Here is a 54,239-nt window from a genome sequence, read left to right as displayed (position 1 = left end):
CCCCGGATCTCGCCTGTCAGACGTTCGATGTTCCGGGCATATTCCAGCTTCAGACTTGGTTTGACCTCGGGCACGCGTTCATCCTTTGGCAGGATAAAACTGTGCCGCGCAGCGGTCCAGAGCGTCGCATCAATCTCGTCGAGGATACGGAAGGTCAGCGCATCTTGCCGCGCGCGTTCCAACGTGCCGGCCGGACAGGTGAGCTGGCCGTGCTTGTCGGTCAGATAGGCAAGGATCGCGGTCGAGTCCGGAATGATCGCGTCACCTTCCACCAGAACGGGGATCTTGCCCAGCGGGCTGAGCGCGGTCACTTCGGCAGAGCGCGGCATTGCGGCAAGATGCTCGTAGGGCAGGTCCAGTTCTTCGAGGCACCAAAGCACCCGAAAGGAGCGGCTTTGCACGCCGCCAACCACCTTGTACATCGCAATCCCTCCCCGGTTTCGTCGGCGTTTAGATTGTCGGGTGAGGGTCGCATTTGCAAGACCACACCGGCACGGCCTTAGCGGCGCCCAAGCATCGAAAGCCGGATCAGCACCCGTTCCACCAACGCCATGGCGGGCGCGTGTTGCCCGGCAGAGCGCAACTGCAACTCTGTATCCGTCAGCATTTCAAGGGCTTGTTCCAGCCGTGGGCCGCCCCAGTTCTGCGCCTGACGCAGAATGCGGTCTCTGCGCGGGCCAAAGACGGGCGGGCGCAGCTTGCCGATGCCGGAACCCGCGCCGCCAGGGTCCGAGGCAACCTTGTGCAGGATCCGGAAATGTCGCGTCGCGCCTATCATCAGCGTGACCGCGTTGGTCCCCTGCGATTGCAGCCGCGCCATGACGGGGCCGATCTCGCCCGTGCGGGCTTCGGCAACGATATTGAGCACATCGTCCAGCTCTGCCTCGGTAGAGCTGGGCGCGCAGGCGGCCACATCCTCGGCGGTTGCAGGCGCGCCCTGTCCCAGCATGTAAAGCGCCAGCTTCTCGACCGTCTGCCGGAAATCCCCCGGATCGAGTTGGCGCGACAGCAGGGTCAGCGCCTCCATCGCGTCGGGCGAGGGCGCAGGCAGGCCCGAGCGTTTCAGGTCTGCCTCTATTTCTGCCCGGCTGGGCGGATCGTCGTAAATCCCGACCGCATAGGCGTTGGGATGGCCTTCAAACAACTTGCGCAGCGCGGATTTCGCCGTCAGTTGCCCCGCGGTCACGATCACCTGTGCATCGCCGGGCTGCCAGTCCTGAAGTGCTGCGGCCACCACTTTGGTGATGCCGTCCGTGGCGTCTTCGAGAAAGGCGACGCGCGGGCCGGGAAAAAAGCTTTGCGCCTTGATCGCATCCTGAAGCGCTGCGGGATCCTTGCGAAGCTCTGCTGCGGGCAGGCGTGCCAGCCGCATCTCTTCCTCGCCCGCAGGGCCGATCAGCGCCGCGATCACCTGTTGACGTTTCAGCGCGACCCGCATCGCGTCCGAGCCGAAAATCAACAAGCCGGTCTTGCCCGGATCGGGCTTGGCGAAATAGCCCGCGGCCTCTCGCGCGGAGAGTTTCATGAAGGCAGGTCCGGCGCCTTGAGGATCAGCTGGTCCACCATCTGGTCGGCGAGGATGGTCATCAGCCGCGCGCGGGCGTCCCGTTCGGATGCGTGGGTCGCCGCAGTTGACCCCGTGGCGGAATAGGCCGAAAAGCTGTCCACCTTGCCCGACGCCACGACGGTTTCGTCGCCGTCCTTCAACACCCATGTTGCAGAGCCGGACATGTGATAGCGCGTCGTGCGCCCGTCAGAGGTCGTGCCCAGCCCGTTGGTGGAGGTCTTGAGCGCATAGCTTAGCCCGAAACGCCCGGATGGCGCATGGCCCAGCCGCTCTTCCAGCCTCTGGTTGAGCAGGTAGCTTCCGCGATTTCCGGGCTCTGCCACCGATACCTGCCCTTGCAGCACAGAGGCCCCACCGGTCGGCCCGTAGGCCGGGGTGAAGCCGCAGGCCCCGAGGGCCAGCGCAGAAAGCAGGAAAAGGCGGCGATCAGACGACAAGGTTGATGATCCGTCCCGGGACAACGATGACTTTCTTCGGCTGGGCACCCTCCAGCACCCGCTGCACGGCCTCATGTGCCAATGCCAGTTTCTCAACTTCGGCTTTGTCGGCATCCTTGGCAACGGTAATCTCGGCGCGGCGCTTGCCGTTGACCTGAATGGGCAGGGTTACGCTCTCTTCGATCAGCATCGCCTCGTCCGCAGCGGGCCAGGGGGCGTTGGCGATCAGACCTTCACCGCCCAGCAGTTGCCAGACTTCTTCGGCCAGATGCGGTGTCATCGGCGACATCAACTGCGCCAGTGCGAGCATCGCCTCGCGCTTTGCCGCAGACCCTGCCTTGGATTTCGACAGCGCGTTCGTGAAGGCATAAAGCCGCGCGATAGAGGCGTTGAAGCCAAAGCTTTCCACACCCATCGTCACGTCATGGATGGCCTTGTGCATCTCGCGCAGCAAAGGCTCATCCGCGTCCTGCGGGCCGGTCTGATCTTCGGCGATCTCGGCGGCGATGCGGTAGACGCGGGCAAGGTGCTTGCTGGCTGCCTCGGCGCCGCTTGCGGTCCATTCGACGTCCCGCTCGGGCGGGCTGTCGGACAGAACGAACCAGCGCGCCGTATCCGCACCGTATTGCTCGACGATCTGCACCGGATCGACAACGTTGTTCTTGGATTTTGACATCTTGGCCGAGGGGATGATCTCGACCTCGGCGCCATCCTTGAGGAAGCCTTTGCCGTCGCGCAGATCCACATCCTCGGGGTAGTGATAGACCGGGCGGCCCTTGGCGTCGCGCGTCTGGTAGATCGCGTGGGTGACCATGCCTTGGGTGAAGAGCGCATTGAACGGCTCCGCGCATTTCTCGGGCAGATGGCCGGTCTGGATCATCGCGCGGGCGAAAAAGCGCGAATAAAGCAGGTGCAGGATCGCGTGTTCGATGCCGCCGATATACTGGTCGACATTCATCCAGTATTCAGCTTCGGCCATATCCGTGGGCGTGTCGGCATGCGGCGCGGTAAACCGGGCGAAATACCACGAACTGTCCACGAACGTGTCCATCGTATCGGTCTCGCGCAGCGCGGCCCCGCCACATTTCGGGCAGGTGCAGTTGCGCCAACTCGGATGCCGGTCCAGCGGATTTCCGGGCACGTCAAAGGTGACGTCGTCGGGCAATTCGACGGGCAGGTTTTCCTTGGCCTCGGGTACGACGCCGCATGCCTCGCAATGCACCACGGGGATCGGGCACCCCCAATAGCGCTGGCGGGAAAGCCCCCAGTCGCGCAGGCGGAACTTGGTGACGCCCTGGCCCACACCATTTGCTTCGCAGAAATCAACCGCGGCATCCACGGCCTCATCGCCGGTCTGCACCTCTTTGCCTGCGATCAGGCGGGTATAGCGGACCTGTTCGGTCTTGGCGGGCACGTAAGGGGCGGCCTGTATGTCATGCTTACCGTCAAGCGGCAGGAACGTGTCGACGATCGGCAGGCCATATTTGGCGCAGAAATCATGGTCGCGCTGGTCGTGTCCGGGGCAGCCAAAGATCGCACCGGTGCCGTAGTCCATCAGGATGAAGTTGGCGATATAGACCGGCAGTTCCCAATCATTGTCAAACGGGTGCATGACCTTGAGGCCGGTGTCATAGCCCTTTTTCTCGGCCGTCTCCAACGCCTCGGCGGTGGTGCCGCCCATTCGGCATTCCGCGCAGAAGGCGGCGACCTCGGGGTTGTCACGCTCCAGCTGTTTGGCGAGCGGGTGGTCGGGCGAGATGCCCACGAAAGACGCGCCCATCAGCGTGTCAGGCCGCGTGGTGTAAACCTCGACCCGGTCCATGCCATGCGGGCCGTCAATCAGGCTGAAACTGAACTGAAGACCGCGCGATTTGCCGATCCAGTTGGCCTGCATCAGCTTGACCTTGGCGGGCCAGTCATCCAGCCCGTCCAGCGCCGCAAGCAGCTCTTCCGACATGTCGGAAATCTTGAAGAACCACTGGGTCAGCTCGCGGCGTTCAACATCCGCGCCCGATCGCCAGCCCTTGCCGTCAATCACCTGCTCGTTCGCCAGAACGGTCATGTCGATCGGGTCCCAGTTGACCACCGCGTTCTTGCGATAGACCAGACCCGTCTCCAGCATATCAATGAACAGCGCCTGTTGCTGCCCGTAATATTCCGGATCGCACGTGGCCAGTTCGCGGGACCAATCCAGCGACCAGCCCATCGGCTTCATCTGTTCCTTCATCGCCGCCATATTGGAGTAGGTCCAATCCTTGGGATGACTGCCGCGATCCATCGCCGCGTTCTCTGCCGCAAGGCCAAAGGCGTCAAAGCCCATCGGGTGCAGAACGTTATGCCCCGTGGAAATCTTGTAGCGCGCGATCACATCGCCCATCGTGTAGTTGCGCACGTGGCCGATATGGATGCGTCCCGACGGGTAGGGGAACATTTCGAGCACGTAATATTTCGGCTTGTCGCCCTCCCGCGTGGCGGTGAAGGTTCCGGCCTCTTCCCAGGCCTGTTGCCACTTTGGCTCGATCTCGGCGGGGGTGTAGCGGGACATGTGGGCTTTCCTTTGCGCAGGCGGGCGTCTTTGCGGTCGCTCGGGTGATAGGGCCAAGGGCGGTCCGGGTAAAGTGCCTCTGCGCATTTCGGCGACGTTCGGTGGGTTGCGTTTGCCTCCTGCCCTTGGCCGGATATAACGGGGAGGCATTGCCTCGAAGGGTTTGGACGCCATGAAGATATTGCTGATCCACCAGAATTTCCCCGGTCAGTACAAACACATCGCGCCGGTTCTGGTGCAGCTTGGCCATCAGGTTGTGGCACTGACGCCCAAGGTGGACAAACCAACGAAATGGCAGGGGGTGCAGATCATCCCCTACAAGATCAACGGGCGGTCCTCCCGGGATATTCACCCTTGGTTGGCCGATTTCGAGACGAAGCTTTTGCGCGGTCACAGCTGCTATAACGCCGCCAAGGCGCTGAAGGCGCAGGGATTCGAGCCTGATATGATCCTTGCCCATCACGGCTGGGGCGAGAGCCTGTTTCTCAAGGATGTCTGGCCCGGCGCGCGGCTGGGTCTGTATTGCGAGCTGTATCACCTGTCCGGGCATCCGTTTCTGGGGTTCGATCCGGAGTTCCCGACACCCGCCGCCGATCAGGACGCGCTGCGCATCCGGCTGAAGAACCTCAACAACCGGATGCATTCGGAGGTGATCGACCTTGGCATCAGCCCGACGCATTTTCAGGCCGATACATTCCCCGAGCATTACCGCAAGCGCATCACGGTGGTGCATGACGGGGTGAATACCGATGAAGTCAAACCCGACCCGGCGGCAAGGCTGGAGGTGACCGGGGGCCGGGTTCTGACCCGCGACGACGAGGTCATCACCTTCATCAACCGCAATCTGGAGCCTTATCGCGGCTATCACATCTTCATGCGCGCCCTGCCGGATATCCTGAGGCGCCGACCCGAGGCACAGGTGGTGATGCTGGGCGGCGATGATGTCAGCTATGGCGCCCGCCCGCCCAAGGGCAAGACCTGGAAACAGATCTATATCGACGAGGTGCGCGGGCAGATCTCTGATGAGGACTGGGCGCGGGTGCATTTCATGGGGCGCGTGCCCTATGCGAAGTTCCTGTCGATGATGCAGGTCAGCCGGGCGCATGTTTACCTGACATACCCCTTCGTCCTGTCATGGTCCTTGCTGGAATCGATGGCCTGCGAAAGCGCGATCCTGGCCAGTGATACGGCCCCCGTGACGGAGGTTCTGACCGAAGGGGAAACCGGCTGGCTGGTTGATTTCTTCGACAAGGATGCTTTGACGGATCGGCTCTGCGCGCTGCTGGACGACCCGGATACGCGCGCGCGCATGGGCAAGGCGGCGCGCGACTTCGTGGTCAGGAACTACGATCTACGCTCTGTCTGCCTGCCCAAGCAGTTGGAATGGGTCAAGGCCTTGGCCGAAACGGAGCCCCGCAGACCGGTGGACTAAACCCGTGGCGCGCAAAAGCGCCCTGGGGTGTGTCAGCCTCTCTTTTGTTCGTGCTCAAAACGCAGGCGGGCGATTTCTTCGTTATGCTCTGCCTTGCGATGTTCGGTCAGGGCGTCCTCGACATAATCCAGATGGGCCTCGATCGAGCGGCGGGCCTCTGCCGGATTGCGGGCCTGTAGCGCGGCATTGATCTGCCGGTGCTGGTCAAGAAGCGTCTCTCGCGTCGTGCGGCGCTGAAACATGATCTGGCGGTTGTAGAACACACCTTCGCGTAGCAGCTGGTACATGGAACGCATCATGTGCAGCATAATGACGTTGTGGCTGGCCTCGATGATCGCAAGGTGGAAATCCGCGTCCAGCCGCGCCTCGTCATCGGGATTCCGCTTTGCATGGGCGGCCTGCATCTTGTCGAACACCGACTGGATCACCTTGAGATCGGTTTCCGATGCCAGCCGCGCCGCACGTTCGGCGGCCAGCCCTTCCATATCGCGCCGGAAAGAGAGGTAATCGAACACGGCCTCGTCATGGGAGGCAAAAAGCCGGACGAGCGCGTCGGAAAAGGCCGACCCAAGCACATCGGCGACGTATATGCCCGCACCGGCGCGGCTGGCCAGCAGCCCGCGTTCCTGAAGGTCGGCTATTGCCTCGCGCAGGGAGGGGCGCGAAACGCCAAGCCGTTCGGAAAGCTCGCGTTCTGCGGGCAGCCTTTCGCCGGGGCGCAGGATGCCCCGCAGGATCAGCTTTTCAATCTGGCGCGCGACCGATGCAGAGAGCTTTTCCGGCTGGACTTTGGTGAAGGGCATGTGAGGACCAGTATGGGCAATTGGTGAAACGATAGGACCGGCACCGCCCGTGCGCAAGGAATTCGCACTACGCGCGCCCGTACTCCTTCACCGCGTTCCAAGACTGGCAGAAGGGAATGTGGCCCGTCAAACGCTGCGCTGGCAGGCGTCGACATTGCCGATCCTGCATCGCGGAAAGGCGCGCAAATCTTCGCGTCCAAGCAATCGACGGCGGAAAGGACCGGCGGTCTGGCGGGTTTAGCTGACCAGCGCGCGGATGTTCTTTTGGTGACGCGAGGCCAGTTCTCGGGCGTCGCGGCCATGCACGATGGGGCGAACCGCCTTCGGCCGGTCCGCGCCGTCCCGCAGTTCCGGGAACAGCGCGTAAATTTCATCGCGCGCGGCCTGACCCACGGACTTCAGCGCCTGCGGCCCGGTAAAGAAGCTTTCGGATTCCGCCCCGTTTGCAAAGACGATTTCGTGATGGTCGAACAGCATGTGGAAATACACGACCTCCTCCACATCATCCGCAACGCAGATGCCCGCGACCGGTGTAAGGTGCTTGGCTGCGGCAAGAATTTCAGAGGTGCCAAAGCATCGTTGCGCGATACGCGACCGAATGAGCATGCGGTGCTGCGGCGAAACAAGCAGGTCCGTCTTGGGCAGGCCCGGTGCCAGTGCATCCGCCATGATCCGAATGGGGCGCAGCTTTGGAACGGCGGCAAGATTGGCCGCATCCAGATGCCGCGAACCGATCCACCGGATAGGCTGCAAGCCATTGTCACGGGTGCGGACAAGGTCGCCGACGCGAAGCTCTTCTATCGCTTTGGCGCCGTTCGGCGTGTCGATCATCGTGCCGGCCGCAAAACACACCGTCTCTTCGTAGGTGGAGTAGGTATTATCGATTTGCCGATATGACGACCGTTCAGCGTCAAACGTATAGGCGACTCCCGGAACCAGAGGAATCGTGGAGATGATCCCGTCAACAGGTCCTTGTTCCCTGCCGTCCCCGCCAAAATGCAGCGAGGTAACCTTGTGACCCGTCCCTGTGTTGGTCAGATCGTATGCGGCATGGTAGGACGTACCGGCAAGGTATGTCGTGCCCCCGATCGTCGTGTCATTGGTGAAGGTCTGAGGGCCGACTGTCGTAATCTCATCTACACTGTTGTCAGTATCGTCCACTTCAACCGTGACTGGCGTCGCACCTGCCCTTAGCGTCAGGGTGAAGGTAGGCGTGCCTGAAGCATCCCCCCGAAATTCGTCAGGAGGCGTTACAACAAAGTCGGATGCAGCGTAGATCTTGATAAAAGGCAAAGAAACACTCCAGGTGTCGGGTAGATTACAGACTCGTACGTTGGTCTTTTGCCACAAATCTGCTGCAAAGGAAATCCGCGAAATTAAGACAGTGTTAACGGCGCTGGCAAAATTACCTCAGTGGTTTCAAAGAGTTCACAAGCGAAATCCTGCTGACGAAGGGTTTCGGGCACATCATACGCAGCGTCATACCGTAAGGATATTGAGCGACCACGCCCGGCTGCGGCTTTGAAACCAGCCTGTCGGCGCTGCGATGCGCTGGCCGCAACAGGTGGAGCACGAGGCCGAACTCAATAGCTGTACTGTGCGTAAATGCGGGTCAGATCGCCGTTCCAGTCGCCTTTGTAATGCTCAAGCAATTCGTCGGCGGGGACTTTGCCACTCTCGATGCTTTCATGCAGGGCGTTGAGGAAATGCGTCTCGTCCGGAACAAGGCCGCCTGCGCCGGGCCGCGCGCGTGCCTTCAGCCCGGCCTGTGCAATATCAACGGTCTGGCGGGCAAGATCGTGCATGTTGATGCGCCCGACCTGTGCCTGAAGCGCGTCTTGCGAGGCAGCGACGCGCAGGGCTTCGCGCGTTTCGGCATCCCAGTCCTTCACCAGGTCCCACGCGGCATCAAGCGCCGTCTGATCGTAAAGCAGCCCGACCCAAAAGGCGGGCAGGGCGCACAGCCTGCGCCACGGGCCGCCATCGGCGCCGCGCATTTCAAGGAATTTCTTGACCCGCGCCTCGGGAAAGATCGTGGTCAGGTGGTCTGCCCAGTCCGACAGGGTCGGAATTTCGCCGGGCAGCGCGGGCAGCTCGCCCTTCAGGAAGTCGCGGAACGACTGGCCGAGCGCATCGATATATTTGCCATCGCGGTAGACAAAATACATCGGCACATCGAGAGCGTATTCCACCCAGGCCTCGAACCCGAACCCGTCTTCGAAGACGAAGGGCAGCGTGCCGGTGCGCGCGGGGTCAAGGTCGCGCCAGATCCGGCTGCGCCAGCTTTTGTGACCGTTTGGTCGGCCCTCGAAGAACGGAGAGTTGGCAAAGAGCGCGGTTGCCACGGGCTGCAGGGCAATGGCCACGCGCATCTTCTTGACCATGTCCGCCTCGGACGCAAAATCGAGGTTCACCTGCACGGTGCAGGTCCGGTACATCATCGATTTGCCCATGGTGCCGACGCGGTCCATGTATTCGTTCATCAACCGGTAACGGCCCTTGGGCATCATCGGCATCTCGTCATGCGTCCAGATCGGTGCGGCCCCCAGCCCGATGAAACCGACGCCGACGGCATCGGCGATGTCTTTCACATCGCGCAGATGGGCGTTCACCTCGTCGCATGTCTCGTGGATCGTCTCTAGCGGGGCGCCGGACAGTTCCAGCTGCCCGCCCGGTTCCAGACTGACATTCGCGCCGTCTTTTTCCAGCCCGATCAGCTTGCCCGCTTCTTCGACCGGGGCCCAGCCGTGACGGTCGCGCAGACCTTCCAGCATGGCGAGGATGGAGCGTTCGCCCTCATAGGGCAGCGGCTTCAGCGTTTCCTTGCAATAGCCGAATTTCTCGTGCTCGGTGCCAATGCGCCAGTCCTCTTTCGGTTTGCACCCGGAGGAAAGGTATTCGGCCAGCTGATCCTTGTGTTCAACCGGGCCGCCGCCGGACTGGGGAATGGACATGGGGCAAAGCTCCGAATTGATAGGTGGGATCGCGTCAGATCTCAGGGATGGGCGGAAACTGCGAGGGTGTCAATGCAGCCGAACGGGTGGGCGGGGCATGTCTGCGCGGTGCCAGATCACGATACGGTCAGTGCCACCTGCCTGCATTTGTCGCAACATGTGTTCCGTGCGGATGCCGGGAAGGGCCGCGAACGCATCAAACAGCGCATCCGCTCCGCTGGCGCCCAACGGGATATGCAGGTCAGGCTCTCCGCGACGCGTCAGCACCCAATGCGGCGGTCTTGATCCGGGATCGATCGCCAGCGCGCTCAGATCGGACAGATCCGCGATACCGCCGGAAAGCGGCCCGAAATACGAAATGCGCCCCTCGTCGATCTGCACAACGCCCGGCGCCTCGCCTCCGGTCCGAAAGCGGCCGCGCTGTAGCCCCATGACGACAAGCGCGATACCGATCAGCAGCACCGGATAGCCCATCCAGTTGAGAATGCCCCACAGATTGACCACCCAATGCAGGCCAAGCGCCGCCACGGCGAGGCCGATGATGGCTTCGCGCCAGCGCCACAGCGCGGCCTTGGCTTCGCTGCGCAGCAGGCTCATCTGATGTCCCCGAGGTTCATTGCCAGTCCCCCAGCGCCATTTGCCAAAGGGTCAGCGCCGCCACGACAGCCGTGTCAGCCCGCAGGATACGGGGCCCAAGGCTGACGACATGCGACTGCGGCAGGGCGGCCAGCCGGGTGCGCTCTGGCTCGGAAAACCCGCCCTCGGGGCCGATAAGGATCGCCCAGGGACCGGGGGTTGCGCCCGCAAGACGGGTGGCGGACCCGGCCTCTGTCTCGTCGCAGAAACTAAGCTGGCGATCCTCGGGCCATGTGTCCAGAAGCGTGCCCAGCTTGGTCAGATCGGTCACCTCGGGCACGAATGTCCCGCCGCACTGCTCGGCTGCTTCGACAGCGTGAGCTTGCAAGCGGTCCTGACGAATGCGCTCGGAGTTGGTGAACTGGGTCTGCACCGGCATGATCCGCGCAGCACCCATCTCTGCCGCCTTTTCGACGATGAAATCGGTGCGGGCCTTCTTGATCGGGGCGAAGATCAACCACAGGTCGGGCGGATTGCGCTGCGGGGCGGTCTGTTGCTGACACACCAGCACGCCATTGCGTTTGTTCGCGATGGCCACATCCGTGCGCCATTCGCCGTCCTGCCCGTTGAACACAAGCACACCATCGCCCACGTTCAGCCGCATCACCCCGAAAAGGTAATGTGCCTGTTCGCGTGTCAGGGCGAGCGATTGCCCTTCCCCCAGCGGGTGATCTACATAGAGCCGTATCTTTGCTGTCATGGAGCGCAACATATGTCCGACCAACCGCCGATGCCAGAGGCCGAAGGACAGGTTTCCGATGCAGTGAAGGGCAACTGGGTGGACAGATATGCGCCCGCCCCCATGCGCCCCTATTTCCGGCTAAGCCGACTGGACCGTCCGATCGGCACATGGCTGCTGCTCTTGCCCTGTTGGTGGGGTCTGCTGCTGGCGATGTTGTCGGACGGCCAGGCGCGCTGGCAGGATCTATGGATCCTTGCGGGCTGCGGCGTCGGCGCGATCCTGATGCGCGGCGCGGGCTGTACGTGGAACGACATCACCGACCGCCATATCGACGGGTCGGTGGCACGAACCGCGTCGCGCCCCATCCCGTCGGGACAGGTCAGCGTGAAACAGGCGCTGGCATGGCTGGCGGCCCAGGCGCTGGTGGCGCTTTGCATCCTGCTGACCTTTCACCCGATGGCCATCCTGCTGGGCGTGATCTCTTTGGTGCCGGTCGCGATTTACCCGTTTGCAAAGCGGTTCACCTGGTGGCCGCAAGTGTTTCTGGGCATCGCTTTCAACTGGGGTGCCCTTCTGGCGTGGACGGCGCATCGGGGCGTTTTGGAATGGCCCGCTGTCATCCTGTATCTGGCTGGTATGGCCTGGACGCTGTTCTACGACACGATCTATGCCCATCAGGACACCGAAGATGACGCGCTGATCGGGGTGAAATCCACCGCGCGCCTGTTTGGTGAGGCCAGCCCGAAATGGCTTGCGCGGTTCATGAAGGTCAGCATCGCGCTGTTGCTGATCGCCATCATCACGGCGATCCCGCGTGCCGAAACTCTGGTTCTTGTCGTAGCGTCACTGGGTGTTCTTGCCATGGCATTGCACCTGCTCTGGCAGCTGCGCCGCTTTGATCCGGAGGACAATGACACGCTGCTGATGCTGTTCCGGTCCAACCGCGACGCCGGGCTTTTGCCTGTGCTGTTTTTCGCCGCAGCGCTTTTCGCGTGATTGCGCCGCCCCGGCACTGGCTGTATCAGAGACCAACCTTTCGTTGCTCGGAATGCCCATGCGTCTGTCAAAGTTGATCATTTCGCTTCTGGCTTTCGGCCTCGCAGCACTGCTTTGCCTGGTTGTCGCCTACTTTTCGGTCCGCATCATCGAAGACAGCTCTGCCGCGGAGGTGCGCAAGGAACTCGACCTTGCCGGGCTGAACTGGGCGGAAGCGGACTCCGACGGGTTGCAGATATTTCTGGCAGGCACGGCCCCGAACGAGGCTGCCCGCTTTGACGCGCTGAGCGCGGCGGGCCGTGTTGTGGATGCGGCACGGGTTCTTGACCAGATGGATGTCGCGGACACCGTGAAACTTGCCTCTCCCCGCTTTTCTGTAGAAATCCTGAGAAACGATGCCGGTATCTCTTTGATCGGATTGGTTCCCGCCAGCACCGACCGCGAGGCGCTGCTGGAACGGGTGCGTGACGTTGTCGAGCCGGGTGAAAAGGTCTCTGACCTGCTTGAAGTGGCGCATTTCGACACGCCGGAAGGCTGGGACAACGCATTGCGGTTTGGCCTGCGGGCGCTGGAGGATCTTCCCCGCTCCAAGGTTTCTGTCGGGGCGGGCGTGGTGAAGATCACCGCCATGACGGATAGCGAGGCGATGCGCCGCAAGATGGAAAGCGATCTGGCGCGTCGTGCGGGGGACGAGGTAAAGCTGACGCTGGATCTTTCCGCGCCACGCCCTGTCATTTCGCCCTTCACGCTTCGGTTCCTGATCGAGGATGGCGTGGCGCGGTTTGATGCGTGTTCGGCCGGAACCGAAGAGGGGCGCGACCGGATTCTCGCAGCGGCCAATGCCGCGGGGATGGAAGGCAAAGCGACCTGCAGAATCGGTCTGGGCATCCCGTCCAAGACCTGGCCGCAAGCCGCCGAGATGGCGATTGGCGCATTGGCTGAAATCGGCGGCGGCAATGTGACCTTCTCTGATGCGGATATCTCGCTTCTGGCGCGCGAAGGGACGGAACAGGCCGTGTTCGACCGCGTCGTGGGAGAGCTGGAAAACGCTCTTCCGCCTGTTTTCGCCCTGACTGCCGTGCTGCCTGTCCCGCCCGAGCAGGGCGAGCAAGGCCCGCCGGAATTCGTGGCGACCCTCAGCCCCGAGGGCGCAGTTCAGATGAGCGGTCGGGTCGCAGGCGAGCTGGAGCGTCAGACGGCCGAAAGCTATGCCAAGGCGCGTTTCGGCAGCGGTTCCGTCCGCATGTCCGCCCGCGTGGCCGAGGGCCTGCCGGACACATGGTCCGTGCGCGTTCTTGCCGGGTTGGAAGCCTTGGCGCAGCTTTCCAATGGCGCTGTGACGGTCCGGCCGGATACGGTCGAAATTACTGGCGACACCGGGCGGCAGGAGGCAAGCGATACCATCGCGCAGCTGATGGCGGAAAAGCTGGGTGAGGGGGCCGATTTCGACCTCGACATCACCTATCTCAAGAAGCTCGACCTGTCGTTGGGGCTGCCCAGCCCCGAAGAATGTGAGGCGGGCATCGTCGAGATCATCGGGGACCGCAAGATCAGCTTTGAGCCGGGCGCATCGACCTTCGACAGCTCTGCCAAGGACATTCTGGATGACATCGCCGAGCTGTTGCGGAAATGCGAAGACATCCCGCTGGAAATCAGTGGCCACACGGACAGCCAGGGCCGCGAGTCGATGAACCAGCAGCTGAGCCAGGAACGCGCCCAGGCCGTTCTGGACGCGCTGCGCGACCGTCGCGTGCTGACCGCCTCTTACCGGGCGGTTGGTTACGGCGAGGAACGCCCGGTCGCCGATAACGGGTCCGCCAGTGGCCGCGAGGCCAACCGGCGCATCGAATTCCGCCTTATCCGCCCCGATCCGTCGGAAGCGGCCGAGGGCGAAGGGAACGAGGCCGACGCGGCCGCAGAGCAGAACGAGGAGACCCAAGGGGATGAACAGAACTGAATTCGTGGTGGCCACAGCCATCATTCTGTTCGTGGCGTTTTGCATGGGCTGGTTCGCCAACTGGCTTCTGCACCGCTTTACCCGCGTGTCGAAGGCCGATGTCGACCAGCTGGAGCTGATGAGTCAGGAACTGCATGATGCGGAAGAGACCCGCGATCAGGCGATCACCTATCTGCAACAGCGCGAAGCGGAGCTGACCAATCAGCTTGCACAGGCCGAAGCAGAGTTGGGCGCAGCGATGGAAGGCCTGCGCGATGCGCGGCAAGAGGCCGAAGAACTGCGCAGCTATGTCGAGCGCATAAATCAGGACTGAACGCAGTTACCAGCGTTCGAGCGCAGCCTCGTCGTCGTCCTTCGCGGCCACCCATTCAGCGCCATCGGCACCGATTTCCTTCTTCCAGAAGGGCGCGCGGGATTTGAGGTAATCCATCAGATATTCTGCGGCAGCGAATGCGTCAGCGCGATGATGCGCCGCCGTGGCAACCATCATGATCATCTCTCCCGGGGCCATGCGGCCGTGACGGTGGATCACAAGTGCATCGCCCAGCGACCACCGCGAAACAGCCTCTGCCGCGATCTTTTCCAAGGCTTTGGCGGTCATGCCGGGATAATGCTCGATTTCCATCGCGCTCAATCCGCCCGCATTGTCGCGAACGATCCCTGTGAAGGTAACGATCGCGCCCATATCGTGGCGCGCAGAGGCGAAAGCCGCCGCTTCGGCACCAAAATCGAACGGGGCTTCCTGCACAATAACGCGCATGGCTAACCCCCTGTCATCGGGGGAAAGAAGGCAACTTCGCGCACGCCGGCCAGCGGGGCATCGAAATCGGAAAGCTCCTGATCCAGCGCCACCCGCAAGGCCGAGATATCACTGAATGCGAGCGCGTAGCGTTCCTCGCGGGCGCTCAGTTCTGCGACCAGATCGGCCACCGTCGCAGCCTGACTGTCCACGCTTTCCCGTGGGATGCCGATACGCTCGCGTACCCATGCAAAGTAAAGCACATCCATGCCATCAATCCTTCAGAAAGGGGACCGCCTTGCGGAAATAGTCCCATCCGGTGATCAGGGTCAGCGCGGCGGCAATCCAAAGCAGCACCACGCCGACGTTTCCGGCCCAGATCATGCCCTGGTATTTCCAGCGCAAGCCCAGAACGTCCTCTTCCCGGTTGGCGATGATATCCTCGAACAGCGCGTGATCCAGCCCGAAGGTGGACATACCCAGATAATGTTCGAACACGCCTTGCGCAAACAGCACCGCAATCGCCACCATCTGCGCCGTGGTTTTCCACTTGGCGAGCTTTGTGACTTTCAAAGTACCCGCAGTGTCGCCCAGGAATTCCCGCAGTCCAGAGACGAAGACCTCGCGGAACAGGATGACCGTCGCGGGAAGGACCAGCCAGGGCGACATGGACGAATAGCCCACGATGACCATCAGCGCGATCACGACCATCGCCTTGTCCGCAATCGGGTCCAGCATGGTGCCAAGCTTCGTCACCTGCTTCCATGTCCGCGCAAGATGCCCGTCGAACCAGTCGGTGATCGCGGCCGCCACGAACAGCACGAGCGCAAACCAGTCAGCGTATGGGCGCGTGAAAAACAGAAACATCACGGCGATTCCGGGCGCCGCCAGAAGGCGCATCGCTGTCAGAAGATTGGGCAAGGTCCATTTCATAGCTAAGCTGTAGCGCGGTTGATCGGGACAGGGAAGGGCACCACCGCGTTGCATCGACGAAAGAATGGTTTAGCTTTGTTCGCATGCGCAATTTTATGCTCTTCATCATACTCGCCCTTGCCGCCTGCGAGCGGGACGAAACCCTAGCAGCCTATGGCGGGGTCGGGGACTGGCGGCTTTCCGCGCTGGATGGCGCGGTTTATTCCGCCACGGCGACGATGCGCATCGGGGATGGCGGCGAGGTGTCGGGCCGCGCAGCCTGCAATGGTTGGGGTGCAAGCCAGACGGCACCTTACCCCTGGTTCGAATTGACACCGATTGTTGCCACAAAACGTGCCTGCGCCGATCTGGGCGCCGAAGCGGCCTTCTTTCAGGCGCTTGGTGAAATGACCTTGGCCGAAGTGCTGGGTGACACCTTGCTTTTGACCAACGAGGCCGGGCGCAGCATGGAGTTCACTTCCGTCGCGCCCGACGACTGAGGGCATCGACAAAACGACCACGCGCAACGGGCAGCGGCTTGTGGAGCATCTCTGCCGCGATGTGATGGGTCAGGAAATGGCCCGTGGTGCCAAGCGCGGCCGCGACCTCTGCATCTTCGGCAGACCCGGCGCCCAGCAGGACGGGTGGTAGCGGCAAGAGCCGGTCGGCCCAGTCGCCTGCCCCTGCCGCCGATACGGCCCGCCCGGTGCGAGGCGAGACGTGGACAAGCCCCTCGGTGCTGCCGGTGACTGCGCAGGCCCGCAAATCCAGCCCGAATCCCAGTTCTTCGAGCAGAGACAGTTCCCACCGCAGATAGGCGAGGGGCCAGATGTCCTGCCGATCCAGCAGGTCCAGCAGCGTTTCGGTATCGCGGTAAAGGGCAGGATGCGCCTCACGCTCGGGCAGACAGAACAGGAGCAATGCCGTGACCGCGTTCAGCCCAGACAGGATCAGCCGGTCCGCCATGGCCGCATGCGCGCGCGACCGCAGCGGCTCTACCGTGAAGCTGCCAAGGTGATCCTCCAGCCGGGCGCGCCATGCGATATCCAGTTGAGCGCCGGGTTGCAGGACCGGGGCCAGTTTTCGGCTGGTCGCACCGCGCAACACCCCGGCATGGCGTCCACGCTCGGGGGTGAAGACCTCAAGAATGGCGCTGGTTTCGCCATGCTTGCGGGTCGAAAGCAATATGCCTGTGTCGCGCCATTCCATTGGTCGAGTTTGCGCCTATCCCCGTCATGCGCAACCCACTTCGGGCGGCGGGAGGGAACTTCATGGGGTCAAAGGGAGGACATGCGCCCAGTCAGCGGGGCGTTTCCGTTAACCGCCTTCGGACTTGTCTGAAATACCCTGAGCGGCGTGTATTTCGGTGGGCCGCCCGGAGTATTGCCGGCTCAGTCGGACAGTCCTGGCTCATCCAGAAGGTGGCGACCCTCCCGGTCCTCCACCTCGATTACCCAGAGGTCGGGATCGAACTGCCGTTGCCGGGCGATGGCAGCGTCAACCTCGGCCTCAAGGCCTTCTGCCAGCGTGACCCATGCCCGCGCGCCGCTCATCAGATCGAAACTGCGCTGGAACGCCTGTGCGCGACCGTCGAGCGTATTGAGCTTGACCATCACGGCGCCGGCCGTGTCGTCGCCATGTGCGGTCACAAAGGCGGGAATGTCGTGCAGGCGGAGCCGTGCGAGATAGGCATGCACCCAGAAATCGGCGGTCAGACGCGCCATGGATCAGACATTGCCATCCTTGAAGTCGAGCCCCATTTCCGAATAACGCTCTGCTTCTTCCAGCCACTTTTCGCGCACCTTGACCTGCAGGAAAAGATGCACCCGCCGACCAAGAAACTCCTCAAGCTCTTCGCGGGAGGCCTTGGAGACGGCCTTGATGGTCTCGCCCTTGTGACCCAGCAGGATGCCCTTATGGCCATCGCGGGCGACATAGATGATCTGGTCAATCCGCGCCGTGCCGTCCTGGCGTTCTTCCCAGTTTTCGGTCTCTACCGTCAATTGGTAGGGCAGCTCCTGATGCATGCGCAACGTCAGCTTCTCGCGCGTGATCTCTGCCGCAATCATGCGGATCGGCAGGTCGGCAATCTGGTCTTCGGGGTAGAACCACGTACCCTCGGGCAGCTCCGCGCCCAGCCAGGCCTTGAGATCCGCGCAGCCATAACCCTTCTCGGCGGAAACCATGAAGGTATTGGCAAATTCGAACCGGTCGTTGAGATCCTTGGACAGGGCCAGCAGGACATCCGATTTCACCCGGTCGATCTTGTTGATCGCCAGCGCCACAGTGCGGCCCTGACCAATCTCTGCCAGACGTTCCAGAATGGCCTCGACACCGGGCGTGACACCGCGATGCGCCTCGACCAGCAGCACCACGATATCGGCATCGGCAGCGCCACCCCAGGCGGCCGCGACCATGGCCCGGTCAAGCCGCCTGCGCGGACGGAACAGGCCGGGCGTATCGACCAGCACGATCTGGGCGTCCCCCTCCATCGCGACGCCGCGGATGCGGGCGCGGGTGGTTTGCACCTTGTGGGTGACGATGCTGACCTTCGCGCCGACCAACTGGTTGGTCAGCGTGGATTTGCCCGCATTGGGCTCACCGATCAGTGCGACAAATCCGGCACGCGTGGTCATTTTGGCTCCTTGGTTTTCAAGTTTGGCGGTGTAGCGCAGAGTCCCGCTTCGCGCCAGCCCTGCCATCACGCAGCAGCGAAAAGATCCCGGCCCCCACGATCAGCGCCGCGCCAAACAGAGTCATCGCGTCTGGCCGCTCGCCAAACAGGGTATAGGCGAGGATCAGCGCCACGATCAGCCGCGAATAGCGGAACGGGGCGACAACGCCGACCTCGCCGGTACGCATCGCGAATGTCATCGCGGTGTAGCCCAGCACGCCCGCGACCGCCGTCCCGCAAAGAAGAAGCGCCGCACCGGGAGCGGGCAATGTCGGCGATCCCGGCTCGAAAAAGAGGATCACCAGCCCGGCCATCGAGACCACGGCAAAGCCCAGCACGCCCAGTTGCGCTGCATGTACGGTTGCAGGGGCGGTGCGGGTGGCAAGGTCGCGGCCGGCAAAGCCGATCATGCCAAGCAGGGCGAAGACGGCGTTTGGCTCTATCCCCGAGGGTGAGGGCCTTACGATCAGAAGCACGCCCACGAAACCCAGCGCCATCGCCGCCCAGCGACGCGGGCCGATCCGTTCGCCAAGCACGACAACCGCCCCCAGCATGACCACCAGCGGCGCCGCCTGAAGGATGGCCGATGTGGTCGAAAGCGGCGTATATGCAAGGCTCAGCGCAAAGAAGAGCCGCCCAACGATTTCAAAACCCGTGCGGATCAGCAGCCCGCGCCGCAGATACGCACGCGACCAGACCGGAACGCCCTGTACCTTGGCATAGGCGGCGTAAAGGGTCATCGCCAACAGGCCGAATTGCACCGTGGCCATGCCTGCGGTTACGCCGCCTGTCCCGGTCGCCGACTTGAAAAACGCGTCCTCGATCCCGAAGCCGAGCATCGCGAGGATCATGTAAATGCTGCCCTTGAGGTTCTCGCTCATTGCCGCGCCATGCATGCGCAAGGCCGGTTCATTGCAGCTGTTCCAGCAAGTTGCGCGCCGCACCTTGTTCTGCGGCGCGTTTCGACGCGGCGGTCGCCTCGGCGCTTTGGCCAGAGGTGAGAGAGGCGCGAATGGTGAATTCCGGGGCGTGGTCGGGGCCGGTGCGGGCGATCTCTGCATAGGTGGGCGGGCGCATTCCGCGCGCCTGCGCCCATTCCTGAAGCGCTGTCTTGGGGTCGCGCGCGTCTTCGTCCACCGTTTTGATCCGGTCGCCCCAAAGGCGCAGGATCATCTTGCGCGCGGCTTCCAGCCCGGCATCGGCATAGACCGCGGCGATCACCGCTTCCATCGCGTCGCCCAGCAAGGCCTGCTTGCGCCGACCGCCGGAAAGCTGTTCGGACCGGCCCAGTTTCAGCGCGGCGCCTAGATCGACGTCACGCGCCACATCCGCACAGGTTTCCTTGCGGACAAGCGCGTTGAAACGCGGAGCGAGCTGGCCTTCCGTCGCGGCCTCGTCTCCCGACAGCAGCGTTTCGGCCATGACCAGCCCCAGAACCCTGTCACCCAGGAATTCAAGGCGCTGGTTGTCACCGCGCGCCGACGAGATGGACCCGTGCGTCACCGCGCGCAAAAGCAGCTCGGGGGTCGTGAATTCGTGCCCGATGCGCTCTTGCAGTTCCCTCAGTTCGGCCGATAGCTTCACTCGATCCCCTTGAAGTAACGATCACTGCGCCAGGTCCAGAAGAACAACATGGACCGGCCCGCAGAAGAAAACATGATACGGTCCGCACGGCCCACAAGATTTTCGTAAGGCACGAAACCGACGCCCCCAACCTGCTGAGGCACACGGCTGTCGGAAGAGTTGTCGCGGTTGTCGCCCATGAAGAAGTAGAACCCTTCGGGCACCGTGTAGATCGGCGTATTGTCCGAATTCTGCATGGCGATATTCAGGATGTCGTGGCTGACCCCGTTGGGCAAGGTCTCGGTAAAGCGGGATTTCGTGCACAGACCGCCGGTGCCGACAGGGCCGTTTTCACAGCGCGGTCTCAGCCGTTGCGGACCCTGCGGTTCTGCGATTTCCTCGAACTGGCCTGCGGGTTCAAGCTTCACCGGATCCCCGTTGAGATGCAGCACGCCCGCCTTCACCTGCACCCTGTCGCCGGGCAGACCAATCAGGCGCTTGATGAAATCCTGTCCGGTAACGGGGTGGCGGAACACAACCACGTCGCCCTGCTGCGGCTCTCCTGCCAGAAAGCGTTCGCCGCCCTTGGACGGATCGCCGGATTTCATCCAGCCGCAGACATCTTCAGCATCGATATGGATGCCAATGGCCGGGATCATGACCGTGGGGCAGGACGCGTAGGAGTAGCCATAGGCCATCTTGTTGACGAACAGAAAATCGCCGATCAGAAGCGTGTCCTTCATCGACCCGGAGGGAATCCAGAACGGCTGAAAGAACAGGGTGCGGAACACGCCGGCAATCAGCAGGGCATAGACGATGGTCTTGATCGTCTCGATGATGGAATTGCCCTGTTTGGCTTCGGCCATGATGATCTCCGATCTTGGTGGGTCTGGCGCTACATGAGGCGGCGGGGCAGGGGTGTCAAGCATACAGCCCGCCTGGCTGGGCCCCCTGCGGGTAGGTATCAGGGGATTGGGTTATCGGTCTTCGGGGGCTGTGGTCGTGCCTCGATCACCACGAAGGCCTGCGCCCAGGGGTGGTCGTCGGTCAGGGTGACATGGATGATCGCTTCGTGGCCCGGAGGGGTCATCTGCGCCAGCCTCTCTGCCGCCCAGCCGGTGACCTGCATGACAGGCTGCCCGGTGCGCAGATTGCTGACCGCCATGTCCTTCCATGAGATGCCCATGCGCAGCCCGGTGCCAAGCGCCTTTGAGCAGGCCTCTTTCGCCGCCCACCGCTTGGCATAGGTGCCCGCGGTATCCGCGCGCCGCTCGGCCTTGTGCTGCTCGATTTCGGTGAAGACCCGGTTGCGAAACCGGTCACCGAACCTGTCCAGCGTGCCCTGAATCCGCTCTATATTCGCAAGGTCTGTGCCGATGCCGAGGATCATTCTGCCTGCTCCTTTCGCCGGAACCGCTGTAGCAGAACGCCAAGCCATAGCCCAAAACGAGCGGCGAAAACCGCCCCGGCTGCCAGGGCGAGCCATGCCCCGATTTGGACAATCAGATTTGGGGACCCAAGGCGCGTGAGCGGCCCACCGCCAAAAACAAAAGACAATAGCACCGTAATGGTAGCGCACGCACCTACGATCCTAAGGCTTTGCTGCCACAGGGGCCAATGGCGGCGTTCGCGCAAATGCATACCCTCTAAGATGGTTGGCAGCATGAAAATGTAGAAAGTGATTGAACCGGATTCCAAAAGAGAGCTGGCTTCGATGAGGTATGGGCTATGCTGCGCGGCCAGAAGCGCGACGATGACGGCCCCATTGAGGGCGAGGTAGCACTTGCTCCAACGGATCAGATTAACCATCGTGCGCCCCTGCGGAGTTGACCTTCGCCAAAAGGACCTTGAGCCTGTAGCGTCGCCCATCAACTGCCATCGCTATGCCCGTGCCTCGTCCATCAGGCGTCGCATTTCGGCAATTGCGGGGGTCAGCCCGCGAAAGATCGCTTCGCCGATCAGGAAGTGACCGATGTTCAGCTCCATCACTTCGGGGAAGGCGGCGACGGGTTTGACGGTCTCGTAGGTCAGGCCGTGGCCGGCATGCACTTCCAGTCCCAGTGAATGGGCGAGGGCGGACATCTCGCGCATGCGCTCCAGCTCTGCATCGCGGTCGTCAAAGCGCCCTTCGGCATGGGCATCGCAATAGGCGCCGGTATGCAGTTCAATCACCTGCGCGCCGATCCGGTGCGCAGCCTCGATCTGGCGCATATCGGCGGCGATGAAGATGGACACGCGACACCCGGCCTCGCGCAAAGGGGCGATGAAATGCGCCAGCCGGTTTTCCTCACGCGCGACTTCAAGCCCGCCTTCGGTGGTCTTTTCCTCGCGCTTTTCGGGCACGATGCAAACGGCGTGAGGGCGGTGGCGCAGGGCGATGCGCTGCATCTCGTCGGTGGCCGCCATTTCGAAGTTGAGGGGCACTGTCAGCACATCCATCAACCCGTCGATATCGGCATCCGAAATATGGCGGCGGTCCTCGCGCAGATGCGCGGTGATGCCGTCGGCCCCCGCTTCCTCGGCCAGCTTTGCCGCGCGCAACGGGTCGGGATAGGCCCCGCCCCGCGCATTCCGTACGGTTGCCACATGATCAATGTTCACGCCGAGGCGAAGTTTGCCTGCATCGGGCATGGGGGATCTCCTGTCAGGTGCCTGTGGGCGGACCTTATTCGCCTTTTGTGGCTTCGTCAGCCGTAGCGGCCGCTTTTTTTCGCAGGCTTTCCAGCTTCGCGCGCAGTTTGCTGGTGCGCCGCTTCTGGTAGGCCCGGATGACAGGGACGGACAGGTAATAGGCGACTAGCCCGGCGCAAATGCCCGGCAGGATCCCTCCCACAAGATAGGGAAAGAAAATGTCGTCGTGAAAGCGGTGCAGGTTGTGCCAGTCGGCGGGCTTGTCACCGAAGAAAGCGACAAGGTTGTCCTTCAGGTCGGCGGCGGCATCAAGAAACTTGCGTCCCAGCCATTCGGGGTCATCCCCTGCTGGGTGCCGCCGATTGCCCAAGAGGAAGTTCCCGGTCTTGAGGGAAATGACCGCAATCGGAAGATATGTCAGCGGATTGCCAAAGAAGGTCCCAAGCAGGGCCGCAAGGATATTGCCGCGCACTGCCAGTGCCACCAGTGCCGCAACGACGAAATGCATGCCATAGAACGGCGTGAAGGTCGTGAAGACCCCGGCAAAGATCCCGCGGGCGATCTTTTCAGGCGAATCGGGCAGGCGGCGCAGCCGGTGCTTGACATATTGCGCGGCACGTCCCCAGCCGCCTCGCGGCCAGAGGCCCTCGAGCACGATCTTCCAAATCGGCCGTCTGTCGCGCCGCTTGAAGACCAAGGCTTGTCCTTTCGTTTACTCCGCCACGTTGTCCGGCACATTGCCGAGGGCCGGTTCCCGGCGCCGCGAGATCGCCGCAACATCGCTTTCGGCAGCCAAGGCAGAGACCACGGAATGCAGATGTTCGGCGTCCCGTAGTTCCACACCAACCAGAAGTCGGTAAAAATCCGGTTTGCGATCGACAAATTCCATGTCGGAGATATTGGCCTTCTGCTCGCCAATCAATGTGCAAATACGCCCCAGGACGCCGGCATCGTTGCCGATGGTCAGATCCAGGGTCACGGTGTAGATCGCCGGGTGATTTCCCGAATGCCAATGCAGGTCCAGCCAACGGTCGGGCTGGTCCTCATAGGCGGCAAGCGTCGGGCAATCGATGGCATGCACCACGACACCCTTGCCGCGTTGGGTCAGCCCGACGATGCGCTCTCCGGGAAGCGGCTGGCAGCAGGGCGCGCGCTCGAACCCCTGACCGGGCGCAAGACCGATGACGGCGCGTTTGGGTTCGATGCTTTCACCCTCTGCCGGTGCAAGATCGGGATAAACGGCCTGAACCACGGCGCGCACCGAAAGCTCGGCACTGCCCAGCCGGGCCAGCAGCGTTTGCCTGTCTTCCAGCCGAAGCGTCCGTGCTGCGGTGTCAAGCGCCTTGTCGCTGGCCTTCTTGCCGACATGTTCAAACCCGGAACGTGCAAGCTCCCGACCCAGTTTGATGAACCTTTCGCGGTCCACTTCACGAAGTGCGCGGCGAATCGCGGACTTGGCCTTGCCGGTGATCGCGATTTCCAGCCATGTGGCCTGTGGCACCTGCCCCTCGGCCGTGATGATCTCGACCGACTGGCCATTCTTCAGGCGCGTCCACATCGGCACGCGCAGCCCGTCTACCTTGGCCCCCACACAGGCAGACCCGATCCGGGTGTGGATCGCATAGGCAAAGTCCAGCGGCGTGGCACCGCGGGGCAGTTTGACCACGTCGCCCTTGGGGGTAAAGCAGAAGACCTGGTCGGAATACATCTCCAGCTTCACGGCTTCGAGGAATTCGTCGTGATCCTCCTCGGCGTTGAACTGTTCGGTAAGCGACGAAATCCACTTTGCAGGATCGACGGCAAAGGGGTTTTCGGACCGCACCCCGTCGCGATAGGACCAATGCGCGGCAACGCCGGTTTCGGCCACGTCATGCATCTGCTGGGTGCGGATCTGCACCTCCACCCGCTTGCCGTCGCGCCCCGACACCGTTGTATGGATCGACCGGTAGCCGTTGGATTTGGGTTGGCTGATATAGTCCTTGAACCGGCCGGGCACCGCGCGCCACCGCTGGTGGATCGCACCAAGTGCGCCATAGCAATCCGCCTCTGACCGGGTGATGATGCGGAAACCGTAGATGTCGGACAGGCGGGAAAAGCCCATCTCTTTTTCCTGCATCTTGCGCCAGATCGAATAGGGTTTCTTCGCCCGGCCATAGACCGTTGCATCAATCCCCGCCTTCGCCAGCTCCTTGCGCATGTCGCTGGTGATGCGATGCACAACGTCGCCGGTTTCTTTCTGCAAGGTGATGAAGCGCCGGATGATGCTGGCGCGGCCCTCGGGATTGAGCACGCGGAAGGCCAGATCCTCAAGCTCTTCGCGCATCCACTGCATGCCCATCCGGCCCGCGAGCGGGGCATAGATGTCCATTGTCTCGCGGGCTTTCTGGACCTGCTTCTCGGGGCGCATCGCCTTGATGGTGCGCATATTGTGCAGGCGGTCGGCCAGTTTGACCAGAATCACCCGCAGATCCTTGGACATCGCCATGAAGAGCTTGCGGAAATTCTCGGCCTGCTGGGTCTCGGTCGAGGAAAGCTGAAGATTGGTCAGCTTCGTAACGCCGTCCACCAGCATGGCGACCTCGTCACCGAATTGCTGCGAGATTTCCGAATAGGTGGATTTGGTGTCTTCGATCGTGTCGTGCAGCAGCGCCGTGATGATCGTGGCATCATCGAGCTGCTGTTCTGTCAGGATCGCGGCGACAGCCACGGGGTGCGTGAAATAGGGCTCGCCAGAACGGCGCATCTGACCTTCATGCATCCGAAGGCCGTAATCATAGGCCTTCCGGATAAGCTTTTCATTGGTCTTTGGGTTGTAATTGCGAACCAGCGCGATCAGGTCTTCCGCCGCGATCATGCCCGATTCCCTTGTCGCTAGAGCGCGATCAGCCCTGGCCTTGAGCTTCCATCAAAGCACGCAGCAGTTTTTCCTCGGACAGGTCGTCCTCGGCCGGTTTGTCGGCCTCGGCACCCATCAGAAGGGCCATTGCATCGTCTTCGGGCTCGTCCACCTCGATCTGGGTCTGGTTCGACTCGATCAGGCGTTCACGAAGCTCGTCGGCGGACTGTGTCTCGTCCGCGATCTCGCGCAGGGCGACAACGGGGTTCTTGTCATTGTCGCGATCCACGGTGATCGACGCACCGGAAGAGATCTCACGAGCACGATGCGCCGCAAGCATTACCAGTTCGAACCGGTTCGGTACCTTGTCTACGCAATCTTCGACGGTCACGCGTGCCATTAAAATCTCCGTGGTTTTTCATAACACCCTGGGAAGGGGAGGTTGTAATCGGGCCTGCCGGGAATGACAAGACGCGATTCAAATGGGGACGATCTCGTTTACTGCGGATTCGGGTAATTCGGCGCAAAGCTCTGCGACGGATTGTCCCAGTACGGGGTGCCGCCAATCCGGCGCGACGTCACGAAGAGGAATTAAGACAAAGGCGCGATCCTGCAGGCGCGGATGTGGGAGAATCAGCTGATCGGGCGCTTCAAGGCGCTGGCGATCCCCGTCGAGAAGGCGCCAAGCCTCGTAGGTTTCAACGTCCGGGCGAATAGTACTGCCTGCGGCCACAAGATCCAAATCCAGCGTGCGCATACCCCACCGAGTGGCGCGAGATCGGCCAAATTCCGCCTCAATCGCGTGTAAGTTGTGCAATTCTCCGCTTATGGAGTGCTCTGACGACCGCAAGACCAGCGCGGCGTTAACGTAGTCCGGCCCGGCGCCGGCAGGGAAACAGGGGGTCGCGTAAAATCGGCTTACGGCTCTTATCTCGCGCCCCGAAAGCGCTATCGCGCGCAAGGCGGCGGCGACCGTTTTTTTTGCATCCCCATATTGTGATCCCAGATTTGACCCTACGGCAATCAGCAATTCTTGATTGATTTTTGCTATCTTGCTATCATTTACGTCAGGTCTACGGGCTTGAAGCATTCGAATAAATCCTTAATCCTTGTTCATCCGGTTTTACCTGGATCACCACTCACAAAATACATCTTGGTAAGGCCCCTAGTTTATCGGAAGGACATTTGATGTTTTACAAAGACGAACGGCTCGCGCTGTTCATCGATGGATCAAACCTATACGCCGCAGCGAAGGCGCTTGGGTTTGACATCGACTACAAGCTTCTTCGGCAGGAGTTTGTGCGCCGGGGTAAGATGCTCCGTGCTTTCTACTACACTGCCCTGCTGGAGAACGACGAATACTCCCCTATTCGTCCCCTGGTTGATTGGCTTCACTACAATGGGTTCACCATGGTGACGAAGCCGGCGAAAGAATACACAGACAGCCAAGGCCGCCGAAAGGTCAAGGGCAACATGGATATCGAGCTTGCCGTCGATGCCATGGAGCTTGCGCCGCGCGTCGATCATATTGTGCTTTTCTCCGGCGACGGCGATTTCCGTCCGTTGGTCGAGAGCCTTCAGCGGCAGGGCGTCCGCGTTTCGGTCGTTTCGACGATTCGCAGCCAGCCTCCGATGATCGCGGACGAGCTTCGTCGCCAGGCCGACAATTTCATCGAGCTTGACGAGCTGAAGGAAGTGATCGGGCGGCCGCCGCGTGACACGACATCAGCCGAGCGCGGCTTTGAGGTTGCCAGCAACAGCTGATCTGCGCGATGCGCACATGACGAACGATTGGGATGCAAGTTCAGGAACGGCGGCCAGTGTGCCGCCGTTTTTCATTTCTGGCGGCAGCGACACTGGACGCAGCGCGCCATGGGGCTTACCTGTGACCGCAGCAGGAGATGCCGATGACCAAACCGACCCTTACCCTCTACCTTGCCGCGCCGCGCGGGTTCTGCGCAGGCGTGGACCGCGCGATCAAGATCGTCGAGATGGCTCTCGAGAAATGGGGGGCACCTGTCTATGTCCGCCATGAAATCGTGCATAACAAGTTCGTGGTCGACGGGTTGCGCGCAAAAGGGGCGGTCTTCGTTGAAGAGCTGGATCGCTGTCCGGATGACCGGCCGGTGATCTTTTCTGCGCATGGGGTGCCCAAGGCAATCCCGGCAGAGGCCGCGCGGCGCGAGATGATCTATGTCGATGCGACCTGTCCGCTTGTGTCCAAGGTGCATATCGAGGCGCAGCGCCATGCCGATAACGGTTTGCAGATGGTGATGATCGGCCATGCCGGACACCCGGAAACCATCGGGACGATGGGGCAGCTGCCCGAGGGCGAGGTTCTTCTGGTCGAGACCGTGGAAGATGTGGCGGCACTGGATGTGCGCGACCCGTCGAGCCTTGCATTTGTTACCCAGACCACGCTCAGCGTGGATGACACGGCAGAGATCGTCGCGGCGCTCAAGGCGCGCTTTCCGGCCATCGTGGGGCCCCACAAGGAAGACATCTGCTACGCCACCACGAACCGGCAGGAGGCCGTGAAGAACATCGCGCCTGATTGTGACGCGCTTTTGGTTGTCGGCGCGCCCAACTCCTCCAACTCCAAACGTCTGGTCGAAGTTGCCCGCAAAGCCGGTTGCACCTATGCGCAGCTTGTCCAGCGCGCTGCGGATATCGACTGGCGCGCGCTTGAAGGCATCGGCTCTGTCGGTGTGACGGCCGGGGCCAGCGCGCCCGAGGTCCTGATTGACGAGGTGGTGAACGCCTTCCGCGTCCGTTACGAAACAACGGTCGAGATCGTGGAAACCGCGCAGGAGAACGTAGAGTTCAAGGTTCCGCGCGTGCTGCGCCAGACGGCCTGAGCCGCGTTGAAGGGGGAGCATCCAGCCGTGACAATCCCAAGGCCCGCACTTGTTCTTGGTCTGCTCGGGCTGATCCCGTTCCTTTTCGGTGCGGGGTTGCATCTCAGCCCGGCGCCCGAGGTCGCCCCCGACAGCTACCCTCTGCTGGTGCCGGGGGATGGGGTGAAAATCCTCGCCAGCTACGGTCTGGTCATCTTCTGTTTCATGTCGGGTGTCCTTTGGGGGTTCGCCGCCGCGCCCGGAAAGGCATCCGGCGCGCTGCCCTACATCCTTTCCGTCATACCGGCGCTTGCGGCCTTCTTTGGCGCGGCACCCCACATCTTTGGAACGTCGCAGCCTTCCGACGCGCTTCGCACGTTATTGGTGCTGTTTCCCGCCCTGATCATACTGGATTGGTATTTTGTGCGCGTCTCGCTCGCCCCGCCGTGGTGGCTTCGGTTGCGCCTGCTTCTGACGGCTGTCGTCACCGCATGTCTGGCGATCGGAGTTTCCCTGTGACCGATGACAAGACACTGGCGGTTTACGACGAAAAGGCTGGCGACTACGCCCGGCTGATCGAGAAAGATGAGGCCCCGACCGGGTCACTGCGGACCTTCCTTGCGAGGCTGCCAGCGGGTGGGCGCGTTCTGGACCTTGGCTGCGGGCCGGGCACCTGGGCACGCCACATGCTGCAGGCGGGCTTTGAGGTTGACGCGATTGACGGCTCGCAGGGCATGGTGGATGAGGCATCCCGCATCCCCGGCCTGAATGTCCGGCGTGCCATGTTCGATGATATCGAAGCTGCGTCTCTTTATGACGGGATCTGGGCCAATTTCAGCCTGCTGCACATCCCAAGGGCAGAGCTGCCGGGCGTGTTGGATCGTTTGACGCGTGCGCTGCGCCCCGGTGGCATCCTGCATATTGGCCTGAAAGAAGGGCAGGGCGAGGCGCGAGACAGTCTGGACCGGTTCTATACCTACTACACGGTCGAGGAGATAACCGCGCTGCTCGCCAGCAGGGGCTTTTCTGTCAGCGATCTTCGCACAGGTGCGGACAAAGGGCTTGACGGCGCGGTCGCGGCTTGGTTCACCCTGACCGCTCATGGCTGAACTTTTTGCATATACCGATGGCGCGTGCAGCGGAAACCCCGGCCCGGGAGGCTGGGGTGTCCTGATGCGCGCGATGGACGGCGACAAGATCGTCAAGGAGCGCGAGCTGCAAGGCGGCGAAAGCGACACCACTAACAACCGGATGGAGCTTCTGGCCGCGATCAACGCGCTGGAAGCGCTGGGGCGGCCAAGCCAGATCACGATTGTCACCGACAGCGCCTACGTCAAAAACGGCGTCACCACCTGGATTCACGGCTGGAAGCGCAACGGCTGGAAGACAGCTGCCAAGAAGCCCGTGAAGAATGTCGAGCTGTGGCAGCGGCTGGACGAGGCGCAGGCCCGGCATGACGTGACCTGGAAATGGGTCAAGGGCCATGCAGGCCACCCCGAAAACGAGCGCGCCGACGAGCTTGCCCGCGCCGGAATGGCCCCTTTCAAACCGTCACGCAGTTCCAGGGCCGGCGCGTGAGCTTGCTTGTCCTTCTGGACTATGCTGCCGTGCTGGTTTTTGCCCTGACCGGCGCATTGGTCGCAAGCCGCGCGCAGCTTGATATCGTGGGATTTGCCTTTCTGGCCTGCCTGACCGCAGTCGGGGGCGGCACGATCCGGGATGTGCTGCTGGATCGCGACCCTGTCTTCTGGATTGGCGCGCCCGCCTATATCGCACTCGCCGTTGTCGCCGCCATTGTGGTGTTCTTCGGCGCACATCTTCTGGAAAGCCGCTACCGGGCGCTGCTGTGGCTGGATGCCTGCGCGCTTGCGGTGGCGGTTGCCGCGGGCACCGGTGTGGCGCTGTCGATGGAGCAATCGCCGCTGGTTGTGGTGCTCATGGGCATGATCACAGGCTGTCTGGGCGGGTTGATGCGCGATGTTGTCTGCAACGAGGTGCCACTGGTTCTGAAGGCGGGCGAGCTATACGTCACGGCGGCCTTTGCAGGCTCCATCGCGGCCGTGATCGCGCATATGACAATCGGCACGGAATGGGTGGTCGTGGCCTCGGGCGCGGGGCTGACGCTTGCGTTGCGGGCGGGATCCTTGGCGTTCGGGTGGCGCCTGCCGGTCTATCGCAGCCGTCCACCCAGGGTGTGAATGCCCAGCGGGACTGATACTGAGTGACTGGGCAAGCAGGTCGGTTCCGACCGTTACTTCCGGAAATACGTCCGCCAGAGCCAGATCAGCAGCATTGCCCCCAGAACGGCCCCGACAAGGCCGGCCAATGCGCCAGAGACGACCAGCAGAAACCTCAGGACAAGCCCGCCGATCACGGCCCCGGCCATGCCGATGACAACCGTGGTGATCACGTCCGTTTCAAGACGCATCAGCCGCGTCGCCAGGAACCCTGCGGCGGCACCAATGATGATCAGCCAGACAACGGGCATTCGCTCTGTCCTATTTGCGCCAGTGGGTCGGGACGATGATGAGCGCCCCGATCGAAGATGCAAGGGCGTTCAGCCCCGGAGAGCCGAAACCGATCCCGAACATAAGCCGCACGAAATAGGCAAGAAACGCGCCGCCGATACAGATGATGATGCTTTGAAGGATGCCATTATGGGTAAAGCCGGTGCGTTCGGACACATATCCGACGATCCCCGCGATAACGACAGTGCCGATCATGGTGGGAAACATGGGTGTCAGCCTCCTAGCTGTGTGTCGGCGGGAATAGGGTTGCCGCGCAGGAATGTCCCGACGTCCTGCGCGCCCTTGCCCGCCCGTTGCGCACGGGTGACGCGCAGCGCGCCGCTCCCGCATGCCACTGTGAACGCATCATCCAGGGTCGTCCCGGCGGGGCCTTCGCCTGCCACCAGCGTTGCACCCAGCAGCTTGATCCGCTCGCCCTCAACCGTGGTCCAGGCCCCCGGGAAAGGCGCCAGCCCCCGGATCAGGCGACTGACCTCCTCGGCGGGAAGGGTCCAATCGATCGCCGCCTCGGCCTTGTCGATCTTGCTGGCATAGGTGACGCCTTCTTCGGGCTGCGGTTCCGGCGCGAGGTTGGGCAGGTTGGCCAAGGCCTCGGCAATGGCTTTGGCGCCTATTTTTGACAGGCGGTCGTGCAATTCGCCCGTTGTTTCCTCGGCACCAATAGGCGTGGCGCGGCGCAGCAGCACCGGCCCGGTGTCCAGACCTGCCCCCATCTGCATGATGCAGATGCCGGTTTCCGCGTCGCCTGCCATGATCGCACGATGGATCGGCGCAGCCCCCCGCCAGCGGGGCAAAAGCGAGGCGTGAATGTTCAGGCAGCCATGCCGCGGCGCATCCAGTACCGCCTGCGGAAGAATGAGCCCATAGGCCACGACCACCGCGACATCCGCCTCTAGCGCCGCGAATTTCGCCTGCTCCTCGCCGGATTTCAGGCTGGCCGGGTGCCTGACCGGCAGCGCCAGTTCGGCCGCGCGGGCGTGAACCGGGGTCGGGCGATCTTTCTTGCCCCGACCGGCCGGGCGCGGCGGCTGGCAATAGACGCAGGCGATGTCGTGACCGCCACTGACAAGGGCATCCAGCACCGGCACCGAAAACTCGGGCGAGCCCATGAACACGATCCGCATGCTGATCACTCCTTTAACTTGGCAACGCCGCTCCGGAAGAGCTGAGGCCGGTCGCCAGCCCCAGTTCCGGGTTTTGTCCTACCGGCCGAGCTTGCGCGCCTTGCGAAGCAGAACATCCCGTTTCACCTTGCTCAGGCGATCAAAATACATCCGACCGTTCAGATGGTCGATCTGGTGCTGCACCGAGGTCGCCCAAAGCCCGACGAAATCACGCTCTTCAATCGCGCCTTCGGCATTCAGAAACCGGACCGTCACGGCGCGTGGACGGGTGATCCTGGCCGACACCCCCGGCAGGTTCGGGCTCGCCTCTTCATGCTCGCGCGGCTGGGTGGAGGCATGCAGCACCTCCGGATTGGCCATACGCGCCGCCTGACCGCGTGTTTCCGACGCATCGACCACGGCCAGCCGCAACATCACGCCGATCTGCGGGGCGCCAAGGCCCACGCCCGGCATTGCCTCCATCGTGTCGATCATGTCCTGCCAATGGGCGCGGATATCGTCAGTGATGGACCCGACCGGGGCTGCCGGGGTCCGCAGGCGCTTGTCGGGCCAGGGAAGGCAGCGGCGAACGGTCACGCGCGGGCCTTCTCGCGTTTCAGCTTCTGCATCTTGCGCGTGATCATCTGGCGCCGAAGGGGCTTGAGGTAATCGATGAAGAGCTTGCCCTCAAGGTGGTCGATCTCGTGCTGCACGCAGGTCGCCCAAAGCCCGTCAAAGCCCTGTTCCTGCGGGTTGCCGTCACGGTCCAGCCAGCCGACACGCACCTCTCGCGGGCGCTCGATCTCGGCATATTGGTCAGGGATGGACAAACAGCCTTCCTCATAGACGTTCAGATCGTCCGAGCTTGCCAGAATCTCGGGGTTGAACATGACAAGGGGCTGGGGGGCCGCGCCCTCTTCCTTGACGCAATCCAGCACGATCAGCCGGTCCAGAATACCGATCTGGGGCGCGGCAAGCCCGATGCCCGGCGCGTCATACATGGTTTCCAGCATGTCGTCTGCAAGCACGCGCAGCTCGTCCGAGATATCGGCGACGGGTTTGCAGACCTTCTTCAGGCGCGGATCGGGGTGTATGAGAATAGGCCGTTTCATGGCAGTCATTTAGGGGATGAGACGCAAAGGCGCAATATCCGGTGCTTGCACTCGGGCCGCAATAGGCTAGCGTCCGACAGGTCGCGCGCACCTGTGCCCGTTACGCCGAAATACACCTGAAGGAGCTGTAGATGCTTGCCAATTTCGACCGTCTCATCGATCGCCGCGGGACCCACTCTTCAAAATGGGACGCGATGGAGCCTCTTTTCGGGGTTTCGTCCGATGATGGTCTGGCGATGTGGACCGCAGATTCGGACTATCCCACCGCGCCCTGCGTCATCGAGGCCGTGCGCGCCGCAGCCGATCCCGGCATCTTCGGGTATTTCTTCGACGACAGCGACTATCACAACGCGATCTGCTGGTGGATGGAGCATCGCCACGGATGGAAGATCGATCCCGACTGGATCCTGACGAGCGCGGGGCTTGGCAATGCCATCGGACTTTGTCTGGATGTCTATACCGATCCGGGTGACAGCGTCGTCATCTTCTCGCCGGTTTATCACGAATTCGCCAACAAGATCGAACGCGCCGGGCGTCAGGTGAGGGAGATCCCGCTCGTCCTTGCCGATACGCGCTACGAGATTGATCTGGACGCCGCGCAGGCGCAGTTGACCGGCGCCGAGAAGATGCTGATCTGGTGTTCACCGCAAAACCCCTCGGGCCGGATCTGGTCCGCCGATGAATTGCGCGCCGTGGCGGAATTTGCGCGTGCCAACGACCTGATCCTGTTGTCGGACGAGGTGCATCACGATCTGATCATGCCGGGACACCGCTTCGTGCCATTGAACGTGGCCGCACCGGAGGCTCGTGACAGGCTGGTCGTGCTGACCGCCGCGTCCAAGACATTCAATATTGCGGGCCAGCGTACGGGAAACATGATTATCCCCGACGCCGCGCTTCGCGACGCCATGCTCAAACGGATGAAGGCGCTTGACCTCAGCAGCAACCGCCTTGGCGTGGAGATGGTCACAGCCGCCTACTCACCCGAAGGCGCCGCGTGGGTTGATGCGCAGGTCGCCCATCTCAATCGCAACCGCGAAACCTTTGACACGATGATCAACGCGATCCCCGGCGTGAGGTCCCTGCCATTGGAGTCCACCTATCTGGCCTGGGTGGATTTCTCGGGCACCGGTATGAGCTTTGCAGAGGTGGAGGAACGCGTGAAGGGGCGCGCGCGCATCGCGGCCAGCCCCGGCCCGGCCTTCGGTCAGGGGGGGGAGACCTTCCTGCGGTTCAACCTTGCGACGCAGCATGCCCGCGTCGACATGGCGGGCGCGCGGCTGCAAGAGGCCTTCTCGGACCTGCAATAGCGCACATGGACACGCCGCCCCGGCCCCTATCCGGCCGGGTCGGCGCAGACTTGCGGATGTGCACATCTTTGCGGAAAACGTGGGCGGACCCCTGTTTCTGTTCGTGTCCGCACAAATCCTGCGCGCCCATCGGCCTTCCCTGATCTGCGTGAAGCGCTAAATTCCCCGACAACGCAGCAAGCAGGAGTAGGGAAATGGGCCTTCTGGTCGATGGAAACTGGCAAGACCAATGGTACGATACCAAATCCAGCGGGGGCAAATTTGTCCGCTCCGAGGCGAGCTTTCGCAACTGGGTGACCGCGGATGGCAGTGCCGGACCAAGCGGCGAGGGCGGTTTCAAGGCAGAGTCGGGGCGGTACCACCTCTACGTCTCTTATGCTTGCCCCTGGGCGCATCGCGCGCTCATCTTCCGTGCTTTGATAGGTCTGACGGATCACATCGGCGTCAGCGTCGTCGATCCCGACATGTTGTCCGACGGGTGGGAGCTGAAATCCGCCTTCCCCGGTGCCACCGGTGACAAGCTCTACGGCGCGACATTCCTGCGAGAGATCTACCTCAAGGCCAAACCGGACATGACGGGTCGGGTGACGGTGCCTGTCCTCTGGGACATCGAGCGCGAAACTATCGTGTCGAACGAAAGCGCGGAGATCATCCGCATGTTCAACAGCGCCTTCAACGAGGTCACTGGCAATCACGATGATTACTGGCCCGAACATCTGCGCGCCCCGATCGAGCCGGTGAACGCGCGGATCTACGACACGGTCAATAACGGCGTCTACAAGGCCGGTTTCGCCACTTCGCAAGAGGCCTATGACGAGGCCGTGCATCCCCTGTTCGACAGTCTCGACTGGATCGAGGACATCCTGTCGCGCAACCGCTACCTGATGGGGGACCGGATCACCGAGGCAGACTGGCGCCTTTTCACCACGCTGGTGCGGTTCGACAAGGTCTATCATACGCATTTCAAGTGTAACCGGCAGCGGATCGTGGACTACCCCAACCTGTGGGCCTATGTCCGCGAGCTGTACCAATGGCCCGGCGTCGCCGAGACGGTCAACTTCGACCATATCGTGCACCATTACTACTACAGCCACGACACCATCAATCCGCACCGGATCGTGCCGATCACCGCGGACCCGGATTTCCATGCAGCGCCAAACCGCGAAAGGCTCAGCGCCGCTTAATTCTGTTCGTTCCGGCCGTAGTGCTCGACCATCGCCGCCAGATCATCTGGCGGCGTTTCGCTTTGAAGGTAAGCACAAGCATTGGAGCAATGCTGGAAAATCGACCCGTCCGAGAAGAAGGACGTGTTCGTAACGAAAATTGCCTTGGCCTTTGGCTGGCGGTAGCTTGCGAAATCTGCAATGGCCATGGCGCTTCCGTCGTCAATCACCAGGTCCAGCACAAGCACATCCAACTCTACGGTTCTCAGCAGGTTAACCGCATCGTCCTGTGTTGTGACAAGCCAGACCTCGGCGCCCAATCGTTCAAGATGACTTTTCCAAATCTTTCCAAGCTCAGCTTTGCTTTCAACAATAAGCACATTCATTCATACACTCCGGCACTGCTCCCGCGCCGCCTCTGCGGGTAATCTGAAAGGTTTGATCATAACAAATGGTTAACGTCAGCGTAAACTTCGTGTCCAAAGCGTGAATCCGCTCAAGGATCCACATAATGCTCCTGCATTATGTGAAAAGACGCTCTGAGGCAATTATATCCTTCGGGCGAAATATGCGCCCGCACCGGGCGCTTTGCCTGCAAGGGTCTGACAAGAGGACGAAATAATGCGCTTCACCACCATCGCAGCGGCAGTGCTTTCTGCTGGTTCGGTCTCTGCCCAGACAGCATGTGGCGGCGATTTCTCCGGTTTCGTGGCCGATCTGAAAACCGAAGCCGTCGCCATGGGGCACGATTCGGGCGTGGTTGAGCGCTTTTTCGCACCGGTTCGGCTGGACCCGGCCGTCATCAAGGCAGACCGCGCGCAAGGGGTGTTTCAGCTTGATTTCATCGATTTCTCGCGGCGCCTGATCAGCCAGAACCGTATCGAAAACGGAAAGCGCGCGGCGCAGGAACACGCCGCTGTCTTTGACCGGATCGAGGCCGAATACGGCATCAACCGTGGTGTCTTGCTGGCGTTCTGGGCGTTCGAGACGGATTACGGAAACTATCAGGGCGACTTCAACACCGCAAATGCGCTGGTCACTTTGGCGCATGATTGCCGCAGGCCACAGCTGTTCCGCCCGCAGATATTCTCGGCGCTGGAGCTATATGAGAAGGGCGACTTTGACCCCGCGACCACGACCGGCGCATGGGCTGGCGAGATCGGCATGGTCCAGATGCTGCCCGGCGACATCCTTGAACATGGCGTCGATGGGGATGGGGACGGGCATGTGACGCTCAAGACTTCTGCTCCCGATGCGCTCTTGTCCGGGGCAAAGATGCTGCGCGGTCTGGGCTGGCGGGCAGGGGAGCCGTGGCTGCAGGAAGTCACCGTTCCGAAGGACCTCGACTGGTCCCTGACCGGCACGGACAAGACGCTCAGCGTGGCTGAATGGCAGGCGATGGGCATCCGCGCGCGGGCGGGCGAACTGGCCTCAAGCGACCTTGCGGCGCAGATCATCCTACCACAGGGGAGCAAGGGCCCGGCCTTCATCGCCTACCCGAATTTCAACGTCTATTTCGAGTGGAATCAAAGCTTCGTCTACGTGCTGACAGCCGCCTATTTCGCGACCCGACTGGAAGGCGCGCAGGTCTATGCCGCAGGCACTCCTGAACCCGGCCTTTCGGGCGAACAGATGAAGCAGCTTCAAGAAAAGCTGGCCCAACGCGGTTACGACGTGGGCAAGATCGACGGGATCCTGGGCGCAAACACCCGCTCTGCCGTGCAGGACATGCAGCAAAAACTGGGCCTGCCCGCAGATGCCTGGCCGACGCCGCGCTTGCTGGAGAGCCTCTAGTTTCTTTTCGCGCACGAAGATGGGATAAGGCGATAATTTAAAAGAAGTCAGTGTAAGGGGCGAGTGTCAATGACGACCTATTCGGTTGAAGGTTTTGTATTGCGGGCCGACGTAGAAAACGGCGCCTTCATAGGAATTGAGCCACGCGACTTTGTTTTGGTTGATGTCAGCGCGACGTATGATGCGTCCTTCAGCTACATGATCAGTGATCTTAATCCACCATCCGACCGTGTGCCGAATGTTTACCTCAATACCCTGAACGGTATCACCTTGGGCTACCAAGTTGATGGGGCGTCGACAGGCTATAATGTGCTGCAGAAGTATCCAGGGATATCGGAAGATTACGATCTTGGACGATTGTTCTGGGATGGCAAGACGTCAACTCTCTTTGAGTTTCGGCGTGAGACGGCAGAAGAGTATCAGTTCTCTGTCTTTACGATCGGCGGGGCAGAGCTGCCGGAAATCAAAGACGCTCGGGACTTGGCTGCGTTTGACGAGTTGATTACCGGTGAAGGTCGCGTGCCGACAGGGGATCCACTTGCGCCCGATGTGGAAATTGATTTTGCCGGTATCCCGGGAGTTTCGATTTCCGAAGATGATCGGTTCTCTCTATCGATTTACCCTTATGTGGATGGAGGCGTCGGTGACGATGAGTTCTACTATTCCGGCGGCCTTGCAATCGTTGAAGGTGGCGAAGGGCGCGACACACTGATCATAACGTCGTGGGACAGCTCGGACGTGGAGCAATTTGCACTGGTGGCTGGTGGGGTCTCGATGAGCTTCTTCGATCGTCAGTTCGATCACGTCACGGCGCGTGGGATTGAAACATTTCAGTTCGGTAGGGAGGGTTCTGCCTCGGTGATCGAGACTTTCACCTTTGATGAAATACGAATTCTCGCGTCGGCGGACCCCCTGATCTTGCGCGGTACCAACGCGGCTGAACAGCTGTCGGGGGATACGGGTGACGACCGTCTGGTTGCGCTTGCGGGCGACGATACGCTGGAAGGTGGCGACGGGCGGGATACGCTCAACGGTGGCGCTGGGGACGACCGGATCACAGGCGGTGCGACGTCAGATGATCTGAGGGATGTGGTTTATGCCGGGGCGGGGGCCGACTATGCGAATGGCGGCCATGGCAATGACAGGATCCATGGCATGGACGGGAATGACACCTTGCTGGGCGGCTTTGGGGCGGACGTGCTTGTCGGGCAGGAAGGCGACGATGTGTTGAGTGGCGGACTGCTGTCCGACGAGGTGTCCGGCGGGCCGGGTGACGATTTCCTGAACGGTGGGTTCGGGTTTGACCGGCTCAAAGGCGGCAGTGGCGCTGACAAGTTCTTTCACGTCGGCCTAGCCAGCCATGGGCGCGACTGGGTGAAAGACTATTCTGCGGCCGAGGGTGACGTTCTGCTATTCGGCGGGGACCGAGCCGCCACGGGGGACGACTTTCTCATTCAGCTTGCCAACACCACTTGGGCGGGCGCCGCTGATGTTGCCGAAGCCTTCATCACCCATCTCCCGACAGGCACCAGGCTTTGGTCACTGATTGACGGTGCTGCAGAGGATTACATTACCATTCAGGTCGCCGGAGGGTCCGCCTACGATCTGACGTTCTAACGCGAGCGTTACGGGGGGCCGATTTAAAACGTCAGTCATGGCTACAAACGAAAGCGAGGGCGGCATTGGCCACCCTCGTTTCATTCACACGGTCTTTTATAGTGTGGTGGTTTAGGCTTGCTTACGCTTGCGGCGCAACAGCCCGAAAGCCGCGAGGCCACCTGCCAGAAGCGGCAGGCCCGCAGGAAGTGGCACGGGCGGGATTTCGTCGCCGGTCACTGTAACGTAATCAATCTGGTACCCTTGGTCCTTGGTGTTGGAAATCGTCCAGAGCATGATATTGAACAATGCATTTTCAGCGCCCGAGATGCCTACATTAGTAACGTGGAAGCTGCTTCCGGAGCCGTTTTCCTGGAAAACATGAGTCCATGCGTTCAGGTCGTCCATCGCAGGAGCTGGATCAAGCGCCCAAGACAGAAAGAGGTCGTCTGCGATACCATTTTGCGATTGAGCGCGCCACCTGAACTCAACCGAGATGTTCTCATAGCCGGTGGCGTCGATCACCATACTGGAAGCGGCGGCGTCAGGGCCGTCACCTTCGAGCACGTCACGAAGCAGCAACTTATTGCTCAGAACGGATACGTCGTTGGAAGACTTCTCCAATTCGCTCCAGCCGTTCCCGACATCTCTTGCGATGTGCTCGGACCGTGTGAAATCATCTTGGAAGATAACGGCCGCAGCAGCATCACTGGCGAAACCTGCCAGCGCGACCGCGACGGCTGCAGCGATACAGCTGATACGAAATGACATAACTAATCCACTCCAAAAACTCAAACATAAGTGTCCACTCACCTAATTCATACGGATTGTCAAAGGCTTCGGCAAGCTGAATGCGCTGAAGGCTACACAACCATTAAGGGTGCTGGAGCGAGGTTAGCTCGCTTTCTCCTGGGGAGGCGTTATCTCAATCCCTGAGCTGTCTGGCGCAAGGCTCTCCGGGTGACGATCATTTCCCGTCAGTGAAGAGAACCTCATAACGTTCTAGGATTTAGAGAAAATAAAAAAAATTGGTGCTAACGACGCCAAGCACCAGTCCGGAGTGCAGCATGCGTTCAGTCAGTTGGACTCGTTTGAAGGCGCGTCTTAGTCGCTGTTCATGCAATCCCTTTGGCTCGGACGTGCGAGGATCGCAACAGATTGGGCATCAATCGTGAACAACAGGCCGCGCCGCTTCGTAGCAATTCGCGACTCGTTTTGCGCCGACTGCGCGCGACCTGCGTTTCGGAGCGTTTGTATCGCCTTGGCGTGCGGGCCCGCGTGGTGGGAAATGACAAAGGGCCAGGCGCGATTGCGCCCGGCCCTGTTGCGGTCTTTGTAAGGCGGGATCAGCCTGCGATCAGACCCATCGATTCCAGCTTCAGGATGACCTGATGCGCGCAGTTGTCGACATCGACATTCTCTGTCTCGACAACAAGCTCGGCGTTTTCAGGAACGTCGTAGGGGTCAGAAATCCCTGTGAATTCCTTGATCTTGCCTTCGCGTGCCAGCTTGTACAGGCCCTTGCGGTCGCGGCGTTCGCATTCCTCGATCGACGTTGCGACATGCACCTCGATGAAGGCACCAAAGGCTTCGATGTCCTCGCGGACAGCGCGGCGCGTGGTGGCATAAGGCGCGATGGGCGCACAGATGGCGATCCCGCCGTTCTTGGTGATCTCGGACGCGACATAGCCGATGCGGCGGATGTTCAGGTCGCGGTGCTCTTTCGAGAAACCCAGTTCCGAAGACAGGTTCTTACGAACGATATCACCATCCAGCAGCGTCACGGGGCGGCCACCCATCTCCATCAGTTTGACCATCAAAGCGTTGGCAATGGTGGACTTGCCGGAGCCGGAGAAGCCGGTGAAGAACACGGTGAAACCCTGCTTGGAGCGCGGCGGCTTCGTGCGGCGCAGTTCCTTCACGACCTCGGGGAAGGAGAACCATTCGGGGATTTCCAGACCTTCCGCCAGACGGCGGCGCAGTTCTGTGCCCGAGATGTTCAGGATAGTGATCTTGTCCTTGTCTTCAATCTCGTCGATGGCCTCATATTGGGCGCGTTCCTGCACCCAGACCATGTGCTTGAAGTCCACCATTTCACAGCCGATTTCCGACTGATTTTCACGGTAGAGTTCCTGCGCATCGTAGGGGCCGTAGAAATCTTCGCCGGCAGAGTTCTTGCCGGGGCCGGCGTGGTCGCGGCCGACGATGAAATGCGTGCAGCCGTGGTTGGCGCGGATCAGACCGTGCCAGACAGCTTCGCGCGGGCCGGCCATGCGCATGGCAAGGTTCAGCAGCGACATGGTCGTGGTGGATGCCGGATACTTGTCCAGAACGGCCTCGTAGCAGCGAACGCGGGTGAAGTGATCCACATCGCCGGGCTTTGTCAGGCCGACAACCGGATGGATCAGCAGGTTGGCCTGCGCTTCTTTCGCGGCGCGGAAGGTCAGTTCCTGGTGCGCGCGGTGCAGCGGGTTGCGGGTCTGGAAGGCCACGACCTTGCGCCAGCCCAGCTTGCGGAAATAGGCGCGCAGCTCGTTCGGGGTGTCGCGGCGTGCGCGGAAATCATAGTGGACAGGCTGCTGGATGCCGGTAACCGGACCGCCGAGGTAGATCTTTCCCGCGTGGTTGTGCAGGTAGTTCACGGCCGGATGCGCGGAATCGTCTGCGCCAAAGACCTTCTCGGCCTCGCGTGCCTTGTTCGGCTCCCATTTGTCGGTGACGGTCATGGTGGCGAGGATCACGCCTTCCTGATCGCGCAGGGCGATGTCCTGACCGACTTCGACTGTGTCAGCGAATTTCTCGGTCACGTCCAGGGTGATCGGCATCGGCCACAGCGCGCCGCTCGCGAGGCGCATGTTCTCGACGACGCCGTTGTAATCCTCTTCCGAAAGGAAGCCCTTGAGAGGGTTGAAGCCACCGTTCATCAGCAGTTCAAGGTCGCAGATCTGACGCGGTGTCAGGTCATGCGAGGTCAGCTCTCCGGCTTCGATCTTCAGCTTCTGGGCGCTCTCGTAGGAGACGTAAAGCTCCGGGATGGGGGCGAGGTTGTTTTCCATGAGGTTACTCCTGTACTTGATAGGGACAAGACCGCTTGCAGTGCCGGTCAGTTCGGCATGCAAGGCGTCGTATTCAGCGAATTTACGGGCAAGGAAACGGTCAGCGAGACGCAGCTTTTCGCCCGCTCCGCGCATGGTCAGCGCGTAGGTAAAGCGTTGGCGGCGATCTGGGCCCGGGCGGGTGGTCTTTGTGACGAACCCGGCTTCCGTCGCTGCGCGCAGGTAGGAATTGAGCCGACCCAGTGAGATACCCAACGCTTCTGCCGTGGCGCGCTGCGATGCTTCCGGCGCCAGATCAAGCTGGCGCAGAAGGCGGAAGAGCTGGTCTTCTTCCGGCAGTGCAGATTTGGACAAAAGCGAACTCATTACAGGCGACTCAAAGTGTGTTCATCGCTGAACGCATCGCATATCCCGCACATTCGGGAAAGGGTTTTCTTCTGCCCGCCGCGGTTTTGTGCCTGCGTTGCTGAAAGGCAACTGGTGAAATTGACAGGTCGGCGGCGTTACGCCTCGAACCCCCAGCCATCCGGCGTGAAGCCATGCGAAAGTGCGACCCGCGTCGCGACTTCCTCGCCCATCCAGATGCTGGCTGCCGAAATGGCCTGATCGGACAGTGTCGCGACAAGGTAGGGGGCGCCGTCATCTTCGACGAATTCACAGTCATAGCCATCGCGGCTGAGAGCGTCGGCAAGCGCACGCCAATCCGCGTCGTCTTCGGCGGGCAGGAAGAAATAGTCGACATCCGCCGTGTCCGGCAGGTCATTTGCGTCAGACAGTTCTGCATAGTTTGCAAATGTCTGGGCCTTCTGGGTGTCGAAGTCATGAGACATGGAAGGGCTCCATCAAAAAGTGACCCCGGCGCTGGGGCCGGGGTGAATGTCGTTGAAACGGGGGGGGGCTTTATTCGGCGGCCGGGGCGCTGGCTTCTGCCTCTGCCTCCACTGTTGCCGGATGCTCTGCCAGAAAACGTTCGGCATCCAGCGCGGCCATGCAGCCCATCCCGGCGCTGGTCACGGCCTGCCGGTACTTGTGGTCGGTCAGGTCACCTGCCGCGAAGACGCCGGGCACAGAGGTTTCCGAGGTGCCGGGTTTGACCGTTACATAGCCGCCATTGTGCAGTTCCAGCACGTCCTTGACCAATTCATTGGCAGGGGCATGTCCGATGGCAACAAAGACGCCCTTTGCCGGGATCTCCGTGATCGCGCCGGTCTTGACGTGTTTGACCTTGATGCCTTCGACACCCAGTGGCGTGTCCGTGCCGGTGACTTCGACCAGTTCGTGATCCCAGAGCGGTTCGATCTTGGGGTTCTTCATCAGCCGGTCAATCAGGATCTTCTCGGCCCGCAGCTCGTCCCGGCGATGCACTAGCGTCACCTTGGAGGCAAAGTTCGTCAGGAAGAGCGCCTCTTCCACGGCCGTGTTGCCACCGCCGATCACGACAATCTCCTGCCCGCGATAGAAGAACCCGTCGCAGGTGGCGCAGGCGGAAACACCGAAGCCCTTGAACTTCTCTTCGGACGGAAGGCCCAGCCATTTCGCGCGGGCGCCCGTCGCCAGGATCACCGCCTCGGTGATATAGGTGTTGCCGCTGTCGCCCTTGGCCACGAACGGACGCTTGGACAGGTCAAGACTGGTGATGATGTCGCCGACAATCTCGCAGCCCATCGCCTTGGCGTGCGCCTCCATCCGGACCATCAGATCGGGGCCCTGAACCTCGGTGTCGCCGGGCCAGTTTTCAACTTCGGTGGTGGTGGTCAGCTGGCCACCCGGCTCGATCCCCTGAACCAGAACGGGGTTCAGCATGGCGCGCGCGGCGTAAACGCCCGCCGTATACCCCGCAGGGCCGGAGCCGATGATAAGAACCTTGATATGGCGCGTCTGGGACATGGGGCAGCTTCCTTGGCTTGAATTCTCGGGGGGGCTTGAAGCCCCTGCGTTGCCCCTGCATATAGAGATGCCACGCCGCGACGAAAACCCTTCTGCGATACGTCCGTCGGCAGGCCCGCCCAATTTCCGGATCGTTTAATATAGTTGCGCAACCGTGAAATATTATTGCGTGTGCGACGTTGGTGGTATAACTATCCGGCAGCTTTGGGAGAGCATGAAGGATGCGTGCTGTGCGGCTTGATCCAATTGATCGCAAGATTTTGTCAGAACTGCAGGCCGATGGCCGGATGACCAACGTGGAACTGGCCAAACGTGTCGGGATTTCAGCGCCGCCCTGTCTGCGGCGTGTGCGCACTCTGGAAGAGCAGGGCTATATCCGCGGCTACCACGCCGATATCGACCCCAGAGAGCTTGGTTTCGAAGTGCAGGTCTTTGCCATGGTGGGTCTTCAAAGCCAGGCAGAGGCTGATCTGCGCGCGTTCGAGGATCGTTGCCGCGCCTGGCCCCTGGTGCGCGAGTGTCACATGCTGAACGGCGAGGTGGATTTCATCCTCAAATGCGTGGCGCCGGATCTGAGCACCTTTCAGACCTTCCTGACATCCGAACTGCTGACAGCGGAAAACGTGGGTTCGGTCAAAACCTCGCTGGTGATCCGCGGCGCCAAGGATGAACCCGGCGTGCCCTTCGAAGTGCTGGAAGATCGGCTGAGCCGCAGCGCCTGACGCAGGGCGGCGCAGGCCCCCCTTACAGTCGGATGGCAGAGATCAGGCGGCCGTAATCGGCCTCCTTGGCATGGGTCGTGCGCCGGTAGGAATAGAAACGTTCCTCATCCGAATAGGTGCAGTGCCGCGTCCACTCTGCCGTGACGCCTGCCTCTCGCAGCCGGTGCAGCCCGAACCCCGTCAGATCGAAATGCAGCCGGTCGCCCTGCCCATTGGCAAAGAAGCGGGCATATTGCGGGTCTTCCATCAGGAAGGTGTCAAGAAACTCTGCCCCGACCTCATAGGCGCGCTGACTGATCGACGGGCCGATGACTGCCTGTATCCGGGCGCGTGTCGCACCCAGCTCTTCCATGGCGTCGACCGTTGCCTCCAGCACGCCTTCAAGCGCGCCGCGCCAGCCGGCATGGGCCGCGCCGATCACCCCGGCCTCCCGGTCGGCAAACAGGACAGGCTGGCAATCCGCGGTCAGGATGGACAGGGCAATTCCGGGGGTGTTCGTGACCAGCCCGTCGGCTTTCGGGCGGGGGCCGTCCTGCGCGCCGTCAACCCGCACCACGTCCGCAGAATGCACCTGATGCACCGAGGCAAGCATTGCAGGCTCCACGTCCATTGCCTGGGCCACGCGCGCGCGATTGATGGCCACGATCTCTGACTGGTCCGACGATCCCTGCCCACAGTTGAGCCCGGCAAAGACGCCCGAGGATGCGCCGCCACGACGAGTGAAAAACCCGTGTTTCAGCGGGGCCAGAGTGTCAGCGGTGATGATTTCCAAAGTCATGCGTCCAGTCCCGGCAAAGGTGGGGCGGATTGCGGAAAGAGGCCCAGCACTTTGAACAGCGTCCCCATTTCCGCAGGGTGCGTCAACCTGCGATGTGCGGTTATATGCGATTCCAGAGGCTCTCCGCTCAGACCCTTGGCCAATTGCTGCGCGCGTGCCGTGATCCCAAGCCGTTCAAGGAACACGCCCTGGGGCGTCAGGCGGGTATGGGCGGATGGCGTCGCAAGGGCCAGCGCCTCGAAATCCACATGCGCGGTCAGGTCCGCCTCGCCGGGCGCGGCGAGCGGGTCGACAGGGGCGTGGGACTTCATCGCCTGCAAAGTATCCCCAAGGCTGTGCCAGTCGCCGTAATCAACGATCAGCGCAGCGCCACCGTGATCGGCAATGCGCTGTCCGATGTCGCGGATCATCGCCGTCGCGGCGGGGCAAAGCTCGACCAGATCACCGTCGCGCGTATCCTCTATCCGGTCCTGCAGCGCGGCGACCGGGGCAGGGGCCGCAAGGCCGAATTGCAGACCGTCCTCGGACAGCCCGACGCACCGTTCGCGCCACGCCGCACCGTCGCGCACAAATTGGCGGATCGGCAGCGCATCGAAGAATTCATTCGCCACCAGCCACAACGGCCCATCTGGTAGCTCTGCCGTGCGTTCCAGCCATTGCGGGGCGTATCCTTTCAGCGTGTCCGCCTGCGCCTTGCGCAACGTGGCCGAAGCCTCGACAAGGCAGATCCGCGCCGCATCGTGAAAACCCGGTATTCTCGCCGTGGCGCGCAGGATATCCGCCATCAGCGTCCCGCGCCCCGGCCCCAGCTCGGCCAAGGTGAATGGCGCAGGCGCGCCCTGATCCAGCCAGCTTTGCGCAAGGCTCAGGCCGATCAGCTCGCCGAACATCTGGCTGATTTCGGGGGCGGTGGTGAAATCGCCCTTGGCCCCCAAAGGGTCGCGGGTCGCGTAATAGCCGTGGTTGGGATGCAGCAGGCAGTCGGCCATGAAATCGGCCACGGGGATCGGACCATCGGCCGCGATCCGCGTTCGCAAAAGGCGCATCAAGGGTGTCACGCGCGCACCATCCGCCGACGGGCAAAGGCGATCAGCGCAATGCCTGCGGCAATCATCGGCAAGGACAGCAATTGCCCCATCGTCAGACCGTAGCCATTCAGCTGAACAGCTAGTCCCAGCGGGTTGCCGGGTGCCACGAATTGCATGTCAGGCTGGCGGAAGAATTCCACGATGAAGCGGGTACAGCCATAGCCTGCAAGGAACGTGCCGGTCACCTGTCCGGGCAGTTTCAGCGCGCCGCGTCGCCACGCAAGCCACAGCAGGATCGCGCCAAGCAGCAGTCCTTCCAGCGCGGCCTCGTAAAGCTGCGACGGATGGCGGGCGCAAAGCTCACCGATTGCCTGACCGCAATTCTGCGCGGCATCAGATGGGAAGATCACACCCCAGGGCGCATCGGTCGGCCGCCCCCAAAGCTCTGCATTCACGAAATTGGCGATTCGACCCAGCAGAAGGCCCGGCGGTGTGGCCAGCGCCATGATGTCGGCCACCGACAGGACGCGCGCCCCGACCCGCCTCGCAAAGAGGAAACCTGCAATGGCGACGCCCAGCATCCCGCCGTGGAAGGCCATGCCCCCCTGCCAGATCATCGGGATCTCGGCCGGGTTTGAAAGGTAGTATCCGGGTTGGTAAAACAGCACGAAACCCAGCCGGCCGCCCAGAATAATGCCCAGGATGACCCAGGTCACCAGATCTTCGAGCTGTGCGGGCGTCATCGGCGCGTTGTCTGCAGGCCACAGCCGCGCGCACCGCACGGCACGCACCGCCAGAAACCACCCGATCAGGATGCCCGCGATATAGGCAAGCGCATACCAGCGCAGCGCGAATTCGATCCCGAACAGGGTGATCGAAAAGACCTCTGGCGAGAGGGGCGGGAAGGGGATGCCTGCGTTCATGTGCGTCTCTGTGCCTCTGTCCATCGGGGGAAGTCAACCTTGTGATATGCCTCCCCGAGGCCCATATAGTCGATGAACCAAATGCCGGAGTGACACATGCAGACCCGCAACAAAGTTTTCGACGATATCTCGCAGCTGATGACCAACGCCATGGGCGTGGCCCAAGGTGCCAAGCAGGAGGCGGAGACCGCGATGAAGTCGATGATGGATCGCTGGCTGGCCGACCGCGATTTCGTCACCCGCGAGGAATTCGACGCGGTGCGCGCCATGGCCCAGAAAGCGCGGGAAGAAAATGATGCGCTGGCCGCCCGTATTCAGGCACTGGAAAACGCCGCGAAAAACGGCTGAACGACTTAGGAGGCGCGGGCGCCGGTCAGCGGTGCGCCCCGCTATAGCCCGGCGGCGTCAGCAGCTTTCGAAACATGGCTTCGACATGGGTATGTGCGCCCGCCCATGCAGCATCGCTGTCGGGCATCAGCACATCTACCTGCGCCTCGAAGTCTGCGTAATGCTGTGTGACCGCCCAGATCGAGAAAATCAGGTGCCCCGGATCAACCGGGGCAAGCTTGCCGCGCCGCACCCATTCGGCGATCAGGTCGCATTTTCGGTCGAACAGTGGTTTGAGCCCTGAGGCCAGATGCGGCCCGATGCGCGGGGCGCCCTGGATGATCTCATTGGCAAACAGGCGGCTCTCGCGGGGATAGGCGCGGCTCATCTCCAGCTTGCGCGCGATGTAAGTCATCAGCTCGTCCAGCGGTTCGCCCTCGGGGTTCATCTCTTCAAGCGGCGCCAGCCATTCGGCCATCAGCGTGTTGAGCAAATCGACATGGATCGCCTCTTTCCCGTCGAAATAGTAAAGAATATTGGGCTTTGACAGCCCTGCCTCCTGCGCGATCTGGTCCAGGGTGGCACCGCGAAAACCGTGTTGCGAAAACACGTTGAGCGCTGCGTCCATGATGCGCTTGCGGTTCCGTTTCTGGATCCGGCTCAGTTTTGGCGCCGTGGGCAAAGACGTGCCGTCATCCATGAATTTTTTCCTGCCGATCGATTGTGCAAAATGCCTTTTCTGCGGGCGCGGTCCGGGGAAGCTTCGAAGTCAATCCTTGACACAAATTGGCGCCCTTGCAATCGTGCCTTTACCAAATGGTAAAAAACATGCGCCTTCGTGGCAAGCATTAACGCCCTATCCCCGATCCTGACTGTCGGGGCGCGGCAAGGGCAGGTGGTTGAACGCAAGCAACAGGGGATGGCGAGATGGCAGCACCGGGCGAGAACCTTCGGATCAATGGCGACCGGCTTTGGGACAGCCTGATGGAGATGGCCAAGATCGGTCCCGGCGTGGCGGGTGGCAACAACCGCCAGACCCTGACCGATGAGGATGCCGAGGGCCGCACGCTGTTTGAGAAATGGTGCGAGGAGGCCGGCTGCACCATGGGGCTTGATACGATGGGCAACATGTTCGCGCGCCGAGAGGGGACGGATCCCGAAGCGCTGCCGGTCTATGTGGGCAGCCACCTTGATACCCAGCCCACAGGCGGCAAATATGACGGCGTGCTGGGCGTGCTGGGCGGGTTGGAGATTGTCCGCTCGCTCAACGACATGAACATCAAGACGAAACATCCCATCGTGGTTACCAACTGGACCAACGAGGAAGGCACGCGGTTCGCGCCTGCCATGCTGGCCTCTGGCGTCTTTGCGGGTGTCCACACGCAGGACTGGGCCTACGGGCGCGAAGATGCCGAGGGCAAGCGGTTCGGGGCAGAACTGGAGCGGATCGGCTGGAAAGGCGACGAAGAGGTCGGCGCCCGCAAGATGCACGCGATGTTCGAGCTGCATATCGAGCAGGGCCCGATCCTTGAGGCCGAGGGCAAGGATATCGGCGTTGTCACCCACGGGCAGGGGCTGTCGTGGACGCAGGTAACGGTGACCGGCAAGGACAGCCATACCGGATCGACGCCCATGCCGATGCGCAAGAATGCAGGCCTCGGCATGGCGCGGATTCTGGAACTGGTGGATCAGATCGCATGGTCGCACAAACCTGATGCGGTGGGCGCGGCCGGGCATATCGACGTCTACCCCAACTCGCGCAACGTGATCCCCGGTAAGGTTGTCTTTACCGTCGATTTCCGCTCGCCCGATCTGAGCGTGATTGAGGATATGGAGAAGCGCCTGCGGGAAGGGGCGAGCCAGATTTGCGCCGATATGGGGCTGGATGTGGCATTCGAGAAGACCGGCGGCTTTGATCCCGTGGAGTTTGACAAGGATTGCGTGGCCGCCGTGCGCAACGCCGCCGAACGTCTGGGCTATTCCCACCGGGATCTCATCTCGGGTGCGGGCCATGACGCCTGCTGGATCAACCAGGTCGCGCCCACCGCGATGGTCATGTGCCCCTGCGTCGACGGGCTCAGCCACAACGAGGCCGAGGAGATTTCCAAGGAATGGGCCACCGCCGGAACGGATGTGCTGTTTCACGCGGTCATTGAAACGGCGGGAATTGTTGAGTGACCTTTTGCCTCGCGGTTCCCGTCCCGGGCTTGACCCGGGACCTCTTGGCCAGCGTAGGGCAAGGTCCCGGGTCAAGCCCGGGACGGGGTTCACGTATTCCTAACACTATGCGCCCCATCGTGGATCATGGCGCATTTCGTTTACATCATGGCATCGCGGCCTTGCGGGGCGCTTTACACGGGACGGACGCAGGATCTTGGCGCGCGGGTCGAGGCGCACCGCACCGGGATGTGCGTACATACAGCGAAGTACAACATTCGCCGTCTCGTCTGGTTCGAGAGGCACGATTGTTACGAGACGTCTTTAAGGCGCGAGCGCGCTATCAAACGGTGGCGTCGCGACTGGAAAATTGCTCTGATAACGCAGAGCAATCCGAATTGGCACGACATTACATCCCAGATCTCTGGCTGAGCCGACGCAAGGTCCCGGCTCAGGGCCGGGACGGGTGGGCACAGGGAGAAACGACATGACCAAAGTCATCAAGAACGGCACTGTCTGCACGGCGGATCGCACATGGAAAGCGGACGTCCTGATTGAGGGAGAGACCATCAAGCAGATCGGCGAAGACCTGAGCGGTGACGAGTATATCGACGCCGAAGGGGCCTATGTCATCCCCGGCGGGATCGACCCGCATACCCATCTGGAAATGCCCTTCATGGGCACCACTGCCGCCGAGACATTCGAATCCGGCACTTGGGCGGCAGCCACGGGCGGCACCACGATGCTGGTGGATTTCTGTCTGCCCGGCGCGGACGGGTCGATCAAGAATGCGATCAACGAGTGGCACCGCAAATCCGCCCCGCAGATCTGTTCCGATATCGGCTATCACATGGCCATCACCGGCTGGAACGAGACCATCTTCAACGAGATGAAGGATGCCGTTGATATGGGCGTCAACTCGTTCAAGCATTTCATGGCCTACAAGGGCGCGTTGATGATCGAGGATGACGAGATGTTCGCCTCTTTCAAGCGCTGCGCCGAACTGGGCGCGCTGCCGATGGTCCATGCCGAGAACGGCGATCTGGTCGCCGAGATGCAGCAGAAATACTTCGATCAGGGCATCACCGGCCCCGAGGGACACGCCTATTCCCGTCCGCCGGAATTTGAAGGCGAGGCCGCCAACAGGGCCATCACCATCGCCGATGCGGCGGGTGTGCCATTGTATATCGTGCATGTCTCCTGTGAGCAGGCACATGAAGCGATCCGGCGCGCACGGCAAAAGGGGATGCGGGTTTACGGCGAGCCGTTGATCCAGTTCCTGACGCTGGACGAGTCCGAGTATTTCAACAAGGATTGGGACCACGCCGCCCGCCGCGTCATGTCGCCCCCATTCAGGTCCAAGGATCATCAGGACAGCCTTTGGGCCGGATTGCAATCCGGGTCGCTGCAGGTGGTGGCAACGGACCACGCGGCCTTCAACACTGAACAGAAACGCGCAGGCCGCGAAGATTTCCGGATCATACCCAACGGCTCGAACGGGGTCGAGGAACGTCTGGCCGTGCTCTGGACCGAAGGGGTGGAAACCGGCCGTCTGACGCCCAATGAATTTGTCGCCGCGACCTCGACCAACGTGGCCAAGATCCTCAACATCTACCCCAGGAAGGGGGCCATCGTTGAAGGGGCGGATGCGGATATCGTGGTGTGGGACCCGAAAATCTCCAAGACGATCTCGCCCGCGAACCACCACTCGGTGCTGGATTATAACGTCTTCGAGGGCTTCAATGTCTCCGCGCAAAGCCGCTACACGCTGTCGCGCGGCGAAGTGATCTGGGCCTGGGGTCAGAACAGCCAGCCGCAACCCGGCCGCGGCAAGTTCGTCCCCCGCCCCGCCTTCCCATCCGCGCATGAGGCGCTGTCCAAATGGAAAGCCCTGACCGCACCAAAGATGATCCAGCGCGACCCGCTGAACATCCCAGCGGGGATCTAATGGCTTCGTTTGCCGACCGATTGGAAGCAGATATACGCAGAGAATATACGGCTTCACAACGCCACTGCGGTTGGCGGTTACTGTATAGCCCGGTGAATGTAGTGGATTCGTCTGACGTTGCTTTTATTGGTCTTAATCCGGGAGGTGCATCCGCAACAGGCCATTCGGAACTCGCGATGAAAGCCGGGAGTGCATACGACCGTGAGACTTGGGGCGGGGCGCCACCCGGTCACAGCCGGTTGCAGCGGCAAGTTTTAGCTTTGTTTGGCGGGTTAGGTGTTGAGCCTGCAAAGGTGCTCGCCGGAAATCTTGTGCCGTTCCGATCACCCAGTTGGGCTGATCTTGCAGATCGCAAAAGAGCGGTTGAGTTCGGCGCTTCCGTTTGGACCGAAATCTTAGGTAGAGCCAAACCAACGCTGGTAATCACGATGGGTGCACTTGTTTTTAGGACTGTGGGGAAAATGTTGGGGATTACGACTGTTGAGCGTCATCAGCTTGGCTGGGGCCGAGTGACTGGATCATTTGCGCTAACTTCCGCATCCAGACTGGTCGGTCTTCCTCATCTATCTCGATACGGAGTGATCACCCGCACCGGATCGCAATCAGGGTTGCAGGCTTTGCTCGGAGACCGATGGAACAGATGATAAACAATCAACTATCACTCCACTCTGATGTCGCAACGGCAGCAGCGGTCATCCAAGCCCAAAACCTCTCGCTGACCTTCCAGACCAACGATGGTCCGGTGCATGCGTTGAAAGACGTGAGCCTTGATATCGGCAAGGGCGAATTTGTCAGCTTCATCGGGCCGTCGGGTTGTGGCAAGACGACGTTTCTGCGCTGCATGGCGGATCTGGAGCATCCGACAGGCGGGTCTATCACCGTGAATGGCGTCAGCGCGGCTGAGGCCCGCAAGGCGCGGGCTTATGGCTATGTCTTCCAGGCGGCGGGGCTCTACCCGTGGCGGACGATTGGCGGCAATATCCGCCTGCCGCTGGAAATCATGGGCTATTCCAAGGCGGATCAGGCCGAGCGCGTGGCGCGCGTGCTGGAACTGGTGGATCTTGCCGGGTTCGAGAAGAAATATCCGTGGCAACTGTCGGGCGGGATGCAGCAGCGCGCCAGCATCGCGCGGGCGCTGGCCTTTGATGCGGATATTTTGCTGATGGACGAACCGTTCGGGGCGCTGGATGAAATTGTCCGCGATCATCTGAACGAACAGCTTCTGGCGCTGTGGGCACGGACGGGCAAGACCATCGGTTTTGTCACCCATTCGATCCCCGAAGCGGTGTATCTTTCCACCAAGATCGTGGTGATGAGCCCGCGCCCCGGAAGGATCAGCGATGTGATCGACAGCCCGCTGCCCAGGGAACGCCCCCTGGAGATCCGCGACACGCCCGAATTCATAGAGATCGCGCATCGGGTGCGCGATGGGTTGCGCGCGGGGCACAGCTATGACGATTGAGGCCCGCTCACCGCGTGCGGCCACCCGCGCTGACCTGCTTGCCTGTGCGGAAATCGTCGCGGCCTGGGAGGCCGGAAATGACTGGATGACGCCCGGCCCGGATGCGGGCACGCTGGCGGGGTATCTGGACGCGGCCTTTGATGCGCGTGAGATCTGGGTGATCGGCGATCCGGTGGTGGGCTATGCCTCTGTCGATCCGGCCACCGGCAAGTTGGGGGCGATCTACTGCGCGCAAACGGGGCAGGGGCTTGGGCTTCGCCTGATGGACCGCGCCAAGGAGGGGCGCGACATGTTGTGGCTGACGACCCATGCGCCCAACACCGGCGCGCAGGGTTTCTATCGACGCGAGGGGTTCACCCAGACCGCAACCCTGCCCGGCGAGCCGCCGCACGATGATATCCCGCTCTACCGGATGGAGTGGCGGAGATGAGGCGCTTTGGTCCCGTTCTTGTCGTCGTGCTGACGATCTTTGCGCTGTGGTATGTCAGCAGCTTCCTGATGAACCGAACTTGGGTGATGGATCAGGCCACGCGGGCCGGGACAGACCCCGGATTCAGCGAAGTGCTGCGCGAGACGATGAACCAGGATCGTGCCAAACTGCCCGCGCCGCATCAGGTCGCGGCAGAGCTATATGACGGGGTGTTCAACAAGAAAGTCACCTCAAAGCGCAGCCTTGTGTACCACGGCTTCATCACCTTTCAGGCGACCATGGCGGGCTTTGCGCTGGGGATCATCGCGGGGGTGGCGCTGGCCGTGGCCATCGTGCTTAGCCGCGTCGCTGATCTTACGCTGATGCCCTGGGCCATCATCAGCCAGACCATCCCGGTGGTGGCGCTGGCGCCGATGATCGTGGTGCTGGCCAATGCCGCAGGGGCAGACAGCCTGATGGTGCCCAAGGCGATCATCGCAGGCTATCTCAGCTTCTTTCCGGTGCTGGTCAGCATGGTCGCGGGCCTGCGCAGCCCGGGGGGGATGCAGCTTGACCTGCTCAGGACCTATGGCGCCTCCCCTGCGCAGGTTTTCTGGAAACTGCGCCTGCCCGCATCCTTGCCCTACTTCTTTGCGTCGCTGAAGATCGCCGTCGCGGCCAGCCTTGTCGGGGCCATCGTGGGCGAATTGCCAACGGGCGCCATCGCGGGGCTTG

Annotated in this window: 62 protein-coding genes (2 of these 62 running past the window's edge); 23 read left to right on the top strand and 39 right to left on the bottom strand. The window is 61.6% G+C overall.

Going from position 1 to position 54,239, the window contains the following annotated elements; all coding sequences use genetic code 11:
* The 4 genes from EDD52_RS14270 to leuS form a co-directional block, all read right to left on the bottom strand.
* Window positions 1-422, bottom strand: partial view of a glutathione S-transferase family protein gene (locus EDD52_RS14270; protein ID WP_132246112.1) — the 5' portion only. The gene continues 169 nt to the left of window position 1, outside the view; the window shows 422 of its 591 coding nt (coding positions 1-422); it begins with the start codon at window positions 420-422; its stop codon lies beyond the left edge, outside the window.
* A 77-nt stretch (window positions 423-499) separates the two neighbouring features.
* Window positions 500-1,525, bottom strand: a complete 1,026-nt coding sequence (gene holA / locus EDD52_RS14265; RefSeq protein ID WP_132246110.1) for a DNA polymerase III subunit delta — start codon at window positions 1,523-1,525, stop codon at window positions 500-502.
* A complete protein-coding gene (gene lptE, locus EDD52_RS14260) occupies window positions 1,522-2,004 on the bottom strand; it encodes an LPS assembly lipoprotein LptE (protein ID WP_243651950.1) in 483 nt (160 codons plus the stop codon). The genes holA and lptE overlap by 4 nt, the downstream gene beginning before the upstream one ends.
* Window positions 1,994-4,549, bottom strand: coding sequence for a leucine--tRNA ligase (gene leuS / locus EDD52_RS14255; RefSeq protein WP_132246106.1), 2,556 nt, complete (start codon window positions 4,547-4,549; stop codon window positions 1,994-1,996). The genes lptE and leuS overlap by 11 nt, the downstream gene beginning before the upstream one ends.
* A 172-nt stretch (window positions 4,550-4,721) precedes the next feature.
* Here leuS and EDD52_RS14250 point away from each other — a divergent pair, with 172 nt between their 5' ends.
* Window positions 4,722-5,981, top strand: a complete 1,260-nt coding sequence (locus EDD52_RS14250) for a glycosyltransferase family 4 protein (RefSeq protein WP_132246104.1) — start codon at window positions 4,722-4,724, stop codon at window positions 5,979-5,981.
* A 32-nt stretch (window positions 5,982-6,013) separates the two neighbouring features.
* On the opposite strand, the gene EDD52_RS14245 is transcribed toward EDD52_RS14250, so the two are convergent.
* The 5 genes from EDD52_RS14245 to EDD52_RS14225 form a co-directional block, all read right to left on the bottom strand.
* On the bottom strand, window positions 6,014-6,784 hold the full coding sequence (locus tag EDD52_RS14245) for an FCD domain-containing protein (RefSeq protein WP_132246102.1): 771 nt from the start codon (window positions 6,782-6,784) through the stop codon (window positions 6,014-6,016).
* Window positions 6,785-7,021: 237 nt separating this feature from the next.
* The gene (locus EDD52_RS14240) at window positions 7,022-8,077 is read right to left on the bottom strand and encodes a Hint domain-containing protein (RefSeq protein ID WP_132246100.1); all 1,056 of its coding nucleotides are present in this window, start codon (window positions 8,075-8,077) and stop codon (window positions 7,022-7,024) included.
* A 290-nt stretch (window positions 8,078-8,367) separates the two neighbouring features.
* Window positions 8,368-9,738, bottom strand: a complete 1,371-nt coding sequence (locus EDD52_RS14235) for a glutamate--cysteine ligase (RefSeq protein ID WP_132246098.1) — start codon at window positions 9,736-9,738, stop codon at window positions 8,368-8,370.
* A 69-nt stretch (window positions 9,739-9,807) separates the two neighbouring features.
* A complete protein-coding gene (locus EDD52_RS14230) occupies window positions 9,808-10,335 on the bottom strand; it encodes a hypothetical protein (protein ID WP_165907551.1) in 528 nt (175 codons plus the stop codon).
* A 16-nt stretch (window positions 10,336-10,351) separates the two neighbouring features.
* Complete coding sequence (locus tag EDD52_RS14225; RefSeq protein ID WP_132246096.1) at window positions 10,352-11,074, bottom strand: 16S rRNA (uracil(1498)-N(3))-methyltransferase; 723 nt, start codon at window positions 11,072-11,074, stop codon at window positions 10,352-10,354.
* Window positions 11,075-11,086: 12 nt separating this feature from the next.
* Here EDD52_RS14225 and ubiA point away from each other — a divergent pair, with 12 nt between their 5' ends.
* From ubiA to EDD52_RS14210, 3 genes are read left to right on the top strand one after another with little or no spacing between them, the layout of a single operon-like run.
* Window positions 11,087-12,052 (top strand): 4-hydroxybenzoate octaprenyltransferase, encoded by a 966-nt coding sequence (gene ubiA, locus EDD52_RS14220; RefSeq protein ID WP_243651949.1) that lies wholly within the window; start codon window positions 11,087-11,089, stop codon window positions 12,050-12,052.
* Window positions 12,053-12,110: 58 nt separating this feature from the next.
* Window positions 12,111-14,009 (top strand): OmpA family protein, encoded by a 1,899-nt coding sequence (locus EDD52_RS14215; protein WP_132246092.1) that lies wholly within the window; start codon window positions 12,111-12,113, stop codon window positions 14,007-14,009.
* Window positions 13,996-14,322, top strand: coding sequence for a hypothetical protein (locus tag EDD52_RS14210; protein WP_132246090.1), 327 nt, complete (start codon window positions 13,996-13,998; stop codon window positions 14,320-14,322). Before EDD52_RS14215 ends, EDD52_RS14210 begins: the two co-directional genes overlap by 14 nt.
* Window positions 14,323-14,328: 6 nt before the next feature.
* Here EDD52_RS14210 and EDD52_RS14205 read toward each other — a convergent pair whose 3' ends face one another.
* From EDD52_RS14205 to pgsA, 3 genes are read right to left on the bottom strand one after another with little or no spacing between them, the layout of a single operon-like run.
* Window positions 14,329-14,769 (bottom strand): molybdenum cofactor biosynthesis protein MoaE, encoded by a 441-nt coding sequence (locus EDD52_RS14205; protein ID WP_132246088.1) that lies wholly within the window; start codon window positions 14,767-14,769, stop codon window positions 14,329-14,331.
* A 2-nt stretch (window positions 14,770-14,771) separates the two neighbouring features.
* Window positions 14,772-15,017, bottom strand: a complete 246-nt coding sequence (gene moaD / locus EDD52_RS14200; RefSeq protein ID WP_132246086.1) for a molybdopterin converting factor subunit 1 — start codon at window positions 15,015-15,017, stop codon at window positions 14,772-14,774.
* A gap of 4 nt (window positions 15,018-15,021) precedes the next feature.
* Window positions 15,022-15,681, bottom strand: coding sequence for a CDP-diacylglycerol--glycerol-3-phosphate 3-phosphatidyltransferase (gene pgsA / locus EDD52_RS14195; RefSeq protein WP_132246084.1), 660 nt, complete (start codon window positions 15,679-15,681; stop codon window positions 15,022-15,024).
* 95 nt (window positions 15,682-15,776) lie between these two features.
* Here pgsA and EDD52_RS14190 point away from each other — a divergent pair, with 95 nt between their 5' ends.
* Window positions 15,777-16,160, top strand: a complete 384-nt coding sequence (locus EDD52_RS14190; protein WP_243651948.1) for an META domain-containing protein — start codon at window positions 15,777-15,779, stop codon at window positions 16,158-16,160.
* On the opposite strand, the gene recO is transcribed toward EDD52_RS14190, so the two are convergent.
* The 13 genes from recO to folK form a co-directional block, all read right to left on the bottom strand.
* Window positions 16,135-16,869 (bottom strand): DNA repair protein RecO, encoded by a 735-nt coding sequence (recO, locus tag EDD52_RS14185; RefSeq protein WP_132246080.1) that lies wholly within the window; start codon window positions 16,867-16,869, stop codon window positions 16,135-16,137. The genes EDD52_RS14190 and recO overlap by 26 nt on opposite strands.
* A 182-nt stretch (window positions 16,870-17,051) precedes the next feature.
* Window positions 17,052-17,384, bottom strand: coding sequence for a DUF1491 family protein (locus EDD52_RS14180; protein ID WP_132246078.1), 333 nt, complete (start codon window positions 17,382-17,384; stop codon window positions 17,052-17,054).
* A gap of 3 nt (window positions 17,385-17,387) precedes the next feature.
* Window positions 17,388-18,296 (bottom strand): GTPase Era, encoded by a 909-nt coding sequence (era, locus tag EDD52_RS14175; RefSeq protein WP_132246076.1) that lies wholly within the window; start codon window positions 18,294-18,296, stop codon window positions 17,388-17,390.
* Window positions 18,297-18,312: 16 nt separating this feature from the next.
* A complete protein-coding gene (locus EDD52_RS14170; RefSeq protein ID WP_132246074.1) occupies window positions 18,313-19,215 on the bottom strand; it encodes a DMT family transporter in 903 nt (300 codons plus the stop codon).
* A gap of 28 nt (window positions 19,216-19,243) precedes the next feature.
* Entirely contained in the window at window positions 19,244-19,918 is a 675-nt protein-coding gene (gene rnc / locus EDD52_RS14165; RefSeq protein ID WP_132246072.1) for a ribonuclease III, read from the bottom strand.
* Window positions 19,915-20,763, bottom strand: a complete 849-nt coding sequence (lepB, locus tag EDD52_RS14160; RefSeq protein ID WP_207906031.1) for a signal peptidase I — start codon at window positions 20,761-20,763, stop codon at window positions 19,915-19,917. Before lepB ends, rnc begins: the two co-directional genes overlap by 4 nt.
* Window positions 20,764-20,861: 98 nt before the next feature.
* Window positions 20,862-21,287 carry a holo-ACP synthase gene (gene acpS, locus EDD52_RS14155; protein WP_132246070.1) on the bottom strand — a complete coding sequence of 142 codons (426 nt, stop codon included), beginning with the start codon at window positions 21,285-21,287 and terminating at the stop codon, window positions 20,862-20,864.
* Window positions 21,284-21,706: a hypothetical protein gene (locus tag EDD52_RS14150; protein ID WP_132246068.1), complete on the bottom strand. Its 423-nt coding sequence runs from the start codon at window positions 21,704-21,706 to the stop codon at window positions 21,284-21,286. Before EDD52_RS14150 ends, acpS begins: the two co-directional genes overlap by 4 nt.
* A 72-nt stretch (window positions 21,707-21,778) precedes the next feature.
* Window positions 21,779-22,528 (bottom strand): pyridoxine 5'-phosphate synthase, encoded by a 750-nt coding sequence (locus EDD52_RS14145; RefSeq protein WP_132246066.1) that lies wholly within the window; start codon window positions 22,526-22,528, stop codon window positions 21,779-21,781.
* A 34-nt stretch (window positions 22,529-22,562) separates the two neighbouring features.
* A complete protein-coding gene (locus EDD52_RS14140) occupies window positions 22,563-23,225 on the bottom strand; it encodes a DUF2062 domain-containing protein (RefSeq protein WP_132246064.1) in 663 nt (220 codons plus the stop codon).
* A gap of 15 nt (window positions 23,226-23,240) precedes the next feature.
* A complete protein-coding gene (locus tag EDD52_RS14135) occupies window positions 23,241-25,382 on the bottom strand; it encodes a RelA/SpoT family protein (RefSeq protein WP_132246062.1) in 2,142 nt (713 codons plus the stop codon).
* Window positions 25,383-25,410: 28 nt separating this feature from the next.
* Window positions 25,411-25,764 (bottom strand): DNA-directed RNA polymerase subunit omega, encoded by a 354-nt coding sequence (gene rpoZ, locus EDD52_RS14130; protein ID WP_132246060.1) that lies wholly within the window; start codon window positions 25,762-25,764, stop codon window positions 25,411-25,413.
* Between the two features lie 78 nt (window positions 25,765-25,842).
* Complete coding sequence (folK, locus tag EDD52_RS14125; protein WP_207906030.1) at window positions 25,843-26,454, bottom strand: 2-amino-4-hydroxy-6-hydroxymethyldihydropteridine diphosphokinase; 612 nt, start codon at window positions 26,452-26,454, stop codon at window positions 25,843-25,845.
* A gap of 98 nt (window positions 26,455-26,552) precedes the next feature.
* Here folK and EDD52_RS14120 point away from each other — a divergent pair, with 98 nt between their 5' ends.
* The 6 genes from EDD52_RS14120 to EDD52_RS14095 all read left to right on the top strand — a co-directional run bounded on the left by EDD52_RS14120 (window position 26,553) and on the right by EDD52_RS14095 (window position 30,399).
* Window positions 26,553-27,128 carry a LabA-like NYN domain-containing protein gene (locus EDD52_RS14120; RefSeq protein WP_132246058.1) on the top strand — a complete coding sequence of 192 codons (576 nt, stop codon included), beginning with the start codon at window positions 26,553-26,555 and terminating at the stop codon, window positions 27,126-27,128.
* 143 nt (window positions 27,129-27,271) lie between these two features.
* Window positions 27,272-28,222, top strand: coding sequence for a 4-hydroxy-3-methylbut-2-enyl diphosphate reductase (ispH, locus tag EDD52_RS14115; protein WP_132246056.1), 951 nt, complete (start codon window positions 27,272-27,274; stop codon window positions 28,220-28,222).
* A gap of 27 nt (window positions 28,223-28,249) precedes the next feature.
* Window positions 28,250-28,720, top strand: coding sequence for a DUF3429 domain-containing protein (locus EDD52_RS14110; protein WP_132246054.1), 471 nt, complete (start codon window positions 28,250-28,252; stop codon window positions 28,718-28,720).
* On the top strand, window positions 28,717-29,310 hold the full coding sequence (locus tag EDD52_RS14105; protein WP_132246052.1) for a class I SAM-dependent DNA methyltransferase: 594 nt from the start codon (window positions 28,717-28,719) through the stop codon (window positions 29,308-29,310). Before EDD52_RS14110 ends, EDD52_RS14105 begins: the two co-directional genes overlap by 4 nt.
* On the top strand, window positions 29,303-29,779 hold the full coding sequence (gene rnhA, locus EDD52_RS14100) for a ribonuclease HI (RefSeq protein WP_132246050.1): 477 nt from the start codon (window positions 29,303-29,305) through the stop codon (window positions 29,777-29,779). The genes EDD52_RS14105 and rnhA overlap by 8 nt, the downstream gene beginning before the upstream one ends.
* Window positions 29,776-30,399 carry a trimeric intracellular cation channel family protein gene (locus EDD52_RS14095; protein WP_132246048.1) on the top strand — a complete coding sequence of 208 codons (624 nt, stop codon included), beginning with the start codon at window positions 29,776-29,778 and terminating at the stop codon, window positions 30,397-30,399. The genes rnhA and EDD52_RS14095 overlap by 4 nt, the downstream gene beginning before the upstream one ends.
* 53 nt (window positions 30,400-30,452) lie before the next feature.
* Here the strand turns inward: EDD52_RS14095 and EDD52_RS14090 are convergent, their stop codons facing one another.
* From EDD52_RS14090 to def (EDD52_RS14070), 5 genes are all read right to left on the bottom strand, one after another.
* Window positions 30,453-30,689 (bottom strand): GlsB/YeaQ/YmgE family stress response membrane protein, encoded by a 237-nt coding sequence (locus EDD52_RS14090; RefSeq protein WP_132246046.1) that lies wholly within the window; start codon window positions 30,687-30,689, stop codon window positions 30,453-30,455.
* A 10-nt stretch (window positions 30,690-30,699) separates the two neighbouring features.
* The gene (locus EDD52_RS14085) at window positions 30,700-30,936 is read right to left on the bottom strand and encodes a hypothetical protein (RefSeq protein WP_132246044.1); all 237 of its coding nucleotides are present in this window, start codon (window positions 30,934-30,936) and stop codon (window positions 30,700-30,702) included.
* A gap of 5 nt (window positions 30,937-30,941) precedes the next feature.
* Window positions 30,942-31,853, bottom strand: a complete 912-nt coding sequence (gene fmt, locus EDD52_RS14080) for a methionyl-tRNA formyltransferase (RefSeq protein WP_132246042.1) — start codon at window positions 31,851-31,853, stop codon at window positions 30,942-30,944.
* Window positions 31,854-31,931: 78 nt separating this feature from the next.
* Window positions 31,932-32,429 carry a peptide deformylase gene (gene def, locus EDD52_RS14075; RefSeq protein WP_132246040.1) on the bottom strand — a complete coding sequence of 166 codons (498 nt, stop codon included), beginning with the start codon at window positions 32,427-32,429 and terminating at the stop codon, window positions 31,932-31,934.
* Window positions 32,426-32,944, bottom strand: a complete 519-nt coding sequence (gene def, locus EDD52_RS14070) for a peptide deformylase (RefSeq protein WP_132246038.1) — start codon at window positions 32,942-32,944, stop codon at window positions 32,426-32,428. The genes def (EDD52_RS14075) and def (EDD52_RS14070) overlap by 4 nt, the downstream gene beginning before the upstream one ends.
* 131 nt (window positions 32,945-33,075) lie before the next feature.
* On the opposite strand from def (EDD52_RS14070), the gene EDD52_RS14065 reads away from it, so the two are divergent.
* Together EDD52_RS14065 and EDD52_RS14060 are read left to right on the top strand one after the other, a co-directional pair.
* Window positions 33,076-34,254: a MalY/PatB family protein gene (locus EDD52_RS14065; protein ID WP_132246036.1), complete on the top strand. Its 1,179-nt coding sequence runs from the start codon at window positions 33,076-33,078 to the stop codon at window positions 34,252-34,254.
* A 194-nt stretch (window positions 34,255-34,448) separates the two neighbouring features.
* The gene (locus EDD52_RS14060) at window positions 34,449-35,438 is read left to right on the top strand and encodes a glutathione S-transferase family protein (protein ID WP_132246034.1); all 990 of its coding nucleotides are present in this window, start codon (window positions 34,449-34,451) and stop codon (window positions 35,436-35,438) included.
* Here the strand turns inward: EDD52_RS14060 and EDD52_RS14055 are convergent.
* Window positions 35,435-35,803: a response regulator transcription factor gene (locus EDD52_RS14055; protein WP_132246032.1), complete on the bottom strand. Its 369-nt coding sequence runs from the start codon at window positions 35,801-35,803 to the stop codon at window positions 35,435-35,437. The two genes, EDD52_RS14060 and EDD52_RS14055, sit on opposite strands and share 4 nt — an antisense overlap.
* A 235-nt stretch (window positions 35,804-36,038) precedes the next feature.
* Between EDD52_RS14055 and EDD52_RS14050 the strand changes: the two genes are divergently transcribed.
* On the top strand, window positions 36,039-37,211 hold the full coding sequence (locus EDD52_RS14050) for a lytic murein transglycosylase (RefSeq protein WP_132246030.1): 1,173 nt from the start codon (window positions 36,039-36,041) through the stop codon (window positions 37,209-37,211).
* Window positions 37,212-37,280: 69 nt separating this feature from the next.
* Window positions 37,281-38,828: a calcium-binding protein gene (locus EDD52_RS14045; RefSeq protein ID WP_132246028.1), complete on the top strand. Its 1,548-nt coding sequence runs from the start codon at window positions 37,281-37,283 to the stop codon at window positions 38,826-38,828.
* A 111-nt stretch (window positions 38,829-38,939) separates the two neighbouring features.
* Here the strand turns inward: EDD52_RS14045 and EDD52_RS14040 are convergent, their stop codons facing one another.
* From EDD52_RS14040 to trxB, 4 genes are all read right to left on the bottom strand, one after another.
* On the bottom strand, window positions 38,940-39,578 hold the full coding sequence (locus tag EDD52_RS14040; protein WP_132246026.1) for a VPLPA-CTERM sorting domain-containing protein: 639 nt from the start codon (window positions 39,576-39,578) through the stop codon (window positions 38,940-38,942).
* 575 nt (window positions 39,579-40,153) lie between these two features.
* Window positions 40,154-42,229: a bifunctional sulfate adenylyltransferase/adenylylsulfate kinase gene (locus tag EDD52_RS14035; protein ID WP_132246024.1), complete on the bottom strand. Its 2,076-nt coding sequence runs from the start codon at window positions 42,227-42,229 to the stop codon at window positions 40,154-40,156.
* 137 nt (window positions 42,230-42,366) lie between these two features.
* Window positions 42,367-42,693 carry a ribonuclease E inhibitor RraB gene (locus EDD52_RS14030; RefSeq protein ID WP_132246022.1) on the bottom strand — a complete coding sequence of 109 codons (327 nt, stop codon included), beginning with the start codon at window positions 42,691-42,693 and terminating at the stop codon, window positions 42,367-42,369.
* A gap of 70 nt (window positions 42,694-42,763) precedes the next feature.
* Window positions 42,764-43,750 carry a thioredoxin-disulfide reductase gene (trxB, locus tag EDD52_RS14025; RefSeq protein WP_132246020.1) on the bottom strand — a complete coding sequence of 329 codons (987 nt, stop codon included), beginning with the start codon at window positions 43,748-43,750 and terminating at the stop codon, window positions 42,764-42,766.
* Window positions 43,751-43,971: 221 nt separating this feature from the next.
* Between trxB and EDD52_RS14020 the strand changes: the two genes are divergently transcribed.
* The gene (locus EDD52_RS14020) at window positions 43,972-44,472 is read left to right on the top strand and encodes an Lrp/AsnC family transcriptional regulator (RefSeq protein ID WP_132246018.1); all 501 of its coding nucleotides are present in this window, start codon (window positions 43,972-43,974) and stop codon (window positions 44,470-44,472) included.
* Between the two features lie 22 nt (window positions 44,473-44,494).
* Here EDD52_RS14020 and pgeF read toward each other — a convergent pair whose 3' ends face one another.
* Genes pgeF through lgt form a run of 3 tightly spaced genes read right to left on the bottom strand, consistent with a single transcriptional unit; the run spans window position 44,495 to window position 47,201 of the window.
* Entirely contained in the window at window positions 44,495-45,250 is a 756-nt protein-coding gene (pgeF, locus tag EDD52_RS14015; RefSeq protein WP_132246016.1) for a peptidoglycan editing factor PgeF, read from the bottom strand.
* Window positions 45,247-46,296 (bottom strand): class I SAM-dependent methyltransferase, encoded by a 1,050-nt coding sequence (locus EDD52_RS14010; RefSeq protein WP_132246014.1) that lies wholly within the window; start codon window positions 46,294-46,296, stop codon window positions 45,247-45,249. Before EDD52_RS14010 ends, pgeF begins: the two co-directional genes overlap by 4 nt.
* An 8-nt stretch (window positions 46,297-46,304) precedes the next feature.
* Complete coding sequence (gene lgt, locus EDD52_RS14005; protein WP_132246012.1) at window positions 46,305-47,201, bottom strand: prolipoprotein diacylglyceryl transferase; 897 nt, start codon at window positions 47,199-47,201, stop codon at window positions 46,305-46,307.
* Between the two features lie 96 nt (window positions 47,202-47,297).
* Between lgt and EDD52_RS14000 the strand changes: the two genes are divergently transcribed.
* Window positions 47,298-47,549, top strand: a complete 252-nt coding sequence (locus tag EDD52_RS14000) for an accessory factor UbiK family protein (RefSeq protein ID WP_132246010.1) — start codon at window positions 47,298-47,300, stop codon at window positions 47,547-47,549.
* A gap of 25 nt (window positions 47,550-47,574) precedes the next feature.
* On the opposite strand, the gene EDD52_RS13995 is transcribed toward EDD52_RS14000, so the two are convergent.
* Window positions 47,575-48,228: a TetR family transcriptional regulator C-terminal domain-containing protein gene (locus EDD52_RS13995; RefSeq protein WP_243651947.1), complete on the bottom strand. Its 654-nt coding sequence runs from the start codon at window positions 48,226-48,228 to the stop codon at window positions 47,575-47,577.
* Window positions 48,229-48,455: 227 nt separating this feature from the next.
* On the opposite strand from EDD52_RS13995, the gene EDD52_RS13990 reads away from it, so the two are divergent.
* From EDD52_RS13990 to EDD52_RS13965, 6 genes are all read left to right on the top strand, one after another.
* A complete protein-coding gene (locus tag EDD52_RS13990) occupies window positions 48,456-49,706 on the top strand; it encodes a Zn-dependent hydrolase (protein ID WP_132246008.1) in 1,251 nt (416 codons plus the stop codon).
* 126 nt (window positions 49,707-49,832) lie between these two features.
* The gene (locus tag EDD52_RS13985; protein ID WP_132246006.1) at window positions 49,833-50,117 is read left to right on the top strand and encodes a GIY-YIG nuclease family protein; all 285 of its coding nucleotides are present in this window, start codon (window positions 49,833-49,835) and stop codon (window positions 50,115-50,117) included.
* Window positions 50,118-50,172: 55 nt separating this feature from the next.
* A complete protein-coding gene (hydA, locus tag EDD52_RS13980) occupies window positions 50,173-51,633 on the top strand; it encodes a dihydropyrimidinase (RefSeq protein ID WP_132246004.1) in 1,461 nt (486 codons plus the stop codon).
* Window positions 51,634-52,264: 631 nt separating this feature from the next.
* Window positions 52,265-53,095 (top strand): ABC transporter ATP-binding protein, encoded by an 831-nt coding sequence (locus tag EDD52_RS13975; RefSeq protein WP_243651946.1) that lies wholly within the window; start codon window positions 52,265-52,267, stop codon window positions 53,093-53,095.
* Entirely contained in the window at window positions 53,085-53,525 is a 441-nt protein-coding gene (locus EDD52_RS13970; protein WP_132246002.1) for a GNAT family N-acetyltransferase, read from the top strand. Before EDD52_RS13975 ends, EDD52_RS13970 begins: the two co-directional genes overlap by 11 nt.
* Window positions 53,522-54,239, top strand: partial view of an ABC transporter permease gene (locus EDD52_RS13965; RefSeq protein WP_132246001.1) — the 5' portion only. It continues 152 nt past the right edge of the window; 718 of the gene's 870 nt are visible here — the first part of the coding sequence; its start codon is at window positions 53,522-53,524; the stop codon falls past the right edge of the window. The genes EDD52_RS13970 and EDD52_RS13965 overlap by 4 nt, the downstream gene beginning before the upstream one ends.

Origin of the sequence: Primorskyibacter sedentarius (assembly GCF_004342065.1) — a bacterium.
In the GTDB taxonomy this organism is placed as follows: Bacteria; Pseudomonadota; Alphaproteobacteria; order Rhodobacterales; family Rhodobacteraceae; genus Primorskyibacter; species Primorskyibacter sedentarius.
The sequence above is the reverse complement of the archived record's forward strand: the minus strand, read 5'-3'. Positions and strand labels throughout refer to the sequence as shown.

Excerpts from the sequence above, each read along its gene's own strand:
- holA (WP_132246110.1), bottom strand. The coding sequence starts at position 1,525 with ATGAAACTCTCCGCGCGAGAGGCCGCGGGCTATTTCGCCAAGCCCGAT.
- leuS (WP_132246106.1), bottom strand. The coding sequence starts at position 4,549 with ATGTCCCGCTACACCCCCGCCGAGATCGAGCCAAAGTGGCAACAGGCC.
- EDD52_RS14250 (WP_132246104.1), top strand. The coding sequence starts at position 4,722 with ATGAAGATATTGCTGATCCACCAGAATTTCCCCGGTCAGTACAAACAC.
- EDD52_RS14245 (WP_132246102.1), bottom strand. The coding sequence starts at position 6,784 with ATGCCCTTCACCAAAGTCCAGCCGGAAAAGCTCTCTGCATCGGTCGCG.
- EDD52_RS14235 (WP_132246098.1), bottom strand. The coding sequence starts at position 9,738 with ATGTCCATTCCCCAGTCCGGCGGCGGCCCGGTTGAACACAAGGATCAG.
- EDD52_RS14230 (WP_165907551.1), bottom strand. The coding sequence starts at position 10,335 with ATGAGCCTGCTGCGCAGCGAAGCCAAGGCCGCGCTGTGGCGCTGGCGC.
- EDD52_RS14225 (WP_132246096.1), bottom strand. The coding sequence starts at position 11,074 with ATGACAGCAAAGATACGGCTCTATGTAGATCACCCGCTGGGGGAAGGG.
- ubiA (WP_243651949.1), top strand. The coding sequence starts at position 11,087 with ATGTCCGACCAACCGCCGATGCCAGAGGCCGAAGGACAGGTTTCCGAT.
- EDD52_RS14215 (WP_132246092.1), top strand. The coding sequence starts at position 12,111 with ATGCGTCTGTCAAAGTTGATCATTTCGCTTCTGGCTTTCGGCCTCGCA.
- EDD52_RS14210 (WP_132246090.1), top strand. The coding sequence starts at position 13,996 with ATGAACAGAACTGAATTCGTGGTGGCCACAGCCATCATTCTGTTCGTG.
- EDD52_RS14205 (WP_132246088.1), bottom strand. The coding sequence starts at position 14,769 with ATGCGCGTTATTGTGCAGGAAGCCCCGTTCGATTTTGGTGCCGAAGCG.
- moaD (WP_132246086.1), bottom strand. The coding sequence starts at position 15,017 with ATGGATGTGCTTTACTTTGCATGGGTACGCGAGCGTATCGGCATCCCA.
- pgsA (WP_132246084.1), bottom strand. The coding sequence starts at position 15,681 with ATGAAATGGACCTTGCCCAATCTTCTGACAGCGATGCGCCTTCTGGCG.
- EDD52_RS14190 (WP_243651948.1), top strand. The coding sequence starts at position 15,777 with ATGCTCTTCATCATACTCGCCCTTGCCGCCTGCGAGCGGGACGAAACC.
- recO (WP_132246080.1), bottom strand. The coding sequence starts at position 16,869 with ATGGAATGGCGCGACACAGGCATATTGCTTTCGACCCGCAAGCATGGC.
- EDD52_RS14180 (WP_132246078.1), bottom strand. The coding sequence starts at position 17,384 with ATGGCGCGTCTGACCGCCGATTTCTGGGTGCATGCCTATCTCGCACGG.
- era (WP_132246076.1), bottom strand. The coding sequence starts at position 18,296 with ATGACCACGCGTGCCGGATTTGTCGCACTGATCGGTGAGCCCAATGCG.
- EDD52_RS14170 (WP_132246074.1), bottom strand. The coding sequence starts at position 19,215 with ATGAGCGAGAACCTCAAGGGCAGCATTTACATGATCCTCGCGATGCTC.
- lepB (WP_207906031.1), bottom strand. The coding sequence starts at position 20,763 with ATGGCCGAAGCCAAACAGGGCAATTCCATCATCGAGACGATCAAGACC.
- acpS (WP_132246070.1), bottom strand. The coding sequence starts at position 21,287 with ATGATCCTCGGCATCGGCACAGACCTTGCGAATATAGAGCGGATTCAG.
- EDD52_RS14150 (WP_132246068.1), bottom strand. The coding sequence starts at position 21,706 with ATGGTTAATCTGATCCGTTGGAGCAAGTGCTACCTCGCCCTCAATGGG.
- EDD52_RS14145 (WP_132246066.1), bottom strand. The coding sequence starts at position 22,528 with ATGCCCGATGCAGGCAAACTTCGCCTCGGCGTGAACATTGATCATGTG.
- EDD52_RS14135 (WP_132246062.1), bottom strand. The coding sequence starts at position 25,382 with ATGATCGCGGCGGAAGACCTGATCGCGCTGGTTCGCAATTACAACCCA.
- rpoZ (WP_132246060.1), bottom strand. The coding sequence starts at position 25,764 with ATGGCACGCGTGACCGTCGAAGATTGCGTAGACAAGGTACCGAACCGG.
- folK (WP_207906030.1), bottom strand. The coding sequence starts at position 26,454 with ATGCTTCAAGCCCGTAGACCTGACGTAAATGATAGCAAGATAGCAAAA.
- EDD52_RS14120 (WP_132246058.1), top strand. The coding sequence starts at position 26,553 with ATGTTTTACAAAGACGAACGGCTCGCGCTGTTCATCGATGGATCAAAC.
- ispH (WP_132246056.1), top strand. The coding sequence starts at position 27,272 with ATGACCAAACCGACCCTTACCCTCTACCTTGCCGCGCCGCGCGGGTTC.
- rnhA (WP_132246050.1), top strand. The coding sequence starts at position 29,303 with ATGGCTGAACTTTTTGCATATACCGATGGCGCGTGCAGCGGAAACCCC.
- EDD52_RS14090 (WP_132246046.1), bottom strand. The coding sequence starts at position 30,689 with ATGCCCGTTGTCTGGCTGATCATCATTGGTGCCGCCGCAGGGTTCCTG.
- EDD52_RS14085 (WP_132246044.1), bottom strand. The coding sequence starts at position 30,936 with ATGTTTCCCACCATGATCGGCACTGTCGTTATCGCGGGGATCGTCGGA.
- fmt (WP_132246042.1), bottom strand. The coding sequence starts at position 31,853 with ATGCGGATCGTGTTCATGGGCTCGCCCGAGTTTTCGGTGCCGGTGCTG.
- def (WP_132246038.1), bottom strand. The coding sequence starts at position 32,944 with ATGAAACGGCCTATTCTCATACACCCCGATCCGCGCCTGAAGAAGGTC.
- EDD52_RS14065 (WP_132246036.1), top strand. The coding sequence starts at position 33,076 with ATGCTTGCCAATTTCGACCGTCTCATCGATCGCCGCGGGACCCACTCT.
- EDD52_RS14060 (WP_132246034.1), top strand. The coding sequence starts at position 34,449 with ATGGGCCTTCTGGTCGATGGAAACTGGCAAGACCAATGGTACGATACC.
- EDD52_RS14055 (WP_132246032.1), bottom strand. The coding sequence starts at position 35,803 with ATGAATGTGCTTATTGTTGAAAGCAAAGCTGAGCTTGGAAAGATTTGG.
- EDD52_RS14050 (WP_132246030.1), top strand. The coding sequence starts at position 36,039 with ATGCGCTTCACCACCATCGCAGCGGCAGTGCTTTCTGCTGGTTCGGTC.
- EDD52_RS14045 (WP_132246028.1), top strand. The coding sequence starts at position 37,281 with ATGACGACCTATTCGGTTGAAGGTTTTGTATTGCGGGCCGACGTAGAA.
- EDD52_RS14040 (WP_132246026.1), bottom strand. The coding sequence starts at position 39,578 with ATGTCATTTCGTATCAGCTGTATCGCTGCAGCCGTCGCGGTCGCGCTG.
- EDD52_RS14035 (WP_132246024.1), bottom strand. The coding sequence starts at position 42,229 with ATGAGTTCGCTTTTGTCCAAATCTGCACTGCCGGAAGAAGACCAGCTC.
- EDD52_RS14030 (WP_132246022.1), bottom strand. The coding sequence starts at position 42,693 with ATGTCTCATGACTTCGACACCCAGAAGGCCCAGACATTTGCAAACTAT.
- trxB (WP_132246020.1), bottom strand. The coding sequence starts at position 43,750 with ATGTCCCAGACGCGCCATATCAAGGTTCTTATCATCGGCTCCGGCCCT.
- EDD52_RS14020 (WP_132246018.1), top strand. The coding sequence starts at position 43,972 with ATGCGTGCTGTGCGGCTTGATCCAATTGATCGCAAGATTTTGTCAGAA.
- pgeF (WP_132246016.1), bottom strand. The coding sequence starts at position 45,250 with ATGACTTTGGAAATCATCACCGCTGACACTCTGGCCCCGCTGAAACAC.
- EDD52_RS14010 (WP_132246014.1), bottom strand. The coding sequence starts at position 46,296 with ATGCGCCTTTTGCGAACGCGGATCGCGGCCGATGGTCCGATCCCCGTG.
- lgt (WP_132246012.1), bottom strand. The coding sequence starts at position 47,201 with ATGAACGCAGGCATCCCCTTCCCGCCCCTCTCGCCAGAGGTCTTTTCG.
- EDD52_RS14000 (WP_132246010.1), top strand. The coding sequence starts at position 47,298 with ATGCAGACCCGCAACAAAGTTTTCGACGATATCTCGCAGCTGATGACC.
- EDD52_RS13995 (WP_243651947.1), bottom strand. The coding sequence starts at position 48,228 with ATGGATGACGGCACGTCTTTGCCCACGGCGCCAAAACTGAGCCGGATC.
- EDD52_RS13990 (WP_132246008.1), top strand. The coding sequence starts at position 48,456 with ATGGCAGCACCGGGCGAGAACCTTCGGATCAATGGCGACCGGCTTTGG.
- EDD52_RS13985 (WP_132246006.1), top strand. The coding sequence starts at position 49,833 with ATGGCGCATTTCGTTTACATCATGGCATCGCGGCCTTGCGGGGCGCTT.
- hydA (WP_132246004.1), top strand. The coding sequence starts at position 50,173 with ATGACCAAAGTCATCAAGAACGGCACTGTCTGCACGGCGGATCGCACA.
- EDD52_RS13975 (WP_243651946.1), top strand. The coding sequence starts at position 52,265 with ATGGAACAGATGATAAACAATCAACTATCACTCCACTCTGATGTCGCA.
- EDD52_RS13970 (WP_132246002.1), top strand. The coding sequence starts at position 53,085 with ATGACGATTGAGGCCCGCTCACCGCGTGCGGCCACCCGCGCTGACCTG.